The sequence below is a fragment of the Neorhizobium vignae genome, assembly GCF_000732195.1.
In the GTDB taxonomy this organism is placed as follows: domain Bacteria; phylum Pseudomonadota; class Alphaproteobacteria; order Rhizobiales; family Rhizobiaceae; genus Neorhizobium; species Neorhizobium vignae.
Genome location: NZ_JNNU01000005.1, coordinates 113469 through 167493, shown reverse-complemented (window position 1 = coordinate 167493; position 54025 = coordinate 113469). Strand labels below are relative to the sequence as shown.

Annotated in this window: 63 protein-coding genes and 1 tRNA gene (2 of these 64 only partly in view); 31 read left to right on the top strand and 33 right to left on the bottom strand. The window is 61.9% G+C overall.

Annotation, left to right across the window (positions count from 1 at the left end; all coding sequences use genetic code 11):
• From GQ59_RS09945 to GQ59_RS09915, 7 genes are all read right to left on the bottom strand, one after another.
• Positions 1-100 carry the start of a type II toxin-antitoxin system death-on-curing family toxin gene (locus tag GQ59_RS09945; RefSeq protein ID WP_037080681.1) on the bottom strand. The gene continues 287 nt to the left of window position 1, outside the view, so 100 of the gene's 387 nt are visible here — the first part of the coding sequence; it begins with the start codon at positions 98-100; its stop codon lies off the left edge, out of view.
• On the bottom strand, positions 100-321 hold the full coding sequence (locus tag GQ59_RS09940) for an AbrB/MazE/SpoVT family DNA-binding domain-containing protein (RefSeq protein ID WP_037080679.1): 222 nt from the start codon (positions 319-321) through the stop codon (positions 100-102). Before GQ59_RS09940 ends, GQ59_RS09945 begins: the two co-directional genes overlap by 1 nt.
• Positions 322-383: 62 nt before the next feature.
• Positions 384-1274 (bottom strand): DMT family transporter, encoded by an 891-nt coding sequence (locus GQ59_RS09935; protein WP_037080678.1) that lies wholly within the window; start codon positions 1272-1274, stop codon positions 384-386.
• Positions 1275-1283: 9 nt separating this feature from the next.
• Entirely contained in the window at positions 1284-2045 is a 762-nt protein-coding gene (locus tag GQ59_RS09930) for an arginyltransferase (RefSeq protein ID WP_037080676.1), read from the bottom strand.
• Positions 2046-2172: 127 nt separating this feature from the next.
• Positions 2173-2631, bottom strand: a complete 459-nt coding sequence (locus GQ59_RS09925; protein ID WP_037080674.1) for an RDD family protein — start codon at positions 2629-2631, stop codon at positions 2173-2175.
• Positions 2632-2692: 61 nt separating this feature from the next.
• On the bottom strand, positions 2693-3706 hold the full coding sequence (hemB, locus tag GQ59_RS09920; RefSeq protein WP_037080672.1) for a porphobilinogen synthase: 1014 nt from the start codon (positions 3704-3706) through the stop codon (positions 2693-2695).
• Positions 3707-3798: 92 nt separating this feature from the next.
• The gene (locus tag GQ59_RS09915) at positions 3799-4179 is read right to left on the bottom strand and encodes a cupin domain-containing protein (RefSeq protein WP_037080671.1); all 381 of its coding nucleotides are present in this window, start codon (positions 4177-4179) and stop codon (positions 3799-3801) included.
• 117 nt (positions 4180-4296) lie between these two features.
• Here GQ59_RS09915 and GQ59_RS09910 point away from each other — a divergent pair, with 117 nt between their 5' ends.
• Both GQ59_RS09910 and ldtR read left to right on the top strand, forming a co-directional pair.
• Positions 4297-4734 (top strand): DUF6163 family protein, encoded by a 438-nt coding sequence (locus GQ59_RS09910; protein ID WP_037080670.1) that lies wholly within the window; start codon positions 4297-4299, stop codon positions 4732-4734.
• Between the two features lie 233 nt (positions 4735-4967).
• The gene (ldtR, locus tag GQ59_RS09905) at positions 4968-5483 is read left to right on the top strand and encodes a transcriptional regulator LdtR (RefSeq protein ID WP_037081118.1); all 516 of its coding nucleotides are present in this window, start codon (positions 4968-4970) and stop codon (positions 5481-5483) included.
• A gap of 131 nt (positions 5484-5614) precedes the next feature.
• Here the strand turns inward: ldtR and GQ59_RS09900 are convergent, their stop codons facing one another.
• Together GQ59_RS09900 and GQ59_RS09895 are read right to left on the bottom strand one after the other, a co-directional pair.
• Positions 5615-5851, bottom strand: a complete 237-nt coding sequence (locus GQ59_RS09900; RefSeq protein WP_037080668.1) for a hypothetical protein — start codon at positions 5849-5851, stop codon at positions 5615-5617.
• 122 nt (positions 5852-5973) lie between these two features.
• Complete coding sequence (locus GQ59_RS09895; protein ID WP_037080667.1) at positions 5974-6195, bottom strand: hypothetical protein; 222 nt, start codon at positions 6193-6195, stop codon at positions 5974-5976.
• Positions 6196-6613: 418 nt separating this feature from the next.
• Here GQ59_RS09895 and GQ59_RS09890 point away from each other — a divergent pair, with 418 nt between their 5' ends.
• The 5 genes from GQ59_RS09890 to GQ59_RS09870 all read left to right on the top strand — a co-directional run bounded on the left by GQ59_RS09890 (position 6614) and on the right by GQ59_RS09870 (position 11648).
• Entirely contained in the window at positions 6614-7945 is a 1332-nt protein-coding gene (locus GQ59_RS09890; protein ID WP_037080665.1) for a L,D-transpeptidase family protein, read from the top strand.
• Between the two features lie 177 nt (positions 7946-8122).
• Positions 8123-9412, top strand: coding sequence for a serine hydroxymethyltransferase (gene glyA / locus GQ59_RS09885; protein WP_037080664.1), 1290 nt, complete (start codon positions 8123-8125; stop codon positions 9410-9412).
• Positions 9413-9464: 52 nt separating this feature from the next.
• Positions 9465-9944: a transcriptional regulator NrdR gene (nrdR, locus tag GQ59_RS09880; protein ID WP_007771094.1), complete on the top strand. Its 480-nt coding sequence runs from the start codon at positions 9465-9467 to the stop codon at positions 9942-9944.
• A 1-nt stretch (position 9945) separates the two neighbouring features.
• Positions 9946-11034, top strand: coding sequence for a bifunctional diaminohydroxyphosphoribosylaminopyrimidine deaminase/5-amino-6-(5-phosphoribosylamino)uracil reductase RibD (gene ribD / locus GQ59_RS09875; RefSeq protein WP_037080662.1), 1089 nt, complete (start codon positions 9946-9948; stop codon positions 11032-11034).
• Positions 11034-11648 (top strand): riboflavin synthase, encoded by a 615-nt coding sequence (locus GQ59_RS09870; RefSeq protein ID WP_037080661.1) that lies wholly within the window; start codon positions 11034-11036, stop codon positions 11646-11648. The genes ribD and GQ59_RS09870 overlap by 1 nt, the downstream gene beginning before the upstream one ends.
• A gap of 13 nt (positions 11649-11661) precedes the next feature.
• Here GQ59_RS09870 and GQ59_RS09865 read toward each other — a convergent pair whose 3' ends face one another.
• The gene (locus GQ59_RS09865; RefSeq protein ID WP_037080660.1) at positions 11662-12183 is read right to left on the bottom strand and encodes a GNAT family N-acetyltransferase; all 522 of its coding nucleotides are present in this window, start codon (positions 12181-12183) and stop codon (positions 11662-11664) included.
• Positions 12184-12391: 208 nt separating this feature from the next.
• On the opposite strand from GQ59_RS09865, the gene ribH reads away from it, so the two are divergent.
• From ribH to GQ59_RS09845, 4 genes are all read left to right on the top strand, one after another.
• The gene (ribH, locus tag GQ59_RS09860) at positions 12392-12850 is read left to right on the top strand and encodes a 6,7-dimethyl-8-ribityllumazine synthase (RefSeq protein ID WP_037080658.1); all 459 of its coding nucleotides are present in this window, start codon (positions 12392-12394) and stop codon (positions 12848-12850) included.
• 3 nt (positions 12851-12853) lie between these two features.
• The gene (gene nusB, locus GQ59_RS09855) at positions 12854-13333 is read left to right on the top strand and encodes a transcription antitermination factor NusB (protein ID WP_037080657.1); all 480 of its coding nucleotides are present in this window, start codon (positions 12854-12856) and stop codon (positions 13331-13333) included.
• A 31-nt stretch (positions 13334-13364) separates the two neighbouring features.
• The gene (locus GQ59_RS09850) at positions 13365-14588 is read left to right on the top strand and encodes an MFS transporter (RefSeq protein WP_037080656.1); all 1224 of its coding nucleotides are present in this window, start codon (positions 13365-13367) and stop codon (positions 14586-14588) included.
• A 220-nt stretch (positions 14589-14808) separates the two neighbouring features.
• Positions 14809-16950, top strand: a complete 2142-nt coding sequence (locus GQ59_RS09845) for a sodium-translocating pyrophosphatase (protein WP_037080655.1) — start codon at positions 14809-14811, stop codon at positions 16948-16950.
• 74 nt (positions 16951-17024) lie between these two features.
• Here the strand turns inward: GQ59_RS09845 and GQ59_RS09840 are convergent, their stop codons facing one another.
• Positions 17025-17540 carry an outer membrane protein assembly factor BamE gene (locus GQ59_RS09840; RefSeq protein WP_037080654.1) on the bottom strand — a complete coding sequence of 172 codons (516 nt, stop codon included), beginning with the start codon at positions 17538-17540 and terminating at the stop codon, positions 17025-17027.
• On the opposite strand from GQ59_RS09840, the gene GQ59_RS32520 reads away from it, so the two are divergent.
• From GQ59_RS32520 to GQ59_RS09805, 8 genes are all read left to right on the top strand, one after another.
• Entirely contained in the window at positions 17461-17814 is a 354-nt protein-coding gene (locus tag GQ59_RS32520; protein WP_162183292.1) for a hypothetical protein, read from the top strand. The genes GQ59_RS09840 and GQ59_RS32520 overlap by 80 nt on opposite strands.
• Positions 17765-18316: a ubiquinol-cytochrome C chaperone family protein gene (locus GQ59_RS09835; protein WP_037080652.1), complete on the top strand. Its 552-nt coding sequence runs from the start codon at positions 17765-17767 to the stop codon at positions 18314-18316. Before GQ59_RS32520 ends, GQ59_RS09835 begins: the two co-directional genes overlap by 50 nt.
• Positions 18317-18322: 6 nt before the next feature.
• A complete protein-coding gene (locus tag GQ59_RS09830; protein WP_037080650.1) occupies positions 18323-18889 on the top strand; it encodes a YceD family protein in 567 nt (188 codons plus the stop codon).
• Between the two features lie 153 nt (positions 18890-19042).
• The gene (gene plsX, locus GQ59_RS09825; RefSeq protein ID WP_037080649.1) at positions 19043-20089 is read left to right on the top strand and encodes a phosphate acyltransferase PlsX; all 1047 of its coding nucleotides are present in this window, start codon (positions 19043-19045) and stop codon (positions 20087-20089) included.
• Positions 20090-20109: 20 nt separating this feature from the next.
• Positions 20110-21081 (top strand): beta-ketoacyl-ACP synthase III, encoded by a 972-nt coding sequence (locus GQ59_RS09820; protein WP_037080647.1) that lies wholly within the window; start codon positions 20110-20112, stop codon positions 21079-21081.
• Positions 21082-21202: 121 nt separating this feature from the next.
• Positions 21203-21541, top strand: coding sequence for an integration host factor subunit alpha (locus GQ59_RS09815; RefSeq protein ID WP_007770264.1), 339 nt, complete (start codon positions 21203-21205; stop codon positions 21539-21541).
• A gap of 153 nt (positions 21542-21694) precedes the next feature.
• On the top strand, positions 21695-22228 hold the full coding sequence (locus tag GQ59_RS09810) for a MerR family transcriptional regulator (RefSeq protein ID WP_037080644.1): 534 nt from the start codon (positions 21695-21697) through the stop codon (positions 22226-22228).
• Between the two features lie 99 nt (positions 22229-22327).
• Entirely contained in the window at positions 22328-22795 is a 468-nt protein-coding gene (locus GQ59_RS09805) for a BA14K family protein (RefSeq protein WP_152564289.1), read from the top strand.
• A 127-nt stretch (positions 22796-22922) separates the two neighbouring features.
• Here GQ59_RS09805 and GQ59_RS09800 read toward each other — a convergent pair.
• The 9 genes from GQ59_RS09800 to GQ59_RS09760 form a co-directional block, all read right to left on the bottom strand.
• Positions 22923-22999 (bottom strand) — tRNA-Pro (locus tag GQ59_RS09800).
• A gap of 178 nt (positions 23000-23177) precedes the next feature.
• Positions 23178-23501 (bottom strand): hypothetical protein, encoded by a 324-nt coding sequence (locus tag GQ59_RS09795; RefSeq protein WP_037080640.1) that lies wholly within the window; start codon positions 23499-23501, stop codon positions 23178-23180.
• 179 nt (positions 23502-23680) lie between these two features.
• The gene (locus tag GQ59_RS09790) at positions 23681-23869 is read right to left on the bottom strand and encodes a hypothetical protein (RefSeq protein WP_037080639.1); all 189 of its coding nucleotides are present in this window, start codon (positions 23867-23869) and stop codon (positions 23681-23683) included.
• A gap of 102 nt (positions 23870-23971) precedes the next feature.
• Positions 23972-24121 (bottom strand): hypothetical protein, encoded by a 150-nt coding sequence (locus tag GQ59_RS32675; RefSeq protein WP_037080637.1) that lies wholly within the window; start codon positions 24119-24121, stop codon positions 23972-23974.
• Between the two features lie 74 nt (positions 24122-24195).
• Positions 24196-24444: a hypothetical protein gene (locus GQ59_RS09780; protein WP_051903890.1), complete on the bottom strand. Its 249-nt coding sequence runs from the start codon at positions 24442-24444 to the stop codon at positions 24196-24198.
• Between the two features lie 76 nt (positions 24445-24520).
• Positions 24521-25792 carry an O-antigen ligase family protein gene (locus GQ59_RS09775; protein WP_037080633.1) on the bottom strand — a complete coding sequence of 424 codons (1272 nt, stop codon included), beginning with the start codon at positions 25790-25792 and terminating at the stop codon, positions 24521-24523.
• On the bottom strand, positions 25789-27342 hold the full coding sequence (locus GQ59_RS09770) for an undecaprenyl-phosphate glucose phosphotransferase (protein ID WP_037080631.1): 1554 nt from the start codon (positions 27340-27342) through the stop codon (positions 25789-25791). The genes GQ59_RS09775 and GQ59_RS09770 overlap by 4 nt, the downstream gene beginning before the upstream one ends.
• Before the next feature lie 99 nt (positions 27343-27441).
• Positions 27442-28602, bottom strand: a complete 1161-nt coding sequence (locus GQ59_RS09765) for a glycosyltransferase family 4 protein (RefSeq protein WP_037080630.1) — start codon at positions 28600-28602, stop codon at positions 27442-27444.
• Between the two features lie 7 nt (positions 28603-28609).
• Positions 28610-29167: a polysaccharide biosynthesis/export family protein gene (locus GQ59_RS09760; RefSeq protein ID WP_037081116.1), complete on the bottom strand. Its 558-nt coding sequence runs from the start codon at positions 29165-29167 to the stop codon at positions 28610-28612.
• Between the two features lie 213 nt (positions 29168-29380).
• Between GQ59_RS09760 and GQ59_RS09755 the strand changes: the two genes are divergently transcribed.
• Positions 29381-31612, top strand: coding sequence for a GumC family protein (locus GQ59_RS09755; protein WP_037080628.1), 2232 nt, complete (start codon positions 29381-29383; stop codon positions 31610-31612).
• 1 nt (position 31613) lies between these two features.
• Here GQ59_RS09755 and GQ59_RS09750 read toward each other — a convergent pair whose 3' ends face one another.
• Together GQ59_RS09750 and GQ59_RS09745 are read right to left on the bottom strand one after the other, a co-directional pair.
• Positions 31614-32873, bottom strand: a complete 1260-nt coding sequence (locus tag GQ59_RS09750; protein WP_037080626.1) for a GNAT family N-acetyltransferase — start codon at positions 32871-32873, stop codon at positions 31614-31616.
• A gap of 119 nt (positions 32874-32992) precedes the next feature.
• Positions 32993-33205: a DUF2842 domain-containing protein gene (locus GQ59_RS09745; RefSeq protein WP_037080625.1), complete on the bottom strand. Its 213-nt coding sequence runs from the start codon at positions 33203-33205 to the stop codon at positions 32993-32995.
• Positions 33206-33348: 143 nt separating this feature from the next.
• Between GQ59_RS09745 and GQ59_RS09740 the strand changes: the two genes are divergently transcribed.
• Entirely contained in the window at positions 33349-34449 is a 1101-nt protein-coding gene (locus tag GQ59_RS09740) for a COX15/CtaA family protein (protein WP_037080623.1), read from the top strand.
• A 158-nt stretch (positions 34450-34607) separates the two neighbouring features.
• Positions 34608-35015, top strand: a complete 408-nt coding sequence (locus GQ59_RS09735; protein ID WP_037080622.1) for a DoxX family protein — start codon at positions 34608-34610, stop codon at positions 35013-35015.
• Positions 35016-35117: 102 nt separating this feature from the next.
• Here GQ59_RS09735 and argC read toward each other — a convergent pair whose 3' ends face one another.
• From argC to GQ59_RS09720, 3 genes are all read right to left on the bottom strand, one after another.
• Positions 35118-36050 carry an N-acetyl-gamma-glutamyl-phosphate reductase gene (argC, locus tag GQ59_RS09730; RefSeq protein ID WP_037080620.1) on the bottom strand — a complete coding sequence of 311 codons (933 nt, stop codon included), beginning with the start codon at positions 36048-36050 and terminating at the stop codon, positions 35118-35120.
• Positions 36051-36114: 64 nt separating this feature from the next.
• Positions 36115-37074 (bottom strand): agmatinase, encoded by a 960-nt coding sequence (speB, locus tag GQ59_RS09725; RefSeq protein WP_037080619.1) that lies wholly within the window; start codon positions 37072-37074, stop codon positions 36115-36117.
• Positions 37075-37158: 84 nt separating this feature from the next.
• Positions 37159-37950 carry a phenylalanine 4-monooxygenase gene (locus tag GQ59_RS09720; RefSeq protein ID WP_037080617.1) on the bottom strand — a complete coding sequence of 264 codons (792 nt, stop codon included), beginning with the start codon at positions 37948-37950 and terminating at the stop codon, positions 37159-37161.
• A gap of 151 nt (positions 37951-38101) precedes the next feature.
• Between GQ59_RS09720 and GQ59_RS09715 the strand changes: the two genes are divergently transcribed.
• Positions 38102-38563: an Lrp/AsnC family transcriptional regulator gene (locus GQ59_RS09715; RefSeq protein WP_037080616.1), complete on the top strand. Its 462-nt coding sequence runs from the start codon at positions 38102-38104 to the stop codon at positions 38561-38563.
• Between the two features lie 66 nt (positions 38564-38629).
• Here the strand turns inward: GQ59_RS09715 and rpsI are convergent, their stop codons facing one another.
• The 3 genes from rpsI to GQ59_RS09700 all read right to left on the bottom strand — a co-directional run bounded on the left by rpsI (position 38630) and on the right by GQ59_RS09700 (position 40707).
• Positions 38630-39097 (bottom strand): 30S ribosomal protein S9, encoded by a 468-nt coding sequence (rpsI, locus tag GQ59_RS09710; RefSeq protein WP_037080614.1) that lies wholly within the window; start codon positions 39095-39097, stop codon positions 38630-38632.
• 2 nt (positions 39098-39099) lie between these two features.
• Positions 39100-39564 carry a 50S ribosomal protein L13 gene (gene rplM / locus GQ59_RS09705; RefSeq protein ID WP_037080613.1) on the bottom strand — a complete coding sequence of 155 codons (465 nt, stop codon included), beginning with the start codon at positions 39562-39564 and terminating at the stop codon, positions 39100-39102.
• Positions 39565-40356: 792 nt separating this feature from the next.
• The gene (locus GQ59_RS09700) at positions 40357-40707 is read right to left on the bottom strand and encodes a hypothetical protein (RefSeq protein ID WP_037080610.1); all 351 of its coding nucleotides are present in this window, start codon (positions 40705-40707) and stop codon (positions 40357-40359) included.
• A gap of 84 nt (positions 40708-40791) precedes the next feature.
• Between GQ59_RS09700 and GQ59_RS09695 the strand changes: the two genes are divergently transcribed.
• Positions 40792-41220, top strand: coding sequence for a CoA-binding protein (locus tag GQ59_RS09695; RefSeq protein ID WP_037080607.1), 429 nt, complete (start codon positions 40792-40794; stop codon positions 41218-41220).
• An 18-nt stretch (positions 41221-41238) separates the two neighbouring features.
• Here the strand turns inward: GQ59_RS09695 and GQ59_RS09690 are convergent, their stop codons facing one another.
• Positions 41239-41676 (bottom strand): DUF6455 family protein, encoded by a 438-nt coding sequence (locus GQ59_RS09690; RefSeq protein ID WP_037080604.1) that lies wholly within the window; start codon positions 41674-41676, stop codon positions 41239-41241.
• 124 nt (positions 41677-41800) lie between these two features.
• Here GQ59_RS09690 and GQ59_RS09685 point away from each other — a divergent pair, with 124 nt between their 5' ends.
• Positions 41801-43084 carry an O-acetylhomoserine aminocarboxypropyltransferase gene (locus tag GQ59_RS09685; protein ID WP_037080601.1) on the top strand — a complete coding sequence of 428 codons (1284 nt, stop codon included), beginning with the start codon at positions 41801-41803 and terminating at the stop codon, positions 43082-43084.
• 81 nt (positions 43085-43165) lie between these two features.
• A complete protein-coding gene (locus GQ59_RS09680) occupies positions 43166-43510 on the top strand; it encodes a cupin domain-containing protein (RefSeq protein ID WP_037080599.1) in 345 nt (114 codons plus the stop codon).
• A 20-nt stretch (positions 43511-43530) separates the two neighbouring features.
• Here the strand turns inward: GQ59_RS09680 and GQ59_RS09675 are convergent, their stop codons facing one another.
• Positions 43531-44019 carry a MarR family winged helix-turn-helix transcriptional regulator gene (locus tag GQ59_RS09675; RefSeq protein WP_051903888.1) on the bottom strand — a complete coding sequence of 163 codons (489 nt, stop codon included), beginning with the start codon at positions 44017-44019 and terminating at the stop codon, positions 43531-43533.
• 185 nt (positions 44020-44204) lie between these two features.
• On the opposite strand from GQ59_RS09675, the gene GQ59_RS09670 reads away from it, so the two are divergent.
• Positions 44205-45014 carry an SDR family NAD(P)-dependent oxidoreductase gene (locus tag GQ59_RS09670; protein WP_037080596.1) on the top strand — a complete coding sequence of 270 codons (810 nt, stop codon included), beginning with the start codon at positions 44205-44207 and terminating at the stop codon, positions 45012-45014.
• Between the two features lie 121 nt (positions 45015-45135).
• Here the strand turns inward: GQ59_RS09670 and GQ59_RS09665 are convergent, their stop codons facing one another.
• Positions 45136-46383 carry a cytochrome P450 gene (locus GQ59_RS09665; RefSeq protein WP_037080593.1) on the bottom strand — a complete coding sequence of 416 codons (1248 nt, stop codon included), beginning with the start codon at positions 46381-46383 and terminating at the stop codon, positions 45136-45138.
• 115 nt (positions 46384-46498) lie between these two features.
• Between GQ59_RS09665 and GQ59_RS09660 the strand changes: the two genes are divergently transcribed.
• Positions 46499-47320, top strand: a complete 822-nt coding sequence (locus GQ59_RS09660; RefSeq protein ID WP_037080591.1) for a hypothetical protein — start codon at positions 46499-46501, stop codon at positions 47318-47320.
• Here the strand turns inward: GQ59_RS09660 and ggt are convergent, their stop codons facing one another.
• Positions 47321-49039: a gamma-glutamyltransferase gene (gene ggt / locus GQ59_RS09655; protein WP_037081112.1), complete on the bottom strand. Its 1719-nt coding sequence runs from the start codon at positions 49037-49039 to the stop codon at positions 47321-47323.
• A 136-nt stretch (positions 49040-49175) separates the two neighbouring features.
• A complete protein-coding gene (locus GQ59_RS09650; RefSeq protein WP_152564288.1) occupies positions 49176-50426 on the bottom strand; it encodes a GGDEF domain-containing protein in 1251 nt (416 codons plus the stop codon).
• 363 nt (positions 50427-50789) lie between these two features.
• Between GQ59_RS09650 and clpP the strand changes: the two genes are divergently transcribed.
• From clpP to lon, 3 genes are all read left to right on the top strand, one after another.
• A complete protein-coding gene (gene clpP / locus GQ59_RS09645; protein WP_007753416.1) occupies positions 50790-51422 on the top strand; it encodes an ATP-dependent Clp endopeptidase proteolytic subunit ClpP in 633 nt (210 codons plus the stop codon).
• Positions 51423-51707: 285 nt separating this feature from the next.
• Entirely contained in the window at positions 51708-52985 is a 1278-nt protein-coding gene (gene clpX, locus GQ59_RS09640; protein WP_007753415.1) for an ATP-dependent Clp protease ATP-binding subunit ClpX, read from the top strand.
• 409 nt (positions 52986-53394) lie between these two features.
• On the top strand, positions 53395-54025 hold the start of the coding sequence (lon, locus tag GQ59_RS09635; RefSeq protein ID WP_037080585.1) for an endopeptidase La. It continues 1790 nt past the right edge of the window; only the first 631 of its 2421 coding nucleotides appear in the window; it begins with the start codon at positions 53395-53397; the stop codon falls past the right edge of the window.

Below are 54025 nucleotides of genomic sequence, written 5' to 3'. Positions count from 1 at the left end.
GGGTGCCTTGGTCCCGTAGACCGTAGGAGCCTCCGAATTTTTCGATCTGTCTTTTGTGCAGATGCTCGACAACGGGCCGCGACAGGAAGTTGAAACGCATTATTCAGCCAGCTTTTTAAGCGCGACCTTATATTTATCCATGAAGCGTTCAGCGTGTTCGAGCTGACGTGCAAATTCGTCGTCGATCGGCTTCAGAACTAGCTGTCCTGCTTCTTCAGCCAAATTGACGCTATCTCCCGCCTTCAGGCCCATGCGGTCCAGAATTTCCTTCGGGATGATGATTCCTTCGGAATTGCCGATTTTACGAATGGCGACGTTCATAGCTCAATCCTGATGTTGCAACGTTGTTATAACATGGAAGCTGCTTTTTGAATAGCTGCAATTCACGCCGCCCGGGTCCGGATCCTCTCCACCCGCCGCATCTGCCGTGCGGAATAACCGATCAGCGCCAGCACCAGGATCGCGCCGCCGAGAAGAGTGCGGGCGGACGGGATTTCGGCAAAGATCAGCCAGACCCAGATCGGTGCAAGAATGGTTTCGAGCAGGTAGAACATGCCGACTTCGGGGCCGGAGAGGTATTTCGGGCCGGTCGCCAGGCACCAGAAGGCGAGCGGCATCATGATCGCGCCGTCGAATAGCACCCAGACGGGTTCTGCGACCGCAAAGCCGCCCGTGCCGGCAAGAGCAGAGGCGCCGACGAAGGAAAGGCCGATCGTTGCCGGAATGATGGTGGCGACCAGCGGCACGAAACCCATGTCGATGCGCGCCACCCGGCCGAACGTGATCGCCAGTGCAAGCAGGAACGAGGCCGTTGCCGCCAGGATGTCGCCGAGGAGATGGCCGCCGGCAAGCCCGCCCGAAACGATCAGGCCGACGCCGAAAAACATCACCAGCATTGTGACGAGCGTCGAAGGCGAGGGACGTTCCTTCAGGACCAGCCAGCCCAGAATGGCGGCATACATGGGCGTGAAGGCGACGATGAAGACGACGTTGGCCGTCGCCGTGTTGAAGACGGCGCCGAGAAAGGCGATCGTCGAAATGCCGTAGCAAAGCCCGGCGGCAAGACCTGCCTTGCCGGGGACCAGCGCCGGACGGGTCGATCTGAAGCGGCGGACGAGCAGCCACAGGATGACGGCGGCGGCGAAGGTAGCCGTGCTGCGCAGCGCGACCGTCGACCACATCTCGCCATGCCCGAGACGGACGAGCGGCACGTCGAAGGAGAGCGCAAGGCCGCCGATGGCGGTGAGCACGAGGCCCTTTTTGTGATCGTTCATGAGGTGATTTCAGATGTCCGTGGCGGGATCGAAGATTTCCCAACCGCGCGGGGTCAGGTGTTCCTGGGGCTGGAAGCGGGTCTTGTAGCCCATCTTCGCCGAACCCTTGACCCAGTAACCGAGATAGACATGCGGCAGGCCGAGCGACCTGGTGCGGGCAATGTGGTCGAGGATCATGAAGGTCCCGAGCGAGCGCTTTTCATATTCCGGATTGAAGAAGGAATAGACCATCGACAGGCCGTCGCTCATCATGTCGGTGAGCGCGACGGCAAGCAGTTCGCCCTTCGGCTCGACACTGATGCCGGAGCCCGGCTCGCGGCGGCGGTACTCGATGATTCGGGTGTTCACATGCGTGTCCTCGACCATGATCGCATAGTCGAGCGCCGACATGTCAGACATGCCGCCCCGCTGATGGCGGTCGTCGAGATAGCGGCGGAAGAGCGAGAACTGTTCGGTGGAGGGCTGCGCCGGATAGACCGTTGCGATCACGTCGCGGTTGGTGGCGAGAACCCGTTTCATCGAGCGCACGGGCTCGAATTCGTGAGCGAGGATGCGCACGGAAATGCACGCGCGGCAGGATTCGCAGGCCGGCCGGTAGGCTATGTTCTGCGAACGGCGGAAACCGCCCTGGGTCAGTAGGTCGTTCATCTCGGCGGCGCGCGGGCCTACCAGGTGAGTGAAGACCTTTCGCTCCATTTCACCCGGGAGATAGGGACAAACTGCCGGGGCCGTCAGGTAGAACTGCGGTGAGGGCGTTGCCTGCGTGTTCATTGCGTCGTGGCAGTCCGGTCTTCAGGATCGTAAATGTCATACCATGGCGCATAAAAGCGAAACGTCAACCATATGCTGCGACAGGCAGCCTGCTAATGCCATAAACTTTCGGCGAGTAGCGTAATCGTTACGACGTACGCACCACGACCGTGCCGAGCAACAGGTCGTGCACGAGACGCGAACGCTCGATGAACAGACCCGCGAGCAGGATGAGTGGTGTCAGCACCGAATTGATGATCCAGAAGATCACCGTGTGGGCCATGGCGGTGAGGAAATCCATCCGCCGGCCATCGAGCCGCACCATGGCGAGCCCCATGGCGCGCATGCCGGGCGAGGCCTGCGCCGAGCCGCCAAGCGTCATCCCGAAATAGAGAAGGGCGACGATTACGAACAGGGCCGGATAGAGCATGAAGCCCAGACCGAGCGTGATGATGCCGAGGAAGAACACCACGACCGCGGCCGGAATGCACAAAAGCAGCACGATCACGTAGTCGATGATGAAGGCGAACACCCGGCGTGAAAGAACGCCGCTATAGGCGCGCCAGTCGTCCGGTGCGGCATAGGTCGGGTTCGGGTCGAGGCTCATCGTTTCAACATCTCCTGTTTCTCCCCGATAATATGGGAAGAGACCGCCGCGGCAACAAGACTCATCCGTTTTTTGCCAGTTTCTTCGCGGCTTCGACCGCAAAATACGAAAGAATGCCGTCGCAGCCGGCGCGCTTGAAGCAGAGCAGCGTCTCCATCATGACCCGCTCGCCGTCGATCCAGCCGTTCATCGCGGCGGCCTTGATCTGCGTGTACTCGCCGGAGACCTGGTAGGCGAAGACGGGCAGGCCGAACGCTTCCTTGATGCGCCAACAGATGTCGAGATAGGCGATGCCGGGCTTGACCATCAGCATGTCGGCGCCTTCCTCGACGTCGAGAGCCGCATCCCGCACCGCTTCGGTGCCGTTGGCCGGCGAGATGTAATAGCTGTTCTTGTCGCCCTTCAGCAGGCCGCTGGTATTGATCGCCTCGCGATAGGGGCCGTAGAAACCGGACGAGAATTTCGTCGCATAGGACATGATGCCGACATCCTGATGGCCGGCGGCATCGAGGCCGCGGCGGATGGCACCGATGCGGCCGTCCATCATTTCCGACGGCGCGATGATGTCGGCGCCGGCATCCGCCTGCATGACGGCGGCGCGCACGATCTGGTCGACCGTCTCGTCGTTGACGATCACGCCGTCCCGGAGAATCCCGTCATGGCCGTGGCTGGTGAACGGATCGAGCGCCACGTCGGTGATGATGCCGATATTCGGCACCGCTTTCTTGAAAGCGGCGGTCGCCTGGTTGATCAGGTTGTTGGCGACCAGGCTGTTGGAGCCGGTCTCGTCGCGCAGTTCCATCTCGATATCGGGGAAGGTGGCGATCGCCGGAATGCCGAGATCGGCCGCTTCCCTTACCGCCTCGACCGCCTTGTCGACGCTCATGCGGTTTACGCCGGGCATGGCGGCGATCGGATCGACGATGCCGGTGCCGGGAACGATGAAGATCGGCCAGATCAGGTCGTCCACCGTCAGCCGGTTCTCCTGCACCAGCCTGCGCGTCCAGTCGGCCTTGCGGTTGCGCCGCATGCGGCGGTGCCCGGTGATCTCGTCGACCAAATGCGTCTTGTCCATGGCAAAGTCTCCAGCTTCTCTTCCCGTGCGCGCGTCATTATCATGCAGCACGCCGTTTGCGAATGGGAACGATCGCCGCAGTCGAGGCGCGGCTAGATCCAAAGATCGTTTTGAGCAGTCCGTTCGCCGCCCTCGTTGCCGGTGTTCAAGACGCCGCGCGGCTCGATGACCATCATCTTCACTTCCTTTTCGGCGAACGGCTTGTGCTGCACGCCCTTCGGCACCACGAACATTTCGCCTGGACCGATGTGAACGCTGCCGTCGCGGAAGTCGATCCGCAAATGGCCTTCGATAACGATGAAGGCTTCATCCGTTTCCGGGTGATCGTGCCATATGAAATCGCCTTCGATGCGGACGAGCTTGAACTGGTAGTCGTTCATTTCGGCGACCACACGCTGCTGCCAGAGGTCGGGTATCCGTGCGAGCTTCTCGGCGAGGTTTATCGGCGTATGTGAAAAGTTCCGATCGGTCATGTCTTCTCCTTTGACTGGCGGCAAACCCTATCAGGAGGAGCGGCAGAGCTCTTGAACGATCGTGCAGGCGGCGGGCTGGTACTGGCGGTCGGCGACCGCGGCGGCTAGTGTAGTTTCATGGAACCCGATTCACTCACGGTGCCGAAGCGCACGCTGACCGAAATTCTCTACGTCGTCTTCCTCAGGCTGGTCGCGGTCGCCTGTTTCTGGTTCGGCCTGCAATATTGGGCGATGCTGGTCGGCTATTCGCTGAAGGGCATGGCCCGCTTCGATCTGCTGGCGCTTCCCTGGAAGGTGGCGGCGTCTTCGCTTGCCGTGCTGTTTCCCGTTGCCTCGCTCGGCCTCTGGCTCACCGTCTCCTGGGGCCCGGTACTCTGGGCGATCGCCGCAATCTCGCAGGTGTCGATGTATATCGTCTGGCCGGAGATATTCGGACACAACCGTCTCGTTCCCCTCATGCACGGCCTCGTGGCCGCGCTTTACGTCGTATTTCGGCTCTCTTTGTGGGTCGAGGCGCGCCGCAAGGCGGAGCGGGTAAGGATCGATTCACCTTGAAATTAAAGCTTTGACGGCCGAATTTGACTGGGAATTCGCCGCTAAGTGATTGATTTGTTTTAAATCTGAATGGCCGCATCCTGGGCTGGCGAGGCCGGGCCGGAATTCGAAGAAACGCGTTAAGCGCCTGTTAAGCCTATGTTTTAAGTCGAATTTTATGCGTATTGGATAGTGTCTGTCTCAAGGCGGGAAGAAACAAACACCGCCAAACAAAACAGGATGAGGCAGTCATGATGAACACGAAACTGAAGCCGCAGGCGGCACCGGCAGTAGCAGATCCGCATGAAGATACCATTCGCGCCCTGTACATGGAATCGCTGCATCTGGTCGAGCGCCTGCACCGCCGCCTTCTCGATGTGATCAAGGACGAGTTCGACCGCCAGGGTCGCGACGACGTCAACGCCGTCCAGGCTCTCCTGCTGTTCAACATCGGCAATTCGGAACTGACGGCCGGCGAACTGCGCTCCCGCGGTTATTATCTCGGCTCGAACGTCTCCTACAACGTCAAGAAGCTGGTCGATCTCGGCTTCATCAACCACCAGCGCTCGCGCATCGACCGCCGCTCGGTCCGCATCAGCCTGACGCCGGAAGGCCAGGAGATCGCCGAGGCTGTCGGTAAGCTCTACGAGCGCCACATCGGCTCGATCGAAAAGGTCGGCGGCATCGGCGAGGGCGAGTTCTCTCAGATGAACAAGCTGCTCCAGCGCCTCGACCGCTTCTGGAACGACCAGATCCTTTACCGCCTTTAATCCACAAAGGGCTTGCGAAACACTCCATTACCTCCAGTCATGCGGTGCTACGCAAAAGCGTAACGGGGCGTCGGAAGACGCGCCGTTACGCTTGTTTGCGTGCGGGCTGCGGAGCCGCTGGCGGATACGGCCTATCGCTGAGCCAGCAGAGCGCGGCCGGCGTTCCTGATCGTGAGGGCCGAGTCCGCCATCTGCGCAACCAAGCCGGCGGACATCGCGGCGGCGAGGGTCTCCGTGTAGTCTTCGCCCTGGAGGCCGTGCTTCTTACAGTAGTTCTGTACGGCTCCGCGGGTGGAGGTCGGCGAGACGCCAAACTTGTTGTTCTGGAAAGCATTGACAATAATTTGGTATTTTTCGTCCAGGGTCACGGTAGCTCTCCAATGGGTGATGTTTGGGGTGCCTACCAGTATGGGGGCCGGGTTGATAGACGAATTCTGCCATCAGCGTCGGAAATACGTTCCGACACGTCCGTTTGTGCCGGAATGCTCGCCTATAACGTAGCCGCCGCGGCCCGGCGAATTTCCGTCGTCATGCCTGCGAACATCGAGGAGAGGTCGAGCCAGCCGTCAGGTCTGCGGCCCGTCACCTTTTCCGGCCAACCGCAGACGCCGTCCTGTTCGACATAGCCGACGCATTGCGGCGCGGTCTCATCGCGAAAATGCAGGACGGCCAGCTTTCCAGGCTCAAGGGCTTCGATCGGGTACCAGTTCACTCTCAAATTCCTCATTTATGAGGGATAATTTTTAGCCAATCCGCTTGCCCCAGGCTTACGGCTTTTACGTTTCGGCTTAGGGAGAGTGTCCGGAGGGCTCGGCAGGTTTCCATAAAAAGGCAGATCGCCGCCGACCATCTCGCGGACCGTTTCGGGTTCGCCTGCCGTCTGGCGGTGTGGCGTATTTGCCGCCTGAAAAAATCACGTGCCAACACGGCTTTGTGACGGGCAAGTACCTGACACGAATTGGCCATATTGCTATGGGACCGGCTGGATGCAACGGGCCGGCGAGAATTCGCGCTTTCACCACATTGCGATGACGACGAAGCCCCGTGCGGCTGCGCTAACTTTTTGCGCGTTCTTAACCATATCCCTGTAGGCGTCTTTGATGCTGCTCGGGACCAGATGGGTATTATTGATGTCGAAGAAGATCGGATCTGAAGCTCTTTCCCGCCGTGCCCTGCTTCGCACGGCCTTCTCTGCCGGTGCCGCTGCACTTGCAGCGCCTGCATTCGCCCAGACGGCGATGGACGATCTGATCAATTCGCCTCGCCGCGGCACCTGGGACGACCAGTTCGACGCCAAGGCCGCATCCAGAACCGCCGTCAACGTCGTCTCCAACAATCCGGTACTCGGCGCCGGCGGACCGGCGAACATCCAGCAGGCGATCATCGACTACCAGCAGATCGTCGCCAATGGCGGCTGGCCCGAAGTCAATCCCGGCCAGCAGCGCCTGCGCCTCGGCGTCGTCGATCCTTCCGTGCAGCAGCTGCGCCAGCGCCTGATGATTTCAGGCGACCTGCCGCGCGAGGCGGGCATGTCCTCTTCGTTCGACAGCTATGTCGACGGCGCGGTGAAGCGTTTCCAGGCCCGCCACGGCCTGCCCTCCGACGGGGTGATGGGCGAATTTACCGTCAAGGCGATGAACATATCGGCCGACGTACGCCTTCGCCAGCTGGGGACCAACCTGGTGCGCCTGCAGTCCATGTCCGGCGATCTCGGCTCCCGCTACGTGATGGTCAATATTCCGGCTGCCTATATCGAGGCGGTGGAGAACGACCGCGTGGCGCTGCGCACCAATGCCGTCGTCGGGCGTATCGACCGTCCGACGCACGCCATCAACTCGAAGATCTACGAGGTCATCCTCAACCCTTACTGGACTGCGCCGCGCTCGATCGTCGAGAAGGACATCGTGCCGCTGATGCGCAAGGATCCGACCTATCTCACCCGCAACAATATCCGCCTGATCGACGGTAAGGGTAACGAAGTGGCGCCGGAAACGGTCGACTGGTTTGCGCCGAAGGCGCCGAACCTGATGTTCCGGCAGGATCCGGGCAAGATCAACGCCATGGCCTCGACCAAGATCAACTTCCACAATCCGAACAACGAATACATGCACGACACGCCCCAGCAGGGCCTGTTCAATAAGCTTATGCGTTTCGAATCCTCGGGCTGCATGCGCGTTCAGAACGTCCGCGACCTGATCAGCTGGCTGCTGCGCGACACCACCGGCTGGTCGCGCCAGGAGATCGAACGGGTGATCTCGACCCGCCAGAACACCCCGATCAAGCTCACGGAAGAAGTTCCGGTCTACATCGTCTACATCACCGCCTGGTCTGCGAAGGACCGCGTCGTGCAGTTCCGCGACGACATCTACGAACGTGACGGCAACCAGGAACTGGCGCTGCAGACGACCACCGGCATCGAAAAGCCGGCTGGCGCTGCCGACGACGATCTGCTGCCGCAATAAGATCTGCTTCTTTTTCCATCCATGAGAAGCCGCATCCGCCAAGGGTGCGGCTTTTTCGTTTTCTAAGAGCATCTCCGCGTCTTCCGGCGAGCAAATGTCGTTCCCTGTATTGCTCTGCGCAAGGCGTAAGGCTAAGACGCGACATTGCAATGCCCACCCCTTTGAGGAGCCTCGCACATGTCGAACACCGACGTCTTCTTCTCCCGCCCGCTCGCAGAATCCGATCCGGAAATCTTTGGCGCGATCGAGAAGGAACTGGGTCGCCAGCGCCACGAAATCGAGCTGATCGCTTCGGAGAACATCGTTTCCCGCGCCGTGCTTGAGGCGCAGGGTTCGATCATGACCAACAAATATGCCGAGGGTTATCCGGGCAAGCGTTATTACGGCGGCTGCCAGTTCGTCGATATCGCCGAGGAACTCGCCATCGAGCGCGCCAAGAAGCTGTTCGGCGTCAATTTCGTCAACGTCCAGCCGAATTCCGGCTCTCAGATGAACCAGGCCGTGTTCCTGGCGCTGCTGCAGCCGGGCGACACGTTCATGGGTCTCGATCTGAATTCCGGGGGGCATCTCACCCACGGTTCGCCGGTCAACATGTCGGGCAAATGGTTCAACGTCGTGTCCTACGGTGTGCGCGAAGGCGACAACCTGCTCGACATGGACGAAGTGCAGAAGAAGGCCGAAGAGCACAAGCCGAAGCTGATCATCGCCGGCGGCACCGCCTATTCCCGCATCTGGGACTGGAAGCGTTTCCGCGAGATCGCCGATTCGGTCGGTGCCTACCTGATGGTCGACATGGCCCATATCGCCGGCCTGGTTGCCGGCGGCCAGCATCCGTCGCCGTTCCCGCACTGCCATGTAGCTACCACGACCACGCACAAGTCGCTGCGCGGCCCGCGCGGCGGCGTCATCATGACGAATGACGAGGACCTGGCCAAGAAGTTCAATTCGGCCGTCTTCCCGGGTCTCCAGGGCGGGCCGCTGATGCATATCATCGCCGCCAAGGCAGTTGCCTTCGGCGAGGCGCTGCAGCCGGACTTCAAGGACTATGCCGCCCAGATCGTCAAGAATGCCAAGGCGCTGTCCGAAACGCTTATGGCCGGCGGCCTCGACATCGTCTCCGGCGGTACCGACAACCATCTGATGCTGGTCGACCTGCGCAAGAAGAACGCCACCGGTAAGCGCGCCGAGGCGGCTCTCGGCCGCGGCTACATCACCACCAACAAGAACGGCATTCCCTTCGATCCGGAAAAGCCCTTCGTCACCTCCGGTATCCGCCTCGGGACCCCGGCCGGCACGACGCGCGGCTTCAAGGAAGCGGAATTCAGGGAGATCGGCAATCTCATCATCGAGGTCCTCGACGGCTTGAAGGTTGCCAATTCCGACGAAGGCAATGCGAGCGTCGAAGCCGGCGTGCGCGACAAGGTCGTGGCGCTCACCGGCCGCTTCCCCATGTACCCCTACATGTGATCCTACCGGGACCGCATCTCGCGGTCCCTCCTGCAAGGCTCAAGGAGAGGCGATGCGCTGCCCCTATTGCGGTTCGGAAGACACGCAGGTCAAGGATAGTCGTCCGGCGGAGGATTACACCTCCATCCGCCGGCGGCGTATCTGCCCGGATTGCGGCGGCCGCTTCACGACGTTCGAACGCGTGCAGCTTCGCGAGCTGATGGTCACCAAGAAGACCGGCCGCAAGGTGCCGTTCGATCGCAACAAGCTGGTACGGTCGTTCCAGATCGCGCTGCGCAAGCGCCCGGTCGACAACGACCGCATCGAGCGGGCGGTATCGGGCATCGTGCGCCGGCTCGAAAGCTCCGGCGAGAACGAGATTTCGTCGGAAGAGATCGGCCTGCAGGTGCTCGAGGCTCTGAAGAGCCTCGATGACGTCGCCTTCGTCCGTTACGCCTCCGTCTATCGCGACTTCTCCCATGCGGAAGATTTCGAAAAGGTGATCCAGGAGATCAACGCCAAGATCGCCCGCGATCCCGGCATCGAGCCGTAACATGACGAGCGCTGCCGAAGACCGGTGGTTCATGGCGTCGGCGCTGCGCCTCTCGCGCCTTCATACCGGCCAGACGGGCACCAATCCTTCGGTCGGCTGCGTGGTCGTCAAGGACGGCGAGGTGGTCGGCTCTGCCGTCACCGCACCGGGCGGCCGGCCGCATGCTGAAACCCAGGCGCTCGAGATCGCCGGGGAGAAGGCGAGGGGAGCGACCGTCTATGTCACGCTCGAACCCTGCTCGCATTATGGCCGCACGCCGCCTTGCGCCAACGCGCTCGTCGAGGCAGGCGTCGCCCGCGTCGTCATCTCGCTGACCGATCCAGATCCGCGCGTCTCCGGGCGGGGGATTGCGATCCTGCGCGATGCCGGGATTACCGTAGAGACCGGCCTGATGGAGGAAGAGGGGCGTCGAGCGCTCGCCGCCTACCTCACCCGCCAGACGAAGGGCCGGCCGCATGTGACTCTGAAGCTTGCCGTTTCCGCCGACGGCATGCTCGGTCGCCGAGGCGAGGAAGTGTCGATCACCGGACCCGAGGCTCGCGCTCAAGTGCACCGGCTGAGGGCCGAAGCCGACACGATCCTGGTCGGTATCGGTACGGTGCTGTCGGATGATCCGGAGCTGACGGTGCGCATTCCCGGACTGGAGAAACGCTCTCCGATCCGCATCGTGCTGGACCGGCGGCTGGAACTGCCGCTGACGTCCAAGCTGGTGCAGACTGCGCGGGATGTGCCGGTGATCGTGGTGGCTGCGCCTTCTTCCACCTTGGAGACTGGGGCGGGAGACAAGCGCGAGAAATTGATCGAGGCCGGCGTCGAGATCATGGACGGCACCGAAATCGATATCCTCCTGGCGATCCTGGCTGTTCGCGGCATGTCCTCGCTTCTGGTGGAAGGCGGCCCGACCATCGCAAAGGCCTTCCTCGACGCAAACCTTGTCGACCGCGTCCTCCTCTTCCAGGGCACCGGCATTGTCGGCGAGGGCGGGCTTGAATCGCCGCTGACGCCATCCAATATGCCGGCAGGATTTACGTTCGTGCGCGAGGAAAGCTTCGGGCCGGATCGCTGTTTCGAATACGAAAGAGGTTTCTGATGTTCACCGGAATTGTCACCGATGTCGGCACGGTCGCGGCAACGACGCCCATGGACGAAGGCGTCAAGCTCAGGATCGCCACCAATTACGACCCGAAAACCATCGATATGGGCGCCTCGATTTCCCATGGCGGCATCTGCCTGACGGTGACAAACCTGCCGGGCGAAGGCAGCAACGAACGCTGGTTCGAGGTCGAGGCCTGGGAAGAGGCGCTGCGGCTGACGACGATCGCCGCCTGGACCGAAGGCACGCGGGTCAATCTGGAGCGGGCGCTGAAGATCGGCGACGAACTCGGCGGCCATATCGTCTCCGGCCATGTGGATGGCACGGTGGAAATCCTTGGCATCGAGCATGAAGGCGAGGCGGTCCGCATCCGCCTTCGCGCACCCGAGGCGCTTGCCCGATTTGTGGCTCCGAAGGGCTCCGTCGCGCTGGACGGCACGTCGCTGACAGTCAACGCCGTCGAGGGCACCGATTTCGACGTACTGCTGATCCGCCACACGCTTGCCGTCACCACCTGGGGCGACCGCAAGGCGGGCGATTTCGTCAATTTCGAAGTCGACACGATGGCGCGTTACGCAGCGCGGCTCGCGGAATTCCCGGCGAAAAGCTGAGGCGCCCCGCCGATCAGTTTTCGCGCGCCAGCACCACGATCGGGCCATGATAATCGGCACGGGCGAATTCGCGGAAGCCGAGTTTGGATGCGACCCTGAGCGAGGCGGCATTTTCGGGGCTGATGATGCAGGTCATCCGGCGATCGGGGAAATGGACTTCGCCCCAGGAGATCATCGCGCCCACCGCCTCGGTCGCGTAACCGCGGCCATGGACGGAAGGGGTGAGTGCCCAGCCCGTCTCGAGCGTCCCCTCGATGGAGGGTTGAAATTCCCGGCGCATGTCCTGGAAACCGGCTTCCCCGAGAAAGTGTCCGGTTGCCTTATCTTCGATTGCCAGGAAGCCGAAACCCATAAGCTGCCACATGCCGTTGACGCGCAGCATGCGGCTCCAGCTGTTTTCGCGGGACGAGGGGATACCGGATATGTAGCGAACCACGTCCGGGTCGGCCCAGAATTCCGCATAGGTCTCGAACTCCTCCAGCCGGTGGGGGCGCAGGATCAGTCGCTCGGTTTCGAGGGTCGGGATGCTGGTCATGGCGGGCTCCAGGGTGCGAATGGCACTGATCTTTATCGCGCCTCGCTCAGGTATTCCCGATTCGCATCGCTGCGTTCAGTGAAAATTGCTTGCCATTCCCCTCAGAGCGTGTTTTGACCGCCACCTGCCCGAGACCCATATGACCATCGGCCCGCCTTGAAGGCGATATCGATCTCATGCTGGGCCGATTTGAACAAAGGTGAAACCCATGTCACGCGAAACCGCTCCACACCTCCTCGTCGTCGAGGCGCGTTTCTACGACGATATGTCCGATGCGCTGCTCGAAGGTGCGACCCATGCGCTGAAGGAGGCCGGGGCGACCTATGACGTGGTCACCGTTCCGGGTGCGCTCGAAATCCCGCCGGCAATCGCCATGGCGCTCGATGCGTCGGAAGAGGGCGGCACCGATTACGACGGCTTCGTCGCGCTCGGTATGGTCATTCGTGGCGAGACCTATCATTTTGATATCGTCTCGAATGAATCCTCCCGTGCCCTGATGGACCTCGCAGTGTCGGAATCGCTTGCGATCGGCAACGGCATCCTCACCTGCGAGAACGACGAACAGGCCTGGGCGCGTGCCCGCCGTTCGGACAAGGACAAGGGCGGTTTTGCCGCCCGTGCGGCGCTGACCATGATCGCGCTGCGTGACAAGCTGAACGGTGGTTGATTGATGGCCAAGGAAGGCGAACACCCGGTGAAGCCGGCCAACCAGCGCGGCGCTGCCCGCCTGGCGGCCGTGCAGGCGCTCTACCAGATGGATGTCGGCGGAACCGGCGTCCTGGAGGTCGTGGCCGAATATGAGGCTCATCGCCTCGGCCAGGAACTCGACGGCGACACCTACCTGAAGGCTGACGCCTCCTGGTTCCGCTCGATCGTTGCCGGCGTCGTGCGCGACCAGGTCAAGATCGACCCGCTGATCCGTTCCTCGCTGCAGGAAGACTGGCCGCTGTCGCGTCTCGACTCGACACTGCGCGCCATCCTGCGCGCGGGCACGTTCGAAATCCTCGAGCGCAAGGACGTGCCGGTCGCCGTCATCGTCACCGAATATGTCGAGATCGCTCACGCCTTCTTCGGAGAGGAAGAGCCGCGCATCGTCAACGCCGTCCTCGATCGCATTGCCAAGCAGGTGCGCGGCGAAGCCAAGAAATAAAACGCAAACGGCAAGATAGGGTGGGGGCAGCATGGACGGCGCGGTGGACGGTCTTCAGACACAGATGAAAACCGTCCGGCGCAGTGTCGCGCTGCTGGCCGGCGCCCAGGCGGTCCTCGGTTCGGCGCCGCCTCTGGTTTTCGCGCTCGGCGGCCTCGTCGGCTACCAGTTGCTCGGCGACGACAAATCGCTGGCGACCGCCCCGCTGACCGGATTCAATATCGGCATGGCGGCGGGCGCCGTCGCCGTTGCCATCGCCTCCCGGTTCCTCGGCCGCAAGGCGAGTTTCATGCTGGGTGCAGTCCTCGGGGCGCTGGGTGCGGCCATTGCTGCGATCGCGCTCTTCCATTCCAATTTCTGGCTTTTTGCAGTCGGCCTGGTTCTGATCGGCCTCTGCAACGGCTTCAGCCAGAAAATCCGGTTTGCCGCCGCCGATGCGTCGCCCTCGTTCTACAAGCCGAAGGCGATCTCCTGGATCCTTGCGGCCGGCATCGTTTCGGCGGTCCTCGGGCCGCAGCTTGCGATCTGGACCAAGGACCTGCTGTCGCCGGTGCTGTTCGCCGGCGCCTTCGTGGCCGTCATTCCGCTCTATTTGATCGCGCTGGTAATGTTGGCGCCGCTGAACCTGCCACAAATGAGCGGTGGGCCTGCGGCTTCGGTGCCGGCACGCCCGCTCGGCGAGATCGTTGTCACCCAGCGGTTCCTGACCGGCATGATCTGCGGCATCTCCTCCTATGCGCTGATGACCTTCATGATGACCGGCGCGCCGCTCGCCATGGTGATCGGCTGCGGTTTCCCGTCGGAAATGGCCACGCTCGGCATCCAGTGGCACGTGCTCGCCATGTTCGCGCCGAGCTTTTTCACCGGCATGCTGATTTCCCGCTTCGGCGTGGAGAAGATCGTCGCTGCAGGGCTCGTGATCCTGATGGGCTGCGCCGTGATCGCCCATATGGGCATCGAGCTCTGGAACTTCTGGGGCGCGCTGGTGCTGCTCGGCATCGGCTGGAACTTCGCCTTCATCGGCTCGACCGCCATCGTCGCCTCCAGCTATCGCCCGCATGAAGCCGACAAGGTACAGGGTTTTCACGACATCATCCTGTTCACCACGGTGGCGCTGTCCTCCTTCTCCTCGGGCAAGGTGTTCACTGCCTACGGTTGGTCCTTCATGAACCTGATCATCTGGCCGGTGACGATCGTCTGCCTCGGTTTGGTGCTGGCGCTGATGTTCAAGCGCTCTTCCGCGAAATCCGCTTAGAGTCTTGTCCCTTCGGGGCTTGACGCCAATTCATCTCCACCGCAATCTCCCGTCCGCGTAGGCGATCCCGGATTCCTGGGGAGGGGAGCGGTCGTCTGCGCGGGAATGCGCACTATGGAGTATTGCGGCGGTCTTGCTCATCTCGTGGATGTGCACCGCCGCAGGGGTGCACGGCCGGAGGGTATGGACCATCCGGCGCGCTAAGGGAGAGGAAAAGCGAATGACCGTAATTCTGGGTGTGATCGTGTGCGGGTTGCTATCGATCATTTATGCCGTCTGGGCGACGCGTTCCGTGCTGGCTGCCGATCAAGGCAGTATCCGCATGCAGGAGATCGCCGGATATATCCGTGAAGGCGCACAGGCCTATCTGGCGCGCCAATACATGACCATTGCGATCGTCGGCGTCGTCGTGACCATCCTGGCCTGGGTGCTGCTGTCCGGAACCGCTGCGATCGGCTTCGTCATCGGTGCCGTGCTTTCGGGTGCAGCCGGGTTCATCGGCATGCACGTCTCGGTCCGCGCCAACGTACGCACAGCCCAGGCTTCTTCCCAAAGCCTTGCGGCCGGTCTCGACATCGCTTTCAAATCCGGCGCCATCACCGGCATGCTGGTGGCAGGCCTCGCTCTCCTCGGCGTCTCGATTTATTACTGGGTCCTGACTTCCGGTCTCGGCCATCCGAGCGGCTCGCGTGAAGTCATCGACGCGCTCGTGTCGCTCGGCTTCGGCGCGTCGCTGATCTCGATCTTCGCCCGTCTCGGCGGGGGCATCTTCACCAAGGGCGCTGACGTCGGCGGCGACCTCGTCGGCAAGGTGGAGGCCGGCATTCCGGAAGACGATCCGCGCAACCCGGCGACGATCGCCGACAACGTCGGCGATAACGTCGGCGACTGCGCCGGCATGGCAGCCGATCTCTTCGAAACCTATGCGGTCTCCGTCGTCGCCACCATGGTGCTTGCGGCGATCTTCTTCGCCGGCGCACCGATCCTCGCAACCGTCATGGTCTACCCGCTGGCGATCTGCGGCGCCTGCATCATCACCTCGATCATCGGCACCTTCTTCGTCAAGCTCGGCTCCAACGGCTCGATCATGGGCGCTCTCTACAAGGGCCTGATCGTCACCGGTCTTCTGTCGATCGTCGGTCTCGCCGTCGCCACGTCGGTCACCATCGGCTGGGGAACGATCGGCACAGTCGCCGGCAAGCCGATCACCGGCGCAAATCTCTTCATTTGCGGCCTTCTCGGCCTCGTGGTGACGGCGCTGATCGTCGTCATTACCGAATATTACACCGGCACCAACAAGCGCCCGGTGAACTCGATCGCCCAGGCCTCGGTGACCGGCCACGGCACCAACGTCATCCAGGGCCTCGCAGTCTCGCTCGAATCGACCGCGCTTCCGGCGATCGTCATCGTTGGCGGCATCATCGCCACCTACCAGTTCGCCGGCCTGTTCGGCACCGGCATCGCGGTCACCACCATGCTCGGCCTGGCCGGCATGATCGTGGCACTCGATGCCTTCGGTCCGGTCACCGACAATGCCGGGGGTATCGCCGAAATGGCGCACCTGCCGCCGGAAGTGCGCAAGTCGACCGATGCGCTCGACGCGGTCGGCAACACCACCAAGGCGGTCACCAAGGGCTATGCGATCGGTTCTGCCGGTCTCGGCGCACTGGTGCTCTTCGCTGCCTATTCCAACGATCTCAAATATTTCGTCGCCAACAGTGCCCAGTATCCGTATTTCAACGGCGTCGGCGAAATAGATTTCGACCTCTCCAACCCTTACGTCGTCGCCGGCCTCATATTCGGTGGCCTCATTCCCTACCTGTTCGGCGGCATCGCGATGACCGCCGTCGGCCGCGCCGCGGGCTCGATCGTCGAGGAAGTGCGCAGGCAGTTCCGCGAAAAGCCGGGCATCATGGAGGGGACCGAAAAGCCTGATTATGGCCGCGCCGTCGACATCCTGACCCGGGCTGCGATCCGCGAGATGATCGTTCCGTCGCTGCTGCCGGTTCTCGCCCCCATCGTCGTCTATTTCGGCGTCCTTCTGATCTCCGGCGGCGACAAGGCCTCGGCCTTCGCAGCCCTCGGCGCATCGCTGCTCGGCGTCATTGTCAACGGCCTCTTCGTGGCGATCTCCATGACCTCGGGCGGCGGCGCCTGGGACAATGCCAAGAAGAGCTTCGAGGACGGTTTCGTCGACAAGGACGGCACCCGTCACATGAAGGGATCCGAGGCTCACAAGGCTTCGGTCACCGGCGACACCGTCGGCGACCCCTACAAGGATACGGCAGGCCCTGCCGTCAATCCGGCGATCAAGATCACCAATATCGTGGCGCTTCTGCTGCTGGCGGTTCTGGCCGGCTGATATCTGGCCCGAGCGTGAAATAAAAAAGCCCGCGGGGAGCGATCCCCGCGGGCTTTTTGTTTCGTTCGAGGTCATTACCTGCCGAAGTTCGACAGGATGCTGCGGGCTGCTGCCCCACCGGCACCGGAACCGCCGGAAAGCAGCTGCTGCAGGAAGGTGAGGTCGCGGCCGCCGGTCGGCGTCGTGCGCGAAATCGTGTCGAACACCTTGCCGTCCTGCATCGTATAGTTGGCGCGGCGTGCGACAACGCCGTCCTTGTCGAAATAGATGGCGAGCACCGTCTGATCGACGATCTTCGGCTTCATGAAAGCCGCAGCGCGCGTGCGCTTCTGAGAGATGTAATAGAACACCTCGGTATCGAAGGTCGCCGTCGTCGAGGGCGTGCCCATCGTCAGCAACACCTGCTCGCGGCTCGACCCGACCGGAATAAGCTCCAGCGACTTCTGGTCGACCACGTAGCCGTTATACATGGTGTCGCCGATCTGCATGGACGTGCAACCCGAGACAGCGATGGATGCGACGACCATTGCCATCGCGGTTTTACTCAAGAATGTCATCTCGTATCCGAAAACCCGCTTGTTCAACGGCATCCCCCAAACTCAACCTGCCCCTGCTGACCCTACCATTGTGGCTATTCAGGGACATAAGATCGATCCCGACCTGGATGTTAGGGCCGCGAAGATCCCGCCCCGTTCGCTGATCCGGCGGAACGGCATTGCAATTCGTGCATGCTTCGGTAAACCAGCTTTCGCTTCCATGCAACATGGCCGGTGGCAGGCCAGGGCGTTCCTGGAGGCAAATAACGGGAATTCAGATGATCTTCGGCCTTTTCAAGAAGAAAAACCAGAACCAGGCGATCGTTAACCGCCAGTATTCGACCTTGACGTCGCTGGGGCGCGTTCCGTTCTTCTACAGCGATCTGGATGTGCCGGACACGGTCATGGGCCGTTTCGAGATGCTTTCGATCGTGATGATCCTGTTCTTCAGGCGGACGGCGAAATCCGATTCGAGCGGTCAGGAACTGGCTCAGGAGATCGTCGACGCGTTCTTTCAGGATATCGACCATTCGATCCGCGAACTCGGCATAGGCGACCAGAGCGTGCCGAAACGCATGAAGAAGCTGGCCGGGATGTTCTATGGCCGGGTGGAGACCTACGCTGCCGCTCTCGAAGGTAAAGACGGCGAGGCGCTTGCCGCAGCCCTTAGCCGGAATATCTATCCCACGACGGAGGACGCGCCCGGAATGCGAGGGCTTGCGGACTGGATGATCGTTGCGGAGACGGCGCTCGCCGGCATTTCAGAAGATGAGATTTCGCGCGGCCACGCGGTTCTGCCCCTGCCGGGCCCGCTGCCGCGAGAAGAGTGAGGTTTGATGAAGAACGATAGTGGCGCAGGCGAAAAGCCGCCCTTTTCCTATCCCGTCAAGGTCGGGAATATTTCCGCCAATGCGGTGACCGTGAAGCTCGAAGCGGATGCGCGCGAGCTGGAGGGTCTCGCAAAGCTGTGGCAGGTCGTTTCGGTCGGTTCGTTGAAGGCCGAACTGCAGATCGCCCGCTGGAAGAAGGATGGCGTGCGGCTCAAGGGGCGCGTCCAGGCCGATATCGTCCAGTCCTCGGTCGTCACGCTCGAGCCGGTGGCATCGAAGATAGACGAGCCGTTCGAGCAGATCTTCGTGCCGGAAGGGTCGAAGCTGGCGCGGGTCGTCACCAGCGATACCGCAGAAATGGTGATCGATCCCGATGGTCCCGATCTTCCCGAAATGTTTGTCGGCGACACGATCGATGTCGGCGAAGTGGTGGCCGAATTCGCAGCGCTGGCGATCGATCCCTATCCCCGCGAACCCGGCGCCCAGTTTGCCGATCACCTGGAAGGCGATCCAGAGGAAAAGTCCGGGCGCCCCAATCCCTTTGCCGTCCTCAAGGACTGGAAAAAGGATTGAGGACGGGTTGTAAGCGACAGCAAAAACTATATTTTGGCCACGAATTCGCCGGCACGGCCCCGCATGAGGAGCGAAGGGCCGTTGGAGACGTAAGGACTGGCGTATGGTCCCCCACAGGGGTATGCGTTCGGCGAAGATAAGGATCAGGGACGAGTGATCAGAATTTCTATCGATGCCATGGGCGGCGATTTTGGTCCCGAGGTCGTCATTGCTGGTGCTGCCAAGGCACTGGAACGCCACCCGGATGTGACCTTCCTCATCTATGGCCTGAAGGCCCAGTGCGACCCGGTTTTGGCGAAATATCCAAAGCTGCGGGATAAATCCGTCTTCCACGAATGCGAACTCGCCGTCAGCATGGAGGAGAAGCCGAGTGCAGCGCTGCGCCGCGGCCGTTATGTCTCCACCATGTGGCGTTCGATCGAGGCCGTAAAACTCGGCGAGGCAGAGGTCGTGGTTTCCGCCGGCAATACCGGTGCCCTGATGGCGATGGCGAAGTTCTGTCTGCGCACCATGGCCAATATCGAACGCCCGGCGATCGCCGGCATCTGGCCGACCCTCAAGGGCGAGAGCATCGTCCTCGATATCGGCGCGACGATCGGTGCCGACGCTCAGCAGCTTTTCGATTTCGCGATCATGGGCGGTGCTATGGCACGCTCGCTTTTCGAAGTAGATAGGCCGACCGTCGGGCTTCTGAACGTCGGCGTCGAAGAGGTGAAGGGCCAGGAAGAGGTCAAGGAGGCTGGGCGGCTGATCCGCGAGGCCAACCTGCCGACGATCGCCTATCATGGTTTTGTCGAAGGCGACGATATCGGCAAGGGCACCGTCGATGTGGTGGTGACCGAAGGTTTTACCGGCAATATCGCCTTGAAGGCGGCAGAGGGCACGGCCCGGCAGATTGCCACGCTTCTGCGCGAATCGATGTCGCGCACGCTGCTGGCCAGGATCGGCTACCTTCTCGCCAAGCCCGCCTTCGACAGGCTGCGCGAGAAGATGGACCCGAACAAGGTCAATGGCGGCGTGTTCCTGGGCTTGAACGGCATCGTCATCAAGAGCCATGGCAGCGCCAATGCCGACGGTTTTGCTGCCGCGATCGATGTCGGTTATGACATGGCACGCAACGATCTCAACGCGAAGATCCGGCAGGATCTCGCAATTTACCATGCGCGTCGCCTGCCGCCGGCTGGCCCCGAAGCGGCATGATGACAGGATGTGAGTTAAGAATGATCCGTTCAGTGGTTCGCGGTTACGGGGCAGCGCTCCCGAAGCGAGTAGTGACCAATCGCGAGTTGGAAGACATCGTCGAGACCTCCGACGAATGGATCGTGCAGCGCACGGGCATTCGTCAGCGCTATCTGGCCGGCGAGGGCGAGACGACCGCTTCTCTCGGCGAGCAGGCGGCGCGTGCGGCGCTCGAAAACGCCGGGTTGACGCCGGACGATATCGATCTCGTGCTGGTCGCGACGTCGACACCCGACAACACGTTTCCGGCGACCGCCGTCAATATCCAGAACCGGCTGGGGATGACCCATGGCTACGCCTTCGACCTGCAGGCGGTCTGCACCGGCTTCGTCTATGCGATGGCGACCGCCGACCTGCACATTCGCGGCGGCATGGCGAAGCGTGTCCTGGTCATCGGCGCCGAGACCTTTTCCCGCATCCTCGACTGGAAGGACCGCACCACCTGCGTGCTTTTCGGTGACGGCGCCGGCGCCTTGGTGCTCGAGGCCGCGGAAGGCGAGGGGACGATCGCCGATCGCGGCGTGCTGACCGCGCATCTGCGTTCCGACGGTTCCCACAAGGACAAGCTCTACGTCGATGGCGGCCCGTCCAGCACGGGCACGGTCGGACATCTGCGCATGGAGGGCCGCGAGGTCTTCAAGCATGCGGTCGGCATGATCACCGACGTCATCGACAGCGCGTTCGCGGCGACGGGCACGACGGCCGACGATCTCGACTGGCTGGTGCCGCACCAGGCCAATCGCCGCATCATCGACGGGTCGGCGAAGAAACTCGGCATTCCTCTGGAAAAGGTCGTCGTGACGGTCGATCTGCATGGTAATACCTCGGCCGCATCGATTCCTTTGGCACTTTCGGTTGCCGCCTCCGACGGGCGCATCAAGAAGGGTGATCTGGTGATGCTCGAAGCCATGGGCGGCGGTTTTACGTGGGGCGCATTGCTGGTCCGCTGGTAGGGCGGCAATGATCGGCCGAAACGTAAATAAGCGATTGAGCACAGGCGCTTGACCCTCGCGCTCAAGCAAAATACTCTCTATCGGCTTTGATAAGATCAATTTCGAAAATTGGGCGGGGATCATGGCCGGCAAGACAGTAACACGCGCGGATCTGGCGGAATCGGTTTTCCGCAAGGTCGGACTTTCGCGGACGGAATCGGCCGAGCTCGTCGAGACGGTCATCGATGAAATTTGCAATGCGATCGTCAGGGGCGAGGTGGTCAAGCTTTCCTCCTTCGCGACCTTCCAGGTGCGTTCCAAGAACGAGCGCATCGGCCGCAATCCGAAGACCGGCGAGGAAGTGCCGATCTCTCCGCGTCGAGTGATGACGTTCAAGGCCTCCAACGTATTGAAGAGCCGTATCCTCAAGGCGCACACGGCGCGCAAGGCGAAACTGAAGCCGGCAAGCCCGGTAGCCTGAAGTCCGCAGCCTTTCCGCAATCCTGTGAACATGCTTGAATCTCTCGGCTTAAACCGTTGAGATATGTCCGATTCGGCGCATAATTCGCCCATGTATCGGAGGCTATGAGTCTGCCCTTGGGGCATGGGCAGCCTGCCGTTTGGAGTATGAACTTTGGAGAAGAGCCCGGACGCCTTTCGTACGATCAGCGAGGTCGCCGACGACCTCGATCTGCCGCAGCATGTGCTGCGCTTCTGGGAAACGCGTTTTCCGCAGATCCGGCCGATGAAGCGCGGCGGCGGGCGGCGTTATTATCGGCCCGAAGACGTCGATCTCCTGAAGGGCATCCGCCACCTGCTCTACGATCACGGTTACACGATAAAGGGCGTGCAGAAGCTTCTGAAGACGAACGGCAACAAGTTCGTCTCTGCGATTGCGTCGGGCGACCTCGCCACGATGGAAGCGATCATGGCGGCAAACAGCGAAAAGCAGGCCGAGCCGAAGATCAGCACGGCCGAAGAGGATCAGATCGTCGGCCGCCCTAAGGTGAAGCCGAGCGGCCGCTTTTTCGGATTCGGCGCCTCCCACGAGGACGACATGGAAGTGTCGATCGGCAAGTCCAGCATCGGCAAGGAAGACCGCGCTCTGCTGCAGGAAGCGCTCTTCGACCTCCTGGAGTGCAAGCGCCTCTTGGATCAGGTTCGCTAACTCAACACACGGCAACGTTAAGCAAAATTTACCATTCACCTCTGGTTCAGGAGAAATGGAGGATCATTTCTTCATAAGGAAAATCAGAGGAGGTGAATTATGAAGAAGAAGCTCGCCGTCGCCGTTTTATCCCTGATTACGGCTTTTAGCGGCGTCGCTCCCGCTCAGGCGTTTCCGTCGATCGCCGCTCCCGGGATCGAAACATCCCGGGATGTCCAGCCGGTGCAATACTACTGGCGCGATCGTGATCGCTGGGAAGGACGTCGCTATTATCGCGACCGTTATTATGGCGACCGTTACTATCGCCGCCATCGCCGAGGCCCGGATGCCGGGGCGATCATCGGAGGGCTTGCCCTTGGCGCGATCATCGGCGGGGCGCTGGCCCAGCCGCGCTACACACCGAGATATGCACCGAGATACGCACCGCGTTACTACGCGCCCCGGCGTTATGTCGGCGGCAATTCGCATGTGAACTGGTGCTATGCCCGCTACCGGTCCTACAGGGCCTATGACAACACGTTCCAGCCCTATTACGGCCCGCGCCAGCAGTGCTATTCGCCCTACTGATCCGTAGTGGAACCCGATGAAACCTCAAGCCCGCCCTGCCAATCCGGTGGGGCGGGTAAGCTGCGTGGGGACGTCCCGGTTCTCGGAAAAGGTTTTTGATCTGACTGAGATTTCAAGGGGATTTAATTGGTCGGGGCGGCCGGATTTGAACCGACGACCCCTTGACCCCCAGTCAAGTGCGCTACCGGGCTGCGCTACGCCCCGACCTGCTCAATGAGCATGTTTTCCCTAGTCGCTCCGCTATCGCGGCGCAAGCTCAAAATCCCTCGATCGGAAGAAAAAGAGGATGGTGGGCATAAGAATGCGCTGGTGAATATAAAAGCCGCCCCCGAATTCGGGCGCGGCTTTCGGTGTCTATGGGGCGACCAGCCTCGGCGTCAGGTCAGATTTCCGGACAGCCGCGGCGGTTTGCGAAGGTGATGCGATCCGGTCCGTTGCGCGTGAAGCCTTGGACGGTGACGCTGCGGCTCGTCACCCGGACGACCCGGGCGTCGCGAAAGCCTTCGTCGCGGGCCGCGGCACGCGCTTCACCGGGGCTGCAGCCGCGACGGTCGTAATCGCGGTCCCGGTCGCGGATCACGGGGCGCACGCCGTCTGGTCCGACGCGCAGTTGGATATCCTGCGCGGAAGCGGGAACGGAGAAGGCGCCGATGGCGCCCAGCGAAAGGGCAACTGCAAGCCCGGCGTTCGAAATCAGTCTGATCATGTTATCCTCCTTCTTGCGCGGCGGCTTAGCCGCCTAAGCGCCAATTGGTTCACGGGAGACCAACTAGAAGAGGATGATAAAGGTTCCGGCGAAGGGGAGTTTGAGTCTAAACCAACGTTGAACATGCTCGACTTCGGCATGGAAGCCGGGCAAAGATTGAACGGGATATCTGGAAACCCCTAGCGGAAACGCGGCGCGCGGCTCGCATTCATCAGCAGTTCCTGCTGGGATGCAAACGGCCCGAGAAGCTTCAGCAGTCTGGTTTCTTCTCCACGGTCGAGACGATAACGCTTGGCGAATTCGGCAACGCTCCAGACTTTCTTCAAGCCTTTACTATCGACTTCGTCGAGATTCATATGCGTGGTCATAAGTATCCCCTTTTCTTGCTTATTGAAACAAATTCACATGGTAAATTTTGTTCCAGACAACTCTGGGCTTCTATCGTTAACAATGTATCCTCTAACGAACCCTCACTTCTCTTGGACTTTTATACCATTCTGGCCGATGCTGAGCTCGACGCCTTTCGGCTTGGTTTCTTCGCGATAGGCATAGAAGCCGAGGCCGATAACGACCACGAGCAATGCGCCGATGATGAAATAGAGATTGTTGGTGCGTGTCATGCGTGACCCCCTGCGAAATTTCGAGCGGCGGGAAAACGCATGGGAACTCAAAGGGTTCCCGCGTCGCGGCAATATCAGTCGTCGTTCGTGGCGTTGAGGTTCTGGGGGCGGATTCCCTCGTCCTGGAACGCCTGGCGCAGCCGGAGACCCGGCCCGGCGCCGGCATCGTCCTGTCCGGCACCGAGGAACAGCACGCCCTTCGACTCGAAGATCGACCGCAGCCGGTCGGTGACATCGGTGTTTGCGAAGACCTGAGAGGCTTCGGCCTCTTCGATGGCCAATTTGGAAATCCCGGATGCGGCGGCGAGTTCTTCCACCGTCATTCCTGTCATCGCGCGTGCAGCGCGGAGTTGAGAAACCGTCAGCATGATAGGAAATCTGGAGCGCCAGGCCTTAAAGTCAAGCGTTCCTGGCGGCCGGCGAGGGGGATCGTCGCTGTGACCGGATGAAGCGGTGTTCCAGCGCCATGCAGCCCCAGACGATGCCGAGCAGGAGGTAGAAATGCCGCCAGTGGTCGGTGTCGATGACGTTCCCGATGATCGCATGGCCCAGTATCATCACCCAGGCGACCATCAGATAGGCCTGCCACGGGCGTTCGCGCAGCATGTAGCGGAAGCCGAACCACAGCGTCGACCAGATCATGATCTGATAGGTGATCGCGCCGAGCCAGCCATAGGTGGTGAGCGTTTTCAGCCAGATATTGTGTTCGTCCTCGCCGAAGATCTTGCCGAAGGCCATCGGGCCGAGACCGAGCGGGCGCTCCATAGCCATCAGGAAGCCGATCTTGTGGCGCTCGAAGCGGCCGAGGCGAGCGCCGTCATAGTCCTGCACCAGCTTGGCGCGGTTCGTGAACAGGTCGGAGACCTGCGGGAACTGCAGCGCGATCGCCAGGGCGAGGACGAGGAAGATCGCGGCTCCGCCGGCAATCGCCAGGATCTTGAACCGGAAGGCGGTCGTGCGCTCCTTGAGGAGCATGACGATGACAAGCGCGATGCCGGCGAACACCAGGAGGCCCCAGGCGGCGCGCGAGAAGGAGAGGAAGATGCCGAGCGCCAGGATGAGGATGCCGCCGATCAGCAGCGGCGCCTTCATCAGCGGTCCGGTGAGCAACCGGTAGAGAAGGTAGAGGAGGGGGGCGACGAGATAGGGGCCGAAGACGTTCGGATCCTGGAAGGCGCCCATGGCGCGATTGTAGCGGGTAAAGACATGCGAGCCCGGAAAGGCGTTGAAATAGCCGAGAATGCCAAGCAGCGAGGTGATGATCGCCGCCGCCACCCAGGCCTTGAAAATCAGGTTCAGGCGCCGGTGGTCGTTCTCGATGATCGCCGCATAAAAGACCGAGCTCAGCGCCAGGAAGGTGGAGACGGCGAAATACATCGGCGCCTCGCTCATGTCCTTCATGACGAACATGGAGAAGAGGCCGCTCATGTTGAACGTCAGCAGCAGCACGAGAAGCGGCGCGACGGTGCGCGATATCTTCAGGCCGAGCAGGAACCAGATGCCGATCTGGATCACCATGATCAGTTCGTAAGGGGCAGGCTCGGAAATGACGAAGCCGGACAGGAAGACGCCAAAGGCGATCAGGCCGGAACCGGCCAGCTTCACCGCGGCAAGGCGGCCGTCGAAACCCGCCGGGTGGCCGCCTGCGCGGCTATAGTCGAGCGTACTCAATAGGCGTTGTCCGTGTTGAGCAGCCGGATCGGCGTCAGGAACAGGATCTTCAGGTCGAAAAGCAGCGACCAGTTCTCGATATAGTCGAGGTCGTATGCCGTGCGGGCACGGATCTTCTCATCGCTGTCGAGTTCGCCGCGCAGGCCATTGATCTGCGCCCAGCCGGTGACGCCCGGCTTGACGCGGTGGCGGGCGAAATAGCTCTCGACCACGTCGACATATTTGCGCGTTCCCGTCTGGGCGAGCACCGCATGTGGGCGGGGGCCGACGAGCGAAAGCTGGCCGCGCAGCACGTTGAACAGCTGCGGCAGTTCGTCGATCGAGGATTTGCGCAGGAAGCGGCCGACCGGCGTGACGCGCGGGTCGCCCTTGGTCACGGCCTTGACCGCCGTCTGGTCGCTGAGATCGGTGTACATCGAACGGAACTTCAGGACGTCGATGATCTCGTTGTTGAAGCCGTGGCGCTTCTGGCGAAACAGGATCGGCCCCTTCGATGTCGCCTTCACGGCGATTGCCGCGCCCAGCATGATCGGCCAGGTGAGGAGGAGGCCGACCACCGAAAAGACGATGTCGAAGACGCGCTTGGCGACCGAATCCCAGTCGCGGATCGGCTTGTCGAAAATGTCGAACATCGGCACCGCGCCCACATGCGAATAGGAGCGCGGGCGGAAACGCAGGCGATTGGCGTGGGCGGCAAGGCGGATATCGACGGGCAGCACCCAGAGCTTGCGCAGCAGCTGCAGGATGCGGGCCTCGGCACTGGCCGGTAGCGCGATGATCAGCATGTCGATGCGGGCGAGGCGGGCGAATTCGATGAGTTCGGCGAAGGTCCCGAGCTTCGGGTAGCCGGCGACGACGGTCGGCGAGCGTTCGCTGTTGCGGTCGTCGAATATGCCGCAAATGCGGATGTCGTTGTCGGGCTGCTGTTCGAGCTGGCGGACGAGCTGCTTGGCCGGCTCACCGCCGCCGACGATGATGGCGCGGCGTTCCATCACGCCATTGCGTCCCCAGTGACGGATGGCGAAGGCCGTAAGCTGCCGTTCGAGGAACAGGAAAGAGGCGCCGGTGACGAACCAGGCGAACAGGCCGGCGAGCGGATAGGGTTTGGGTTCGACGAGGTAGAGGGTCGATGCTGTCAGCAGGAAACCGATCGTCCAGCCGACGAAGACACGCTTGGCGGTGCGCGAGGCGCCGCGCAGCGACGGGATCTGATAGGTGTCGGCCACCTGCAGAAGCAGGACGGTGAGTGTCGAGCCCCAGGCGACGAGCGCGAAACGGGCGAGAAAGCCGGTAAGATCGAGCGGCGCGAAAAGCGCCCCGACAGCAAGCCCGATCGCGAGCATGGCCAGGAGCTCGAACAGCCGGAACAGGCCGATCAGCATCGTCGGCGAATAGCTGTCGTTGCGGAACTGCTCGGCGATCTGGCGGGCAAACGGATTGAGCACCGTGGCGTTCGCCGGATCGTGCTTTTCGTCGGCTGCGCGGAGTTCCGAAACCTTCTTGCGAAGGCTTTGGACATCGAACTGTTCGGACTTGTTCGGCTGGTTCATGGACCGATCCCTTTGGTCTTCCGGGCCCGGCGGCGTTGGAAGCCCCGGCGACACTGGAAGCAATGGGAAACGCTTACCAAAAAGAGGTGAAGGAAGCCTTTAGCCGCGCCCCGGACCCGGCTTCGAACGTGTCAGGTCCTGATACAGGCCGAGCATCTCGCGGGCCATGACCGAGGCGGAAAACACCGCCTTGAAGTCTTCCGGCTTCGGCATCACCGCATCCTGCCAGCCAGGCGTCGTGACCGCTTGCGTCATGACGCGGGCGAGATCTCCGGCATCGCCGGGAATGGCAAGGGCTGCACTGGTGTCGCCGAGCACTTCGGGAATGCCGCCGACCCGTGAGGCGATCACGGGCTTGCCGGCCGCCAAGGCCTCGAGCACGATATAGGGCATCGCTTCGGCGCGGGAGGGGACGACGACGATCTTCGCCATGGCGAACGCGTCGCGCGCCGGCATGGCCTGCCGCATCTGGATGCGGCGTCCGAGCCCGCGCTCGGCCATCATCGCCTCGTAGCGGTCGCGATCAGGGCCATCGCCGACCATCAGGGCCGAAAGCGGATGACCGACCGCCCTTTCGGTGCGGGCGAAGGCGTCGATGAAGACGTCCGGTCCCTTGAGGTCGCGCAGCATGCCGATATAGAGAAAATGCGGTGCCGCCGGGTCGGTGTTGATCGGCTCGAACTCGGCGTCCTTGATGCCATTGTAGATCACCCGCGACACCTTGCGCGGCTTGCCGACCTTGGCCTCGTAGGTGCGGCGCTCGTAGTCACAGACGAAGACGAGCGCGTCGCCGAAATGCTCCTGGAAGCGTTCCAGCCGCAACACGGCCTGGCCGGAAAGGCTAGACCGGCTGAAATGCAGGCTGCCGCCATGCGGCGAATAGAGGCGGGCTACGCGATACCTGTTGACCCGCAGGGCTGAGCCGATCAGCCGGGCAATGGCGCCACCCTTGGCGCCGTGCCCGTGCAGGATGTCCGGCTGCAAACTCTTGATATGTTTGTAACTCCTGTAGATGGCGGCGAAATCGGAAGGAGCGATTGCGCGGCGCATCGGAATGCGCGTGAGACCGAGCGAAAGCAGCGACCTGACGCTGTCGAACAGGCGGTCCTCATGCGCTCCGCCGGTCGAACTGTCGCACAGGATGCCGACTTCGTGGCCGGCGGCCCGATGCTCCTCGACGAGGTCGCGCACATGGCGGAAAATCCCGCCGACGGGCGACCTGAAGCAGTGGAGTATCCGCAAGGGAGGGCTCTGCGCCATGGACCGGTCAGAACAGCCGCTCGCGGACGTAGATCGTGTCGCCGGCAAGCACCGTGGAAGAAATGACGGTGCGGCCGGTGATCACCTGGCCGTTGATCTTGCGGGTGACGTCGACATCGCGCTGGTTGCCACGGGAGGTGAATCCGCCGGCGATCGCGATCGCGTTCTGGGCGGTCATCCCCGGCACATAGGAATATTGCCCCGGTCGGCCGACTTCGCCCATGACGAAGACGGGACGATAGCGGTCGATCTCGGCGGTGACGTCCGGATCGCGCAGGTAACCCTGCTTGAGACGCGAAGCGATAGAGCCTTCCAGCGCTGGCAGCGTCTGGCCGCGGGCAGCCACCTGGCCGATCAGCGGGAAGGCGATGTAACCGGCCTGGTCGACCGTATAGGTATTGGTAAGGCCGGGCTGTTCGAAGACGCTGACGCGCAACCGGTCGCCGCTATCGAGCCTGTACGGCTGCATAGCTGCCTGCTGGAAGCTTCTCGGGGCGGGCGCGTAGCTCGTGCAGCCGGCAAGCGCCGTCGCAGCGAGGGCTAACGCCAGCACCTGTTTGGCCATCACGCGTTTGAAGGGGGCGAAGGACATTTCCGCGGTCGAGGCTCCGGCTGTTCATACCATCTGTCCCCGTTATCGATCCGTTAGGGTTAATGCCCGGTAAAGAGGCTGGGAATTTGGGGATTTTCTTGAGGTGCCACCGCTGTACTTGGCCATTAACCCTCGCGTTACCATGATCCTTTACTCTTCGCCGAAACCGATCAGTTGGAGCGTATCATGTCAGGCGTAAACGGTGGCAATCAGGACGTGGACATCGACCTCGGGCGGGTCATATCGGCGGTCTGGGAACGCAAGGGCAGGATATTGGGCGCGACGATCGTCGCGGCGGCGCTCGCGCTTGTCGGCACCAGCCTGATGAAGCCGAGTTACAAGGGCGAGACGCGGCTCCTGATCGAATCCCGCTCCCCGAACCTGTCGGGAGGGGACGCTGCGGCACAAGCCAACGACCCGCTGCTGGACTCGCTCAACATCACCAGCCAGGCGCAGCTGCTGCAATCGACCGATCTGATCAAGCGCGTTGCCCGCGACCTCAACCTCGCCAGGCTCAAGGAATTCGATCCGGCCGCGCAGTCCTTCCTGCCCGATCCGCTGGTCCTGATCGGCCTGAAGCAGGATCCGATGTCACTCGACCCGGAAGACCGGGTGATCCAGGAATTCCGCGAGAAGCTGGATGTCTATGCGGTCGAGAACTCGCGCGTCATCGCCATCGAATTCTCTTCGCGCGATCCGAAACTTGCCGCCGACATCCCGAACAGGATGGCGGAAGTCTATCTCCAGCTCCAGAGCGGCGCCAAGCTCGACACCCATTCCGAGACCGCCAAATGGCTGGAACCGGAAATCGCCAACCTCACTCAGAAGGTCAAGGAGGCCGAAAAGAAGGTGGCGGATTACCGCTCCTCCAACGGCCTGTTCCAGACCACCGAGACCAACAGTTTCTCGACCCAGCAGCTCAACGACATCTCGACCGAGCTTGCCCGTATCCGCGGCGAGCGGGCGAATGCCGAGGCGCGTGCCGAAAACGTCCGCACCGCCCTGAAGGCCGGTCGCGCTTCCGACACGCTGAGCGATGTCGTCGGCTCGCAGGTCATCCAGCGGCTGAAGGAGGCGGAGGCCAACCTTCAGGCACAGATCTCGGACTCCTCGACCTCGCTGCTCGAAGGCCATCCGCGGCTGAAAGGCCTGCGCGGCCAGCTTTCCGGCATCCGTCAGCAGATCGAAAGCGAGACCAAGAAGATCCTGGCGAGCCTCGAAAACGAAGCCGAGATGTCGCGCATCCGCGAGCGCCAGTTGATGGGCCAGCTCAACGGCTTGAAGGCGGACTCCGCCAAGGCGGGCGAAGAGGAGGTGGGCCTGCGCGCGCTGGAACGCGAGGCCACCGCTCAGCGCCAGCTGCTCGAAACCTATCTTGCCCGCTACCGCGAAGCGAGCTCCCGCCTCGAGGGCAATTCGAGCCCTGCCGATGCCCGCGTCGTCTCGAAAGCCGTCGAGCCGTCGGAACCCTATTTCCCGAAGATCATCCCGATCATCATCGTCGTCTCGCTCGCGACGTTCATCTTCGGTTGCCTGATCGTCATCGTCATCGAGCTCTTCTCCGGCCGAGCGCTGCGCCCGTCCAGCGTTCGAGAACTCGATGACGAGACCGTGCCGGTCGCTGACGCATCCGCCCCTGCCGCTGCGGCCGCCCCGCTGCCGGTCCACCAGATGCAGGCCGAGGCCGCCCGTTTCGACCGGCCGGAATCGGCCCGCGAAAGCGCGAAGACCGCGGCAGCGCTCGCCTATGCCAAGATCGCCGAACAATCGCTGTCGGAAAAGGAGAGCGAAGCAGAGGAAGCCGTAGCGGAGGTCGATGATAGCGGCTTCACCATCGGCTCGGTCGCGCATTACCTGCAGCGCCATGACGTGCCTGTCGCGATCGCCATTTCACCGGGCGGTGACGAGGGTTCGACTGCGACCGTCATGCTCGCCCGCGAGATCGCCGAGAGCGGCCGCAGCGTCGTGCTCGTCGACATGACCGGTTCTGCCGCCCCGACGCAAATGATGGGGGAAAATCCGAAACTGCCCGGCATTACCGACCTTCTCTGCGGCGAAACCGCCTTCGGCGACGCGATCCATCCGGATCGGCTTTCCGACGCGCATATCATTCCGCACGGCGCTTCCGATCCGGCGCGTGCCATGCGCGGCGTCGATCGCCTGTCGATGATCATCGATGCGCTGGCGGATGCCTATGACCTGGTGCTGATCGAATGCGGCCCGGCCGAGATCGCCGGCATATCGCGCCTGACCCGCAATGCGATGGCCGAGATCGTCCTGTCGGTTCCGGGCTTCAAGGATGAGGAAGTCGCCGAGCTGGTGACGGATTTTGAAGCGGCCGGTTACAGCAACCTGCTGGTCATGGCGCAGACCGCCGACCGGCATTCGCCACGTCCCGGCAAACGCCGCGCCGCCTGATTTATTCGGCTGACGAATCCGCGTCGGAGGCGGGAGCTTCCGACGCTTTCGGGCACCGGCGGGATCTCCATCGCTGCATCATCGCATAGAGATGCGGGCTGCGCTTGATCGCAGCCTTCGCCCTGGTCACTCCAATCAAAAGCGGCCGCATCAGCGAACCCTTCCAGGTGAGCGGCAGCAGGATATCGTACTGCACCGTTTCCTGGGTACACCAGTTGCGCTTGTAGGGCTGGTCGCCGACGCCGAAATCGAACACCGAAGCGCCCTCACGGCAGGACCGCTCGATCATCAGCCAGAACAGCAGCTCGCCGGGACTCGCCTCCGGGCAGACCGTCTCGTCGATCGAGCTGAACTGGCAGATGACGTGATCGCCCTTGCGCGACAGGCCGGCGATCGCCGCGATATGCCCCTCGTGCTCGCCGCGCAGCCGGATCGCATGCAGCATCAGCGGCGTGTCGGTTCCCCTGGCCGGGACATCCATGAGGCGGTGGAAGAAATCCTGGATGCCGGGCAGTTGAAAGACGTCCGGCAGGCCGAACAATCTCAGGCGCTCGCCTTTCTGACGGAAGAAGATATCGAGCAGGGCATGTTTTTCGGCGGGATCGGTCGGGATGAAATGGTCGTAACCGCCGATCGCCTCGATCTTGCGGCTCTGCGAGCGGAACTTCTTGCGGCGGCTTTTCGCATTGAGCTGCGCCAGCGTCGCCTCGAAATTCTGAAAGAGCGGCAACTGGAAGGAATGGTTCTGGTTTTCGATCGAAGCGAGTGCTGACAGCGGATGTCGCATGCCCCGCCAGACGAGCGGGATATTGTCGAGAACGACCAGATCCGCCTTGTCGGAGAGAGCGAGCCTCAGGCCATAGGCGAAATTCTGCAACTCTTCCGCATCGGGTGGCCCAAGTTCGGCATCGAAGAGACCGGTATTGACGTTGTTGAACCGGTGGCCGAGCAGGCGGGCGATCCGGGCGCGGCGTTCCGACACGATTTCGAGCGGCAGGATGAAAAGCGTGCGGCCATCGACAACGCCCTGGATGATCGCAAGTTCGCTGCGATGCGCTTGAGCCCAGGCGAGACACCAGTCGAAACCCTGATGCAGGGAGTTGTTGGCAAGCCCTTCGAGCCGCCGCCATTCGGTTTCCACGGACCTGAGATCGTCGGTCGAAACGAGCGATAGCTCGGCGAGCCGGACGGTTTTATGACCCTTCGGCGCGTCGAGCGCGTCCTCGACCTGATCTTCGTGGTGGATCTTCCGCTGCTGCATGGCTTTGCCCGCTGATGCCGTTTGGCCGGCAACATAGGGAGAGGGCACCAAAATTCGGTTTACCGGCGGCCCCACGCCCCGCGAAACCGCTGCCGCTGGTTAACCGATGGTAAAGCCGGCTACCCCTTGGGCTTCGGTCCTGCCATCCATTTGATGATCAGCATGGCCGGCAGGATCCAGACGAGGCCGCTGATCAGGAAGTAGAGGAAATGCACCCACCAGGGAGAAGTGGCAAGCAGCAGCGTCGCGAAGGTCGTCGCGGCAAGCGCATAGAAGATCACCAGAATGATGATCAGGATGGTGCCGATAAAACTTCTCAAACGCGGGACCAAAACGTCTTCTCCTATCCGCGACCGCATGCCGCAAAGCGTCGGGGCTTGTTTTGCATGGGTTGATGGGGCAAAGCAACGCGAAATGCTTGATGGATGATTGCCATGTGCCGCGTCCTTTTGGCTTGAGCGACAGGAGCATACCCATGTCGGCAACCGATGCTGTGATCATCGATGTCCTGAACCACACCAAGCGCCGCGAGCGCGACCGCAAGGCCGTGCGTATCTGGCTCGGCGTCGTCGTTTTCACGCTGTTCTGTCTGGTCCTGGTCGGCGGCGCGACGCGGCTGACCGACTCCGGCCTGTCGATCACCGAATGGAAGCCGATCCACGGCGTCATCCCGCCGCTGTCGGCCGAGGAGTGGGACGAGGAATTCCGCCTCTACCAGCGCATTCCGCAATATCAGGAAATCAACAAGGACATGACGGTCGACGAGTTCAAGTCGATCTTCTGGTGGGAATGGGCGCACCGGTTCCTCGCCCGCTCGATCGGCCTGGTCTTCGCCCTGCCGCTGATCTTCTTCTGGCTCACCGGCCGCATCGAAAAACGCCTGCGCGGCCCCCTGGTCGGCTTGCTTGCACTCGGCGGTTTCCAGGGCTTCATCGGCTGGTGGATGGTGTCCTCCGGACTCACCAAGCTGGTCAGCGTCTCGCAATACCGGCTCGCCACCCATCTGGTCATCGCCTGTCTGATCTTCGCCGCCTGCATCTGGATCATGCGCGGGCTGGCGCCCCACAGCCGCGACCTTCCGCCGACGGCTGGATCCAAATGGGCGGCCGGCGGCATCGCCTTCCTCGTCCTCTTCCAGATCTATCTCGGCGCGCTGGTGGCGGGGCTGGATGCCGGCCTTTCCTACAATACCTGGCCGCTGATGGATGGTGCCCTGGTCCCGGGCGATCTCTTCGTCCAGCAGCCCTGGTGGATCAACCTGTTCGAGAACCCGAAGACGGTGCAGTTCGTCCACCGCTGCGGCGCCTATGTTCTCTGGGCCGCGACCCTCGTTCACATGATCGTCTCGCTTCGGCTCGCCCCGGGCTCGACCCACGCCCGCCGTTCCGTCCTGCTCTTCGGGCTGGTGACGGTCCAGGCAATCATCGGCATTTCGACGCTGGTGATGCAGGTGCCGCTCGATCTGGCGCTGACGCACCAGGCTGCCGCGCTGATCGTGCTCGGCTTTGCGGTCGCCCACTGGCGCGGCTTCGTCGGCGAATATCCGCCAGAGACGGCGGTCGTCACGCGGAACTGATCTTCCGCACATTGACAGATACCTGCGAGAGGCGGGCGGATCGATTTCCGTCCGCCTTTTTGCTGCGAAAAATCTGCGGCCCGATGTCGGCCACAGTGTCCGGCGCCCGTCCTTGGGACATAGTTCAAACGGCTTCGGCCAAAGGAGAGGGTAGGGTTATGGCAAGGACAATCGCAATTCTCGTCGCAAGGCTGATCTTCGGCAGCCTGTTCGTCATGGCAACGACGTTCAAGTTTCTCGACATGCAGGCGACGGCTGTCTTCATATCGGGCGCCGGATTTCCGTTTCCGCTGTTCCTCGCTTGGGTCGCGGCGATCTTCGAGGTGGGGCTGGCCCTCGCTTTCCTGACCGGTGCCTTCTTCTCCGAAGCGTCGCTGCTTGCCGGCGTCTACGTCATCTTCCTGGCCTTCGCTTTCCATGGCCCCAGCCATTGGGAAGCCAACCAGGCGGAGTTCGGCTTCTTCGTCGACCACTTCACCTTCCTGGCCGGCCTGCTGTTTGCCGCCGTGCACGGTCCGGGCGAGAAGCTTGCCGTCAATCTGGGTTTGAAGCGGGTGTTTGCTTAGTCTTGAAGCAATACGGTGCCGACGACCGTATCGGCGATCCGTCGGGCGGTTTCGATCCGCCATTCGCCAGGAAAGGAAAAGGGAAGGGAATGCTCTCGGCCATCAGGCCGAAAGCATCAGGTCCATGTTCTGGACGGCCGCACCGGAGGCACCCTTGCCGAGATTGTCGAGCAGGGCCACGAGATTGACATGAGCACCGCCCGGCGTGCCGAACACGAAGAGCTTCATCGTGTCGGTATCGACCAGCTCTTCCGCGTCGACGCGGGCAAGCGCCTTGCTCTCTTCGAGCGGCACGACCGTGACGATATCCTGGCCGGCATAATGCTCGACCAGAACCTTGTGGATGCTCTCCATCGTCGCGCCGTCCTTGAGGTCTTCGAGGAAGAGCGGCACCTGGACGATCATGCCCTGCGCGAAGCGGCCGACCGACGGCGAGAAGATCGGCGCACGGTCGAGCTGACCGTGGATCTTCATCTCCGGCACGTGCTTGTGCTTGAGCGGCAGGCCATAGAGAAAATTGTTGGCCGAGATGGCGTCTTCTCTGGACGGATCTTCCATCTGCGCGATCATCTGCTTGCCGCCGCCGGTATAACCGGAGACCGCATTGACCGTGACCGGATAACCGTCGGGCAGGATGCCGGCGGCACGCAGCGGCCGGATCAGGCCGATCGCGCCGGTCGGATAGCAGCCCGGATTGGCCACATGCCGCGAGGCCTTGATCTTGTCCGCCTGCGCCTTGTCCATTTCCGCAAAGCCATAGGCCCAGGACGGATCGACGCGGAAGGCGGTCGAGGTGTCGATCACCCGTACCTTGTTGTTGCCGGCAAGCATGGTCACGGCTTCCCGCGAGGCATCGTCCGGCAGGCAGAGGATGGCGACATCGGCGCTGTTCAGGAGATCCTCGCGCATGGCGGCGTTGCGCCGCTCCGCTTCCGGGATCGACAGCAATTCGACGTCGCGGCGGCCGGCCATGCGGGTGCGGATCTGCAGTCCCGTGGTGCCGTGTTCGCCATCGATGAAGATTTTCGCTGTCATGGTCTTGTCCTGTTAGATCAGTGCCTTGGATTGGATGCCGGATTCAGTTTACCAGCAAGTTGATTTAGAAATTTAACGCAGCCGCGCGGCGTTCCGCGCGAAGTCCGAGCATATACATTGCAACCGTCGCGCCCGCAATGGCGGTGATATCCGCATGGTCATAGGCCGGCGCCACTTCGACGACATCGGCGCCGCGGATATCGAGCGGCCCAAGCTGGCGCAGGACCGACAGGATTTTGGCGCTCGAAGGCCCGCCGGCGACCGGCGTGCCGGTGCCCGGCGCGAAAGCCGGATCGAGGCAGTCGATGTCGAAGGTGAGATAGGCCGGCGTTCCCCCGACGTGATCGAGAATAACCCTGGCGATCTCGGCTGCCGTCATCTCCTCGACCTCATGGCCGTAGAGGAGGCGGATCCCGAAATCTTCCGGCGCGTGGGTGCGGATGCCGACCTGGATCGACCGGGCAGGGTCGATGAGGCCGGACCGCACCGCCCGCGCCACGAAGGAGCCGTGGTCGATACGGCCTTCGTCGTCGAGCCACGTGTCCTGGTGCGCGTCGAACTGCACCAGCGCCATCGGTCCGTGTCTGGCGGCATGCGCTTTCAGCAGCGGCCAGGTCACATAGTGGTCGCCGCCGAGCGTCAACAGGAAGGCACCGCTGTCGAGGATGACATTCGCCTGGGCCTCGATCGCTGCCGGGGTCTTGTGGTGGTTGCCGTAGTCGAGCAGGCAGTCGCCGTAGTCGACGACGGCCATGTCGGCGAAGAGGTCGCGCCGGAACGGATATTGCGGATCGTTGTCGAAGATCGCCGACGCCCGCCGGATCGCCTGCGGTCCGAACCGGGCGCCTGGCCGGTTGGAGGTCGCGGCATCGAAGGGGATGCCCCAGACGACCGTATCGACGCCCTCCAGATCCTTGCTGAAGCGGCGGCGCATGAAGGACAGCGCGCCGGCAAAGGTCGGGTCCGATGCGGCCGAGGTCAGGCTTTTTGCGGTGAAGGCATGGTCGATCGACTTTTCTGCCATGGCGTCCTTCCATCGTTGGGTGGCGGGACGTTGGACAATAAGGGCAGACAAGGCAAGTCCGGACGAAACAAAATGCCTTCCGTTTCAGGAAGCCTTGGCTTCGAATGCCGGTGCAAAATCCCCAAGCGCCTTGGCTTCCCTGATGCGCGCGCCGATATCCTCCTCGATGATCGATTCCAGCTGCGCAAAGCTGTCGATGACATAGTAGATCGGCTGGACGATATCGATGCGATAGGGGGTCCTGAGCACCGTCATCAGATCGAAGGGCCGGAATTCGGCCTCACGGCCTTCCATAGCGGCCCGCGTCTCGTTGGGAGAGGAGACGATGCCGGCGCCGAAGCAGCGGCGTCCTTGCGGCGTGTCGATCAGACCGAATTCGACGGTGAACCAGAAGATCCTGAACAGGTGCCAGGAATATTCCTTCCCGAGCCCCACGGCCTTTTCGCCGAAGCGGCGAACGAAATGGGCATAACTCCGGTTGGTGAGGAGCGGGCAGTGGCCGAAGACCTCATGGAAGATATCCGGTTCCTCGATGTAGTCGATGTGTTCGCGGCGGCGGATGAAGGTCGCCAGCGGAAACTTGCCCTGCGACAGCAATTCGTAGAAACGCGACGGTGGAATGAGGGCGGGGACGCCCTCCACGCCGAATCCGGTTGTCTCGTTGAGGCGCCGGTCGACATCGCCAAGCTGGGGAACCTTGTCCGGCTTCAGCCCCAGCGCCTTGACCCCGTCCAGATATTCCCGGCAGGCCTTGTCGGCCAGAAGCCTCATCTGGCGCTGGTAGAGTTCGCTCCAGATCAGGTCTTCCTCACTTGTGTAGTGATAGATGCCGTCTGCATCCGGCAGGTTTGCCGTGTAGGTGCTTTGCTTGGCCATCAGCGCCCTCCCGTTCGGTGATGAAATAAGCCGGGTGCTCCAGCCGCCGGCTGTCAGATCATCATTATATCTCCGAAAGCGCGGGTAATCATTTCAGCTTTGCCGGATTGAGCGTAAATAATGAGAGGATATTTCGGGAGGAGATGCCGTCATGAAAGAAAACCTGCAGGCCGCCCGCAAGCTTCTGCAGCTCGTGCAGGCGGGGGATGGTTCGTCGCTGGCCGAACTGGCGGAGAAGGCCGGCATGTCGCAAAGCACCGCCTGGCGGAAGATCCAGGAACTGGAAGCCGAGGGCGTCATTCGAAAGCGGGTGGCACTTCTCGATCCGGCAAAGCTCGACCTCAAGCTCTGCATCGTCGCTCATGTGACGCTGGAGGACCACCACGAGGAGGCGATCGAGGCCTTTGCCACGGTCGTGCGCGACCGGCCGGAGATCATGGAGTGTTACGCGCTGTCCGGGACATTTGACTATATGCTGAAGATCCGGGCGCGCGACGTCGAAGCCTACGAGGCTTTCATGACCCGCCACCTGATGCGCAATCCGCATGTGCGCAACGTGGTCTCCAGCTTTGTCCTGCGCGAACTGAAATCGACCACCGAGCTACCGATCTGAGAAAGTCCGCAAACGAAAAAGGCGGAGCCGAAGCCCCGCCTTTTGCAAGTCTGAAACCAGAAGCGATTAACGCTTGGAGAACTGGAAGGAGCGGCGGGCCTTTGCCTTGCCGTACTTCTTACGCTCGACGACGCGGCTGTCGCGGGTCAGGAAGCCACCCTTCTTGAGCACGCCGCGAAGGCCCGGCTCGAAGTAGGTGAGTGCCTTGGAGACGCCGTGACGAACGGCGCCGGCCTGGCCGGAGAGACCGCCACCGGTGACGGTCGCGACGATGTCGAACTGGCCGGTGCGGGCAGCGGCGATAACCGGCTGCTGCAGGATCATCTGCAAGACCGGGCGGGCGAAGTAGGTCGAGAAGTCACGGCCGTTGACCGTGATCTTGCCGGTGCCGGCCTTGACCCAGACGCGGGCGACGGCGTTCTTGCGCTTGCCGGTCGCGTAGGAGCGGCCGAGGCTGTCGACCTTGCGGACATAGACCGGAGCGGCAGCTTCGGAAGCCGGCGCGAGGTCCTTCAGGGAGGAAAGATCGGCCATTATCAGGCGCTCCTTACGTTCTTGCTGTTCAGCGATGCCACGTCGAGAGCGACCGGCTGCTGTGCTTCATGGGGATGGTTGGAACCGGCATAAACGCGCAGGTTCTTCATCTGGCGACGGCCGAGCGGACCACGGGGAACCATGCGCTCGACAGCCTTCTCGATGACACGCTCCGGGAAGCGGCCTTCGATGATCTGGCGCGCAGTGCGCTCCTTGATGCCACCCGGGTAACCGGTGTGCCAGTAATAGGTCTTGTCGGAATACTTCTTGCCGGTGAGGACGCACTTTTCCGCATTGATGATGATGACGTTGTCGCCATCGTCGACGTGCGGGGTGAAGGTGGCCTTGTGCTTGCCGCGGAGCCGGTTGGCGACGATGGTGGCGAGGCGACCGACAACGAGGCCTTCGGCATCGATGATCACCCACTTCTTCACCACCTCTGCAGGCTTCTGAACGAAGGTTGACATGTCTTTAGCTCTTTCTTCTAGGACCCGTGACATCCGAAACCTTCGAATGCAGGGCGTTTCTTGTTGCTTGGATTGCCATGGCCGAAGCCGGCAAAAAGAAAGCGGGCCGAGAAGGTCCGCGATCTGGGCGGCTTATACCGAGGGAGGCCGAAAGCGTCAAGGTGACGGTTCTGCGCCGCTGAAAAATAGAACAAGCAAAATCAATGACTTATGAGTGTGGTTATATGATACCACACTTTTTCTGAATGAAATCCGGACGCAGTTGATGCCGGAATGCTGGTTTTGCTCACCGTAGCCGTTGAGCGGAGCGCTCGGCCGCTGGCCGGGAGAGAGAGACGTTGATTTGCGTGGTGATGGGAAAGAAAACCCATCACCATACCGGGTGCCATCCGGCGATCGTCCTCCCGAAACGCTCGGGAAGACCCCTGACCCAGAAGGCGATCTGCGTCTTTCATTTCGCGTATCGATTGTCCGCTCTACATTCTGGAGTTGTGTGGATCGAAACATGGCAGGCGGGGCGCCGATTGGAAGAGCGGACGCTTTTTGAAGGTTTTAGGAGGGGTTTTGCCGCATGGGTAGCTGTCAGATACTCACGTTTTACCGGTGCGTGGTATGAAAAAGGAAAAATGACAAATGTTCGGAAAATAATTTTGCCTACCAAAATCTAGTAGCACTTTCTAATTCAACCATAAGATGGTGCTAATATGCGCGTGTACAAAAAGGGGGTAATCCACGAACATGCGCAGAACATGGCGCGTGGAGAATTCTCGAATTTTGGAGTCAAGAAGCGGCCTAAAATCTCAGGCAGCCTGCCTGGAGAGGAAAACAATCTTCGGGATCGGGTCTTCTTTTGCAGGCGCGAACGGGGCAACTCGGCGTGTCGGCCGTCGGCACGGTCACCCGGTCGGCGAACTCATGGCCGTCGCAGTAGCCGCTGTCGATGACATAGCGGTCGTAGAGCGTCATCCGCGCCTTGTTGCGGGACGGGTAACGCAGGATCACCGCGCCCTCCCGGCCGATCGCCCGCTGTACGGCAGCGCAGGACATGCCGGTTGAATTGTAACGGGATATCGCGGCGGCCGGCTCGCCGGAGAGGAGGGTGCCGGAGGCAATGATAGCAAGACAGCCGAGAAATTTTTTCATGATCCTCATCCTTTTTGACGAGACGCGGACTTACATAGCGCAGAAACATTGCGCCGCCAGTGGCGCACTATTGCGGGAGCTGTCATGAACCACGACCGTTACGACAACGCCTATATCGCCGATATCCTGAAGAGCACCAGGACCATTGCACTGCTCGGCGCATCTCCTAACCCCGACAGGCCGAGCAATCGGGTCATGGGGTTTCTGCTTTCCAAGGGCTATACGGTGTTTCCGGTCAATCCCGGCCAGGCGGGCAAACAGATCCTCGGCCAGACCGTCTACAGGACGCTGGCGGACGTGCCGCAGCCGGTCGATATGGTCGACGTCTTTCGGGCGGCCGAGTATCTGGACGGCGTGGTCGACGAGGCGATCGGGCTTGAAACCAGGCCGAAGGTCATCTGGGGTCAGCTGAGCGTTCGTGACGACAAGGCCGCCGAAAAGGCGGAAGCGGCCGGCATCAAGGTCGTCATGGACCGCTGCCCGGCGATCGAATATCCCCGCCTGGTTGCCTGAGACGACCGTCCGGGCGGGCTATTTGGAGAGCAGTTCCGGTCGGCTGCGCATGTCGTCGAGCAGCTCGGCGTTGCCGCAATAGCTTGCGAAGTCGGCGGCGGCGCTGCCGTCGGCGAGTTCGCGCCGACAGCGGGTCTTCTCGCCGCAATGGACACAGGTGATGTGCATGTCGCGGAATTCCGCCGGCTCTTCCAGCCTGGCTTCCTCCGGATCGATGTTGAGCAGCTTCATCAGCGCCAGCATCTCGTCGGCCGCATGCGGACCTTTGGCGATGAGCTCGCGCAGTTCCTGCTCCGACAAGGCGTTGTCCTGCGCCAGCAGCTTGACGGTTTCGTCGTCGAGGCTGGCAAGAAGCTTGGCTTCGTTGATCGCCGCCCACGTGGCGGAACACCAGCGCTTCAGCCTGCCGGTGAGATTTTCCGGGGTGGGATCAAGGGTGGGAATTGTATTGTCCATCGCAATCTCCTCTCTATTTCTTCAGAGGATAGATTCCGGAGAACGATATACCTTGATTGCGATCAACCGCCGGGGTCTGCTGGTGCGCGAACAACCATGCGCCATTTGAAGGGGAGGGACTAAAATGCCGACACTCAATCCGGGGTTTTCGACGCTGGCGGTGCATGCGGGCGCGCAGCCCGATCCGACGACCGGCGCTCGGGCGACGCCGATCTACCAGACGACGTCTTTCGTCTTCAACGATGCGGACCACGCCGCTGCCCTTTTCGGCCTGCAGCAGTTCGGCAATATCTACACCCGCATCATGAACCCGACCCAGGCGGTGCTGGAAGAGCGGGTGGCGGCGCTTGAAGGCGGCACTGCGGCGCTCGCGGTGGCCTCGGGCCATGCGGCTCAGATGCTGACCTTCCACACGATCATGCAGCCCGGCGACAATTTCATCGCCGCGCGAAAGCTCTATGGCGGCTCCATCAACCAGTTCGGCAATGCGTTCAGGAGTTTTGACTGGCAGGTGCGCTGGGCCGATACCGACGATCCGGCAAGCTTCGAGGCCGGCATCGACGAGCGTACCCGCGCGATCTTCATCGAGAGCCTCGCCAATCCCGCCGGCACGTTCGTGGACATCGCGGCGATTGCCGAGGTTGCGCAAAGACGCGGCATTCCGCTGATCGTCGACAACACGATGGCGACCCCCTATCTCGTCCGCCCGCTCGAACACGGCGCGGATATCGTCATCCATTCGCTGACCAAGTTCATGGGCGGCCACGGCAATTCCATGGGCGGCGTGATCGTTGACGGGGGCACGTTCAACTGGTCGAAATCTGGCAATTACCCGATGCTCTCGGAACCGCGCGCAGAATATGGCGGCGTCGTCCTCTATCAGGCTTTCGGCAATATCGGCTTCGCCATCGCCTGCCGCGTGCTGGGCCTGCGCGATATCGGGCCTGCGATCTCGCCCTTCAACGCCTTCATGATCCTGACCGGCATCGAAACGCTGCCATTGCGCATGCAGAAACATTGCGACAATGCCGCCGCTGTCGCGAAATGGCTGAAGGCGCATCCGAAGGTCGCCTGGGTCAGCTATTCCGGCCTCGAAGACGACCCGAACCACGCCCTGCAGATGCGATATTCGCCGAAGGGTGCCGGCGCGGTCTTCACCTTCGGCGTCACGGGCGGCTACGAGGCGGGCAAGACGCTCGTTGAAGGCCTGCAGCTGTTCTCCCACCTCGCCAATATCGGCGACACCCGTTCGCTGGTCATCCACCCGGCCTCGACGACGCACCGGCAGTTGAGCGAAGAACAGCAGATCGCCGCCGGCGCCGGGCCGGACGTGGTGCGCCTGTCGATCGGCATCGAGGACGCCGCCGACATCATCGCCGACCTCGACCAGGCCTTGTCGAAGATCTGAGAGAAGGGATAACAGCGCTGGTGAGGCGACGAATCCGCCGTCAATCGTCCGCCGGAAGCCGGTGGCAAAGGGGACCCAACAATGAGCGCCTGGATCAAATTCGACCTCTCGTCCATCGCGCCGGAAGAGGGCGCCCCGGCACCGGACAGGCTGGTCTCCGGCACCCCGACATTCCGCACCTGGAACGTCGAGGAAGCCGACGGCGGGCTCTATGCCGGCATATGGGAAGCGACGCCCGGCAAATGGCGGATCGTTTATGAGGAGTGGGAATATTTCCACATCCTCTCCGGTCATTCGATCGTCACCGAGGAGGGCGGCGCGGCGGTCCACCTGAAGGCGGGCGACAGCATGATCCTCAGACCAGGCTTCAAGGGAACCTGGGAAGTCGTTGAAACGACTCGCAAGGATTATGTGATCAGGGTCTGAGGGGCGAGACTGCCGACCTTTCAGTCATCCCGCTTGAAGGCCTTCGCGAATTCGCCCGACGAAATGAACGCCAGCGTGCGTCGCAATTCCTCCGACTTTTCCTTGCCGAATGCCTCGTCGAAGCGGTCCTGGGCGATCTGCCAGCGGGCGGTGAGGTCGCGCTGCGTGGCTGCGCCTGCCTCCGTCAGACGCACGCGTTTGGCGCGGCGGTCCTGGGCATCGGGCTCCAGCTCCACCAGTCCGTCGCGGATCAACGGCTTCAGCGTATGGCCGAGCGCCGAGAGGTCCATGACCATCGCCTCCGCGAGGTTTTTCAACGTGGGCTCGTTGGATCTGGCGATCTGCGACAGCAGGGAGAACTGCGTTCCTTTGAGGCCTGTATCGCCCATTGCATCCTCGTAGAGCTGGCCGAGATGCCGCGAGGCACGGCGCACTGCGGTATTGTTGCAGTGAAGCCAGACGCCGTCTTCGTTCTGCCCCTGCCTGTCCTGCTTGTCTTTGTCCGTCATGTCTCGTTCCGATCCTGTCGCGGGACAATGCCCGCTTTTGGCTGGCCCTTCCACTCCGATGAAAAATTTGCGGCCGCCCCTTGCAGCTTCAAATCGTGCCTTTCATATATAGTGGCATATACCAGTAAATTCCAGATGCCGGAAACGCCGGCCAGAATCCCAGCCAAAACCAAAGGAGATGGACCATGACCAATACCTCGAAACTCGGAACCGCACTCGTGACCGGCGCATCGTCGGGCATCGGCGCGACCTATGCGGAAAAGCTCGCCAGGCGCGGCTATGACCTCGTCCTCGTCGCCCGTGACGCGGATCGCCTGAAGGCGCTTGCCGCCCGGCTGTCGCAGGAACATGGCATCAAGGCAGACGTGCTGCGCGCCGACCTCAGCCAGCGTGCCGATGTGGTCGTGGTCGACAAGCGCCTGCGCGAGGACGGTTCGATCACGCTCTTCGTCAACAATGCCGGTATCGGCCCGAAGGGTCCGCTGCTGAAGGCCGATCTGGATTATCTCGACCAGATGGTCGATCTCAACGTCACCGCCGCCAATCGTCTCGCTGTTGTGGCAGCCCAGGCCTTTGCCGCCCGGGGCAAGGGCGCCATCGTCAACATCGCCTCCGCCGTCGCACTCGCCGCAGAATTCTTCAGCGGCACCTATGCCGCCAGCAAGGCCTTCGTGCTTGCTCTGACGGAAGCGCTGGCTTCCGAGCTGAAGGACACCGGCGTCACGATCCAGGCAGTCCTGCCGGGCTATACCCGCACCGAAATCTTCGATCGCGTCGGCGGCTCGATGGATGGTCTCGACCCGAACACGGTCATGGAAGTGGGCGACCTCGTCGATGCGGCGCTTGCCGGCCTGGACCGCGGCGAACTCGTCACCATGCCGTCGCTCGCCGATACGCAGCTTTATGGCACGTACACGGCCGCTCGAGGCGAGCTGCGTCCCTACCTGTCGCTCAACAAGCCTGCGGCCCGGTACGGCGTTGCCGCCGAGGCTTGATCGCAAGAAATGACCTGCGCAACAGCGGCAGACGTCCGCAGTTGCGCAGTGATATTTCGCAGATTTTTCAGCGGCTTACGCGAGCGTTCTGATTCACTTCCGATAAGCCGTCCCACGCCTGTCACCAGGCGAGGTCCAGTCTCTCCAGCCCGTGGAAATGGTAGACGTCCTTGACCACCGGCGGCGCGGCGATCCGCATCCCGGGCAGCCGCCGGAAGAGGATCGGCAGCACGGTGTTGAGTTCCAGCCTTGCAAGCGGCGCGCCGATGCAGAAATGGATGCCGGCGCCGAAGGAGAGGTTTTGGGCTTCCTGCCGGTCGGGCTTGAAGGTCAGCGGATCGGAAAACTTCTGCGGATCGAGATTGGCGGCGGCGAGGATGAGGCTCACCTTGTCGCCGCGCCTGAAGCTGAGGCCGTCGATCTCGACGTCCTCGAGCGCCCAGCGCTGGAAGATATGCACCGGTGCACAGATGCGCAACGTCTCCTCCACCGTTCGCTCGGTCGCCGTCTCGTCGCGAAAAAGGTCTGCCGGCTGAAGGCCGCTCTCCAGGATCACCCGCACCGAATTGCCGATCTGATGCACCGTCGCCTCGTGGCCGGCATTGAGCAGCACGATGGTCGTCGAGACCAGTTCGTCGTCGGTGAGATACTGGCCCTTATGCTCCGTGTGGATCATGTGGGTGAGGAGATCTTCGCGCGGCTCCCGTCGGCGTTCCGCGATCAGGCCTTTGACATAGTCGGAAAATTCCTTGGCTGCCCGGTCGGCAGCATGTTCGTCGTCCTCGGTCCGTTTGAACATGTACATGCCGACATAGGCATGTGACCATTTGAGAAGCTGCGGCCCCATCTCGTCCGGGATGCCGATCATCCTTGCGATCATCGTGACCGGGATGATGTCGGCGAAGGAGGAAAGCAATTCCGTCTCGCCTTGGGCCTCAAACCCGTCGATCAGCCTTTCGGCAAGTTCTGCGATCTCCGGCCGGAGCCTTTCGATATGCCGCGAGACAAAAGCGCGGTTGACGAGCGTGCGAAGCCGGGTGTGCTCGGGCGGCTCGAGCTCCAGCAGCGAATACCGCTCGGCGAGATCGAAGCTTTCGAGATGAGCCAGGGGCTCGGGCAGGCCGAGTTCCTCCCGGCTGGCGATATGCAGGATCTGGCGTCCGAACCGTCGGTCGCGCAGCAGCCCGTTCACATGGTCGTAGCCGGTGAAGAACCATTGCCGCTGCTCTTCCCAGAAGAAGGTCGGGCAATGTTCGTGGAGGAGGGCGTAGACGCGGTTCGGGTCGCTGTAGAAGGCCGGGTTGCGGCCGTCGAGCGAGACGAGGCGGGTTGTGGGATCGATGCGAAGGACGTCGGGTAAAACGGTCATGTCCCGAGACCTAGCGAATTTCAGCCTGTCGGGAAAGTGGGCCGAATTGACGCAATTCAAGATTGCGCGCATGGTCGGTCACGCACCGGGATTTCGGGGCTTTGGGAGGGGATAAATGAAGCTGTCGTCTCGCGAATACAAGCTGACGCTGCACGCGCGGGAGTTCGCCGGCGACGAAGCCGCCTGCCATTCGAAGGCGGCGGATTTCTGGACGGACACGGTCAATCGGCTGGGCGATGCCGGGATCGCGGCAAGTGGCAAACTGGATCTTTCGGAACCGGACAAGCAGCGAAACGTGTTTTTCCTGGATACGCAGGACAAGGCCCTCTACGAGCGCTCGGACCTTGTTTTCCGCCTGCGGCGGCCAGTCGCCTCTAAGGGCGATTGGGATGCGACGCTGAAATTCCGCCATGGAGACCGTCTGCTTGCCGGAGGGCAGGCGTTCCTGCTGCGGGAGGGGCACGGACGAGGCAAGTTCGAAGAGGACGTCAAGGCGGTTCCGCGATCCGGATTGCCGGGCTTCTGGGCGCTTTTCAGCCGCTCCGTCGAGGCCGGGTTCGGCCCCCGAAAGGAACTTCTGACCGTCGGCGACTGCCTTGCCCCTTTCGAGAAACTCGACGGTGGGTCGCTGCCGCCGCTGAAGGAAAAGGTTCAGACCGTTTCGGGCTTGAAAGTGACCGAGCACGTCTTCGAGGACGGCTGGCTGGGCCTCTCGAAAAAGGTGGAGGCCGAGTGCGCGTTGATCCTGTGGTGGAAGGAAGAGGAAGCGCTGGCGCCGATCGCCGCCGAATTCAGCTTTCGTTTCCCGCTCGATGACGGCGAGGCGGACGCCAAGGTCGTCCGCAACGCATGGACGGCGATGAGCGTGCTCAGCGGTTCGCCGTTCGTCGATCCGAAAGGCAGGACGAAGACGGCGCTCGTCTACGGCGCCGATTGATCATTCCCCGACCGCCACGCCCTCGCGGCGCGGGTCGGCGCTGCCGGCCAGTCCGTTTGCGGTGATCTCGACCGCGTGCAGGCCGGAATTCATCTCACCGGGCTTCACCTCGTAACCCAGTGCCTTCAAAGGCTCGGCAAGCTTTTCGGCCCCGGTGCCGGCCTCGATCTCGTAAGGCCCGAAACGGTTGATGAAATGCGGCTGGGCGACGATCTGCTCCACCGGCATGCCCCAGTCGATATAGGCGATCAGCGCCTGGGCGACGTAGCCGATGATCTGGCTGCCGCCGGGCGAACCGATCGCCAGCAGCGGCTTGCCGTCCTTCATCACGATCGTCGGCGCCATCGAGGAGCGCGGCCGCTTGCCCGGCTCGACCCGGTTGGCGACGGGCAGGCTGCCGTCATGGGTCTTGAAGGAGAAGTCGGTGAGCTCGTTGTTGAGCAGGAAGCCGTTGGTCATCAGCCGCGAGCCGAAACCGCTTTCGATCGTCGTGGTCATCGAGACGACGTTGCCCTCTCTGTCGACGATGACGAAATGGCTGGTGGAGGGCATCTCGATCGCGGCGTCGCGGCCGAACAGCAGCGCATGGTCCCATTCCGGCTCACCGGCCTTCACCTGGTCGGGGCCAAGAGCTTTCGTGCCGTCGAGCAGGCCGGCGCGCCTGCCGAGATAGTCCTTCTTCAAAAGGCCCTTGATCGGCAAGGGCTGGAAATCCGGGTCGGCCAGGTAGCGCTCGCGGTCCGCAAAGGCGAGGCGCTGCGCGTCGCCGATGATCCGCCAGCTCTCGGCATTCTGATGCCCAAGGGCCTTGATGTCGAAATTCTCGATCAGCCCAAGCATCTGGCCGACCGCGACCGCGCCGGAGGAGGGCGGACCCATGCCGCAGACGTCGAGTGCGCGATAGGTGGCGCAGACCGGCTCGCGTTCCTTGACGCGATAGTTGGCGAGGTCGGCGAGCGACAGGACGCCGGGATTGCCCGGCGCTTCGCGCACAGTCTTGACGATCGCCTCGGCGATCGGCCCTTTGTAGAAGGCATCCGCGCCGCCGGTCGCAATCGCCTTCAGCGTTTCGGCATAGGCAGGGTTCTTGAGCACCGTGCCGGCTTTCAGCGGGGCGCCTGAGGCGTCGTAGAAGTAACCCCTCGGACCATCGTGTTTCTTCAGCCGGTCGCCGTCGGCGGCGATCAGCGACGCCAGACGGGGAGAGACCTGGAAACCGTCGGCGGCAAGCTTCTCCGCCCGTTCGAACAGGCTCGCCCAGTCGGCCTTGCCGTAGCGCTTATGGACTTCGGAGAGGAGGCGCACGGTGCCTGGCGTGCCGACCGAACGGCCGCCGACCACCGCGTCCATGAATTTCAGCGGCTGGCCCTGCGCATCGAGGAACAGTTTTGGCGTCGCCTCCATTGGCGCCGTCTCGCGGCCGTCGAAGGTGGTGAGCTTGTTGGATGCCGCATCGTAATAGACGAGAAAGGAGCCGCCGCCGAGGCCGGAGCTCTGCGGCTCGACGAGGCCGAGCACGGTCTGCACCGCGATCAGGGCGTCGATCGCATTGCCGCCGCTGGCGATCACGTCGCGCCCGGCTTCAGCCGCCAGCGGATTGGCGGCGGCGACCATGAAATTTTTCGTCTCGACGCGCTTGGCGGACGCAAACCCCGTTGCCCGCTCCGGCGCCACGGTATCGGACGCCTGCTGCGCAAGCGCCGTACCGGCCGAAAACATCGAGACGGAAAGCAGCGAGGAAAGAAAAATGCCCGCGAAAAGTCCGATCCCCGAAAATCCTGCCCGCATGACGCACCCTCCGCGTTTTATCCCTGCGGACGAATGTGGGTTTCAGGATGAAGAGGACAAGAGGAGGTCAGCGCTTGCCGAGCGATGCCAGGCGTTTGAGAGCTGCGACCTGGTGGCTGGCGCGCACGTCGGCCGGTGCCTCGTCCTTACCCTGACGGTCGACGGCCGGGACGACCGAGGCGTCGGTGCCGGTATCGATCGCGGTGCGATCGCGACCGCTCTCCTTTGCGGTATAGAGCGCCCGGTCCGCGGCGCTGAGCAGAAGATCGAGGTCGGCGGTTCCGGCGCCCGCAAGCGCGATGCCGGCACTGACGGTGACCGTGATATTGTGTTCGCCCGTGACGATGGTCTGGCGTTTCAGCGTGAGGCGGATCGCCTCGGCGATGCTGGCGGCCTCGATCATGTCGCTGACGCGCAGGATGGAGGCGAATTCCTCGCCACCCATGCGGCCGAAGAAGCCGCGGCCACGCAGCGAGGTCTGGCCGACCTGCGAAAAGGCGACCAGCACCGAATCGCCTGCCTGATGGCCGCAGCGGTCGTTGATCTGCTTGAAGTTGTCGAGGTCGAAATGCAGCAGCGCGATCAGCGGTTTCTCTTCGTTCTCGAGTTTTTTCAAGGCATGGAACTGGTCGATCAGGCCGCGCCGGTTGAGAACGCCGGTCAGCGGGTCGGTGACGGCAAGCGTCTTGAGTTTTTCTTCCGAACGCTCGGTCAGCAGTTTGGCGCCGGTCATGACGATGGCGATGAAGCAGACTGCCGCCGGGAAAAGCAGCCAGGCGGAGTGCGGTGACACGCCGATGGTTTTCGCCTCGCCGGCGACCACCAGAACGGCGACGACGCCGTTTGCGCAGAATTGTACGGCGACGAAGGCCGCAAGCATCCGTCGCGTCGTCCTCGACGCGCCGTGGTTCCTGAGGAGGATGTAGATCATGATCGCATGGCCGACCATCGTCGCGACATTATGGAGAGCCACCCGGTGGGCGAAGTTCTCGCGTATCGGATAAAGGAACATGCCCGCCACCCAGAGGAGCGCCGGGATGGCGATATAGGCTTCCACGGGCTTCCGGTCGAACTGCAGGAGGCCGGCGATCCACAACCCGACACCGGCGAGCACCAGCGTGTTGGCGACCTGGATGGAGACGAAATCGGGGATGTCGCCGCGCAACGCGACCAGGATGACGCCGATCCCGTGCAGCGCAAAACCGCTGCCCCAGCTCAGGTAGAAGCGGTCCCGCTCGTAATACCAGCGTGAGCACAGGAGGACGGCAAGCGTCAGCGCCTCCGCCGCCCAGATCATCAGGCCCGTTAAAATATCCACCCGAAACTCCACTACTCGATGTCGAGCGGGGTGAGCATGACACGCAGTCTTTAAGACGACGTTGCAGCGAATCGCGGAAAATCCTGGGTCTGGCCGGTCGCGGCGGAATTTTCGAGACGATCTTCACGCCTGCTTTACCCTGATCGCGCAAAAACCTGTGCCATCAGGGAAAACGGTGCCTCTGCCGGCTGTGATCCGAGGAGAATCGTAATAGCGGTCAGCCTCGCGCATCCCCGGGCAGTTAAGGATATCGGATGCTCCGTCTTGAAGTACCGGGCGTTGACACTCTATGTAGGGATGACCCATTCCATTTGATTCCGGAGCGCTTATCCGCCTTCGGCAAGTGCTTGACAAAGGACGGACATGAGAAATCCAGTTGATACCGCAATGGCCTTGGTGCCGATGGTCGTCGAACAGACCAATCGCGGTGAGCGCTCCTACGACATCTATTCGCGTCTTCTGAAAGAGCGCATCATCTTCCTGACGGGCCCCGTCGAAGATTATATGGCGTCGCTGATCTGCGCCCAGCTTCTCTTCCTCGAAGCGGAAAACCCGAAGAAGGAAATCGCCCTCTACATCAATTCCCCCGGCGGCGTCGTCACCGCCGGCATGGCGATCTACGACACGATGCAGTTCATCAAGCCGGCGGTTTCGACGCTCTGCATCGGCCAGGCCGCCTCCATGGGCTCGCTGCTCCTGTGCGCCGGCGAGAAGGGCATGCGCTTTGCAACCCCGAACTCGCGCATCATGGTGCACCAGCCCTCCGGCGGCTTCCAGGGCCAGGCGTCCGATATCGAGCGCCATGCCCGTGACATATTGAAGATGAAAAGACGTCTTAACGAGGTCTACGTGAAGCATACGGGCCGCACGCTGGAGGAAGTCGAAAAGACCCTCGACCGCGACCATTTCATGACGGCCGACGAAGCCCAGGATTGGGGCGTCATCGACAAGATCCTGACATCGCGTCAGGAAATGGAAGGTGGCTCCGGAGACTGAGTCTGATGGCGGGACCTGTGCACCTCACCCCGATGTGAGCAAAAAGGGGTTTCAAGTCGCACGGAAAGCGCTATTAGTACTTATTAATGCTGTGTTGAACTTTTATGACATAGCATTCGTTTCTTAGGGGTTTCGTTGCCGCTGATCCCGCATGATATGCGCAGGATCGGTAGAGTACCCTTAAGGCAAGGCAGGCGCGCAAGGCCCGTCGGGCGCGCGCCGGCAAGCGGTAGAGTGGACCGCGCCCGTTTTGACGTGAGTGCGGAGTGCTGGAAGGAAAGTGATATGAGCAAAGTCAGCGGCAGCAACGGCGGCGACTCCAAGAATACCCTGTATTGCTCTTTCTGCGGAAAGAGCCAGCACGAAGTCCGGAAGCTGATTGCCGGGCCGACCGTATTCATCTGCGATGAATGCGTCGAACTGTGCATGGACATCATCCGCGAAGAGAACAAGACCTCGATGGTCAAGTCCCGCGACGGCGTGCCCACGCCTCAGGACATCATCAAGGTTCTCGACGAATACGTCATCGGCCAGAAGCAGGCCAAGCGCATCCTGTCGGTCGCGGTGCATAACCACTACAAGCGCCTGGCGCACGCCTCCAAGGGCGGCGACGTCGAGCTTGCGAAGTCGAACATCATGCTCGTCGGCCCGACCGGTTGCGGCAAGACCTATCTTGCCCAGACGCTCGCCCGTATCATCGACGTTCCCTTCACGATGGCCGATGCCACGACGCTGACCGAGGCCGGCTATGTCGGCGAGGACGTCGAAAACATCATCCTGAAGCTCCTGCAGGCTGCGGACTACAATGTCGAGCGCGCCCAGCGCGGCATCGTCTATATCGACGAAGTCGACAAGATCTCCCGCAAGTCGGACAACCCGTCCATCACGCGCGACGTGTCGGGCGAGGGCGTCCAGCAGGCATTGCTGAAGATCATGGAAGGCACGGTTGCCTCGGTCCCGCCGCAGGGCGGCCGCAAGCATCCGCAGCAGGAATTCCTGCAGGTCGACACGACGAACATCCTGTTCATCTGCGGCGGCGCCTTTGCAGGTCTCGACAAGATCATCTCGGCCCGCGGCGAAAAGACCTCGATCGGCTTCGGCGCCTCCGTGAAGTCCGCGGAAGACCGCCGCGTCGGCGAAGTCCTGCGCGAACTGGAGCCGGAAGATCTGGTGAAGTTCGGCCTCATCCCGGAATTCATCGGTCGTCTGCCGGTTCTGGCGACGCTGGAAGACCTCGACGAGGATGCGCTGATCCAGATCCTGTCCGAGCCGAAGAACGCGCTGATCAAGCAGTACCAGCGCCTGTTCGAGATGGAAGACGTCGATCTGACCTTCCACGAGGATGCCCTGCGCGAGATCGCCAAGCGGGCGATCACCCGCAAGACCGGCGCCCGCGGCCTGCGCTCGATCATGGAGAAGATCCTTCTCGACACCATGTTCGAACTGCCGACGCTCGAAGGCGTGCGCGAAGTGGTCATCTCGGACGACGTCGTGCGTGGAAACGCCCGGCCGCTCTACATCTATGCCGACCGGCAGGATGAAAAGGCGAACGTTTCGGCCTGATCCGCCCGCTCCGGACCGCACCATGCCAGAAGAGGCCCTGTCGGGGCCTCTTTTTTATGTTGGTGGATAGCCTTGCTTATTTTGTTTTTTCCACCATTTTTGCCTCGCGAAGAATTGCACCATAATCGTCTTGCATTAGAGACGGTGCGGGAAGATCATCGACGTTCGGACTGCTTCGCCTGCAAGTGATCGCAGATTGGCAGTTCCAGTGAATCGCGTCCCGTGTCCTTGGCGTTCTGCGTGGCGTAGTGTGCGCACGCTTTGTAATACCCCTGTCACAATCCTATGCGGCGGCGGCCTTGCAAGGCTTGAAATCAAATTTCGAAAACTCCACTTTGGGCGAGAGTGAAGTGCCCGGGTGATTTACCCGGGACGTATCCCGGAAACGGGACGATGGAAAGGAAATGAAATGACGAATTCAACGTCTGCGACGCCTGGTAGCGAAACCTATCCGGTGCTGCCGCTGCGCGACATTGTGGTCTTTCCGCATATGATCGTGCCTTTGTTCGTCGGACGGGAGAAGTCTATTCGCGCGCTCGAAGAGGTGATGGGTTCCGACAAGCAGATCATGCTGGTCACCCAGATCAACGCCGGCGACGACGATCCCGAACCCTCGGCAATCTACAAGGTCGGCACCGTCGCCAACGTGCTGCAGCTCCTGAAGCTGCCCGACGGCACCGTCAAGGTTCTGGTCGAGGGCCGCTCGCGCGCCAAGATCGACGGCTATACCGACCGTGAAGAATTCTACGAGGCGACGGCGAGCGTTCTTGCCGAACCCGACGAGGATGCGGTCGAAGTCGAAGCCCTGTCGCGCTCCGTGGTTTCCGAGTTCGAAAACTACGTGAAGCTCAACAAGAAAATCTCCCCGGAAGTGGTGGGCGCCGCAAGCCAGATCGAGGACTATTCGAAGCTGGCCGATACGGTCGCGTCGCATCTGTCGATCAAGATCACCGAAAAGCAGGAAATGCTGGAGACGGTTTCCGTCAAGCTGCGCCTCGAAAAGGCGCTCGGCTTCATGGAAGGCGAAATCTCGGTTCTGC

Coding starts and splice junctions, on each gene's coding strand:
- GQ59_RS09755 (WP_037080628.1), top strand. CDS start 29,381: ATGTCAGGCGTAAACGGTGGCAATCAGGACGTGGACATCGACCTCGGG.
- GQ59_RS09690 (WP_037080604.1), bottom strand. CDS start 41,676: ATGGACAATACAATTCCCACCCTTGATCCCACCCCGGAAAATCTCACC.
- GQ59_RS32520 (WP_162183292.1), top strand. CDS start 17,461: ATGGATGCGACGACCATTGCCATCGCGGTTTTACTCAAGAATGTCATC.
- GQ59_RS09770 (WP_037080631.1), bottom strand. CDS start 27,342: ATGAACCAGCCGAACAAGTCCGAACAGTTCGATGTCCAAAGCCTTCGC.
- GQ59_RS09720 (WP_037080617.1), bottom strand. CDS start 37,950: ATGGCCAAGCAAAGCACCTACACGGCAAACCTGCCGGATGCAGACGGC.
- GQ59_RS09700 (WP_037080610.1), bottom strand. CDS start 40,707: ATGAAAAAATTTCTCGGCTGTCTTGCTATCATTGCCTCCGGCACCCTC.
- GQ59_RS09760 (WP_037081116.1), bottom strand. CDS start 29,167: ATGGCCAAACAGGTGCTGGCGTTAGCCCTCGCTGCGACGGCGCTTGCC.
- GQ59_RS09820 (WP_037080647.1), top strand. CDS start 20,110: ATGATCCGTTCAGTGGTTCGCGGTTACGGGGCAGCGCTCCCGAAGCGA.
- GQ59_RS09815 (WP_007770264.1), top strand. CDS start 21,203: ATGGCCGGCAAGACAGTAACACGCGCGGATCTGGCGGAATCGGTTTTC.
- ribD (WP_037080662.1), top strand. CDS start 9,946: ATGACGAGCGCTGCCGAAGACCGGTGGTTCATGGCGTCGGCGCTGCGC.
- GQ59_RS09665 (WP_037080593.1), bottom strand. CDS start 46,383: ATGACCGTTTTACCCGACGTCCTTCGCATCGATCCCACAACCCGCCTC.
- GQ59_RS09715 (WP_037080616.1), top strand. CDS start 38,102: ATGAAAGAAAACCTGCAGGCCGCCCGCAAGCTTCTGCAGCTCGTGCAG.
- GQ59_RS09790 (WP_037080639.1), bottom strand. CDS start 23,869: ATGACCACGCATATGAATCTCGACGAAGTCGATAGTAAAGGCTTGAAG.
- GQ59_RS09850 (WP_037080656.1), top strand. CDS start 13,365: ATGGACGGCGCGGTGGACGGTCTTCAGACACAGATGAAAACCGTCCGG.
- clpX (WP_007753415.1), top strand. CDS start 51,708: ATGAGCAAAGTCAGCGGCAGCAACGGCGGCGACTCCAAGAATACCCTG.
- GQ59_RS09735 (WP_037080622.1), top strand. CDS start 34,608: ATGGCAAGGACAATCGCAATTCTCGTCGCAAGGCTGATCTTCGGCAGC.
- GQ59_RS09660 (WP_037080591.1), top strand. CDS start 46,499: ATGAAGCTGTCGTCTCGCGAATACAAGCTGACGCTGCACGCGCGGGAG.
- GQ59_RS09865 (WP_037080660.1), bottom strand. CDS start 12,183: ATGACCAGCATCCCGACCCTCGAAACCGAGCGACTGATCCTGCGCCCC.
- GQ59_RS09740 (WP_037080623.1), top strand. CDS start 33,349: ATGTCGGCAACCGATGCTGTGATCATCGATGTCCTGAACCACACCAAG.
- GQ59_RS09795 (WP_037080640.1), bottom strand. CDS start 23,501: ATGATCAGACTGATTTCGAACGCCGGGCTTGCAGTTGCCCTTTCGCTG.
- GQ59_RS09890 (WP_037080665.1), top strand. CDS start 6,614: ATGTCGAAGAAGATCGGATCTGAAGCTCTTTCCCGCCGTGCCCTGCTT.
- GQ59_RS09680 (WP_037080599.1), top strand. CDS start 43,166: ATGAGCGCCTGGATCAAATTCGACCTCTCGTCCATCGCGCCGGAAGAG.
- GQ59_RS09940 (WP_037080679.1), bottom strand. CDS start 321: ATGAACGTCGCCATTCGTAAAATCGGCAATTCCGAAGGAATCATCATC.
- ribH (WP_037080658.1), top strand. CDS start 12,392: ATGTCACGCGAAACCGCTCCACACCTCCTCGTCGTCGAGGCGCGTTTC.
- GQ59_RS09840 (WP_037080654.1), bottom strand. CDS start 17,540: ATGCCGTTGAACAAGCGGGTTTTCGGATACGAGATGACATTCTTGAGT.
- argC (WP_037080620.1), bottom strand. CDS start 36,050: ATGACAGCGAAAATCTTCATCGATGGCGAACACGGCACCACGGGACTG.
- GQ59_RS09845 (WP_037080655.1), top strand. CDS start 14,809: ATGACCGTAATTCTGGGTGTGATCGTGTGCGGGTTGCTATCGATCATT.
- GQ59_RS09780 (WP_051903890.1), bottom strand. CDS start 24,444: ATGACGGTGGAAGAACTCGCCGCCGCATCCGGGATTTCCAAATTGGCC.
- GQ59_RS09830 (WP_037080650.1), top strand. CDS start 18,323: ATGAAGAACGATAGTGGCGCAGGCGAAAAGCCGCCCTTTTCCTATCCC.
- GQ59_RS09870 (WP_037080661.1), top strand. CDS start 11,034: ATGTTCACCGGAATTGTCACCGATGTCGGCACGGTCGCGGCAACGACG.
- GQ59_RS09765 (WP_037080630.1), bottom strand. CDS start 28,602: ATGGCGCAGAGCCCTCCCTTGCGGATACTCCACTGCTTCAGGTCGCCC.
- GQ59_RS09685 (WP_037080601.1), top strand. CDS start 41,801: ATGCCGACACTCAATCCGGGGTTTTCGACGCTGGCGGTGCATGCGGGC.
- GQ59_RS09835 (WP_037080652.1), top strand. CDS start 17,765: ATGATCTTCGGCCTTTTCAAGAAGAAAAACCAGAACCAGGCGATCGTT.
- GQ59_RS09910 (WP_037080670.1), top strand. CDS start 4,297: ATGGAACCCGATTCACTCACGGTGCCGAAGCGCACGCTGACCGAAATT.
- GQ59_RS09915 (WP_037080671.1), bottom strand. CDS start 4,179: ATGACCGATCGGAACTTTTCACATACGCCGATAAACCTCGCCGAGAAG.
- hemB (WP_037080672.1), bottom strand. CDS start 3,706: ATGGACAAGACGCATTTGGTCGACGAGATCACCGGGCACCGCCGCATG.
- GQ59_RS09925 (WP_037080674.1), bottom strand. CDS start 2,631: ATGAGCCTCGACCCGAACCCGACCTATGCCGCACCGGACGACTGGCGC.
- GQ59_RS09935 (WP_037080678.1), bottom strand. CDS start 1,274: ATGAACGATCACAAAAAGGGCCTCGTGCTCACCGCCATCGGCGGCCTT.
- ldtR (WP_037081118.1), top strand. CDS start 4,968: ATGAACACGAAACTGAAGCCGCAGGCGGCACCGGCAGTAGCAGATCCG.
- GQ59_RS09805 (WP_152564289.1), top strand. CDS start 22,328: ATGAAGAAGAAGCTCGCCGTCGCCGTTTTATCCCTGATTACGGCTTTT.
- GQ59_RS09750 (WP_037080626.1), bottom strand. CDS start 32,873: ATGCAGCAGCGGAAGATCCACCACGAAGATCAGGTCGAGGACGCGCTC.
- nrdR (WP_007771094.1), top strand. CDS start 9,465: ATGCGCTGCCCCTATTGCGGTTCGGAAGACACGCAGGTCAAGGATAGT.
- glyA (WP_037080664.1), top strand. CDS start 8,123: ATGTCGAACACCGACGTCTTCTTCTCCCGCCCGCTCGCAGAATCCGAT.
- rplM (WP_037080613.1), bottom strand. CDS start 39,564: ATGTCAACCTTCGTTCAGAAGCCTGCAGAGGTGGTGAAGAAGTGGGTG.
- speB (WP_037080619.1), bottom strand. CDS start 37,074: ATGGCAGAAAAGTCGATCGACCATGCCTTCACCGCAAAAAGCCTGACC.
- clpP (WP_007753416.1), top strand. CDS start 50,790: ATGAGAAATCCAGTTGATACCGCAATGGCCTTGGTGCCGATGGTCGTC.
- GQ59_RS32675 (WP_037080637.1), bottom strand. CDS start 24,121: ATGACACGCACCAACAATCTCTATTTCATCATCGGCGCATTGCTCGTG.
- GQ59_RS09930 (WP_037080676.1), bottom strand. CDS start 2,045: ATGAACACGCAGGCAACGCCCTCACCGCAGTTCTACCTGACGGCCCCG.
- ggt (WP_037081112.1), bottom strand. CDS start 49,039: ATGTTTTCGGCCGGTACGGCGCTTGCGCAGCAGGCGTCCGATACCGTG.
- nusB (WP_037080657.1), top strand. CDS start 12,854: ATGGCCAAGGAAGGCGAACACCCGGTGAAGCCGGCCAACCAGCGCGGC.
- rpsI (WP_037080614.1), bottom strand. CDS start 39,097: ATGGCCGATCTTTCCTCCCTGAAGGACCTCGCGCCGGCTTCCGAAGCT.
- GQ59_RS09695 (WP_037080607.1), top strand. CDS start 40,792: ATGAACCACGACCGTTACGACAACGCCTATATCGCCGATATCCTGAAG.
- GQ59_RS09670 (WP_037080596.1), top strand. CDS start 44,205: ATGACCAATACCTCGAAACTCGGAACCGCACTCGTGACCGGCGCATCG.
- GQ59_RS09675 (WP_051903888.1), bottom strand. CDS start 44,019: ATGACGGACAAAGACAAGCAGGACAGGCAGGGGCAGAACGAAGACGGC.